A 48,009-nucleotide genomic window follows, 5' to 3' on the forward strand; every position below is an offset into this window, starting at 1 on the left:
TAACTGCTTTAGTTTGAGAAGTAACTCCATTTGGGAACTTCAAATTAACCGTAACACTTCCACTTGAAGTTATCTTAGATAAGTCAATTGCTTCAGTATCTATTGAAGCAATGTTATCTATAACCCCTTCATTGCCCTGAAGCTCAATATATTCATTTTCAGGTAATATAGATTTTAATGATAGTCCACTTGGAAGATTACCCGTAGTTATGACATTAACCTTAATAGGTTTTAATTGTCTAACTGGTATTGTTACATCAATATTAGCTGGCTCTATATTTATATTTTCTACCGTATTATTACTACTATCCACTGGAACTAATTTTACAGATGTTGAAAAATCCTTGTCTAAATTTAAGAAGTCTCCTTTAGCTACAAGACTTGCTACAGAATTCACATATTTTGATGGTCCTGAAATTGTTCCTTTATTTGCTGATAAGGTTGGTTCGCCTGCATAATATTCTTTTCTGGTAGAAATATTCAATTCATTTTTAATTGATATGGTTTTAGTTTCTAATTGATCTATTAATATAGTGACTCTCAAAAACCCGTCATTTTTTATATTTATATTTGAGGGATAATCCACTATCTCTACAGGAACATTATTCTGACCTTTTTTTAAAGCATATGACTCAAGATCTGCAGTAATTTTAAACTGTTCCTTTTTTACGGAATATACTTCCGATGATGGTCCTTCTAACTTTAAATCCACGTATACTTTTTGATTCGGTTCTAACACCAAGCCTGAATTTTTTAATGTGCCTTCATTCAAAATCTCCACGGGTACTTTTTCAAGGGTATATGTCCTGACAGGACTTTCAACATTTGATATGTATAGCCATAAACCAAAAGAAAGTATTACACAAATTATTTGTATTATTATTTGTTGCCTTTTGCTAACTTTTTGATCCATGTTTTCACCCTTTCCCCAGCAGTTTTAACCCTTCTATTTTGCTTGCTTTCAATTACTTTTGTTAGAACAGTTCTTAGTTTCTCTTTATCATAATTTCTTGTTAATCTGCCATTTATAGCTAAGGAAATTGTACCTGTTTCTTCTGATACAATAACAATTATTGCATCTGATACCTCTGAAATTCCTATTCCTGCTCTATGCCTTGTTCCAAGTTTCTTGTTTATCTCCCCATTTCCTGTTAAAGGGAGTACACACCCGGATGCTGTTATTCTGTTTTCTCTAATAATTGTTGCCCCATCATGCAATGGCGTATTAACCACAAAAATATTTTCTAATATTGCTGAAGAGACTATCCCATCTATTTTTGTTCCTGTTTGTATAACTTCTCCTAAACCAGTGCTCTGCTCAATTGCTATTAATGCTCCTGTTTTAGATTTTGATAGAGATTCTACTGCATTAACTATCTCATTAATTACTTTACCTAATTCTTCTTTATCTTGAATGGGATGAATATCATCAAAGGCTGTTCTTCCTAAATGCTCTAGTGCTCTTCTTATCTCTGGCTGAAATATAATTACTATTGTTAACACTCCAATTGTTATTGTTTTACTAAGGATTACATAAAGCATATTTAATCTCAATACGTAACTAATTGGAATAAGTGCCACAATCAAGATAATGCCCTTTAATAATTGCTCAGCTCTAGTTTCTTTAATAAGCATATATCCTTTATAAAATATAAAAGCAACAACTAAAATATCCAAAACAGACCAAACTGATATATTTTTAATTGTATTTACAGTTAAATTCAAGAAATCTTGCACCTCATCTCACCCCTTACAATATAGCTTCTCTATCTTAGATTATACACCAATTTGCAGATTCTTAATATATAACTCTAAGGAAATTATTAATAAATTAGAATTAATTTTTCCAAATTAACATAATATTAAAATATAATATTTTTTATGTGGAGGCATCAATGAAATTAAAAAAGAACTTTTATTATCTAATTATTATAGCCATAACCTTAATACTTATATCCTTCTTTATAGCAAATTACTTTATCTCACAAAACAAAACGTCCAAGCTATTAAATACACTTACTACTATTAACACATCTTATGATACTCTTTTAAAAGAAAAAAAATATGATTTTAACTCCTCTTACACTATTGGACAATCCTCTGCACTAAAATTAGATGAAGCTTACAAAAAGTCTAGCGCCTTATCTGGTAATTATGCAGATTATTTACCTCTTTTAGAGCTTTATAAAAATTTTTATTCTAATTTTAATCTTCTTAAAGATAAATCAAATTCTTCGCCTGAATATATTAAGAACCTTACTTCTTCAATTCAAAATCTCGAGGATATAAAAGATTTTTATGATTCACACAAAAGCATAGTTTCTAAACTTTCAGGTTTTAATAACTTTTATGAATTTAACAATCAACTGTTAACTAATTTATTGGATACATCAAAAGATTTATTGAACTCCGATATAACAAAGCTTATACAAAGTGACTATAATTATGCTCTTAATAAGTTTTATGCAAGCGCAAGTTTATTGACTCAAGATTTAAAGCCAGCATTAACCCATTGCTATGATACTAAGGGTTCCCTAGATAATATTCTAAATGATATATACAAAAAACAAGCAACCTTAGAAGAGTTACTAAAAGATTGCTCTACATTATCTGTACCTCAATCTTTATATTCTAGTTATGAGGATTTTCAATCTATAATTAACCTTTGCTCAATATACTTAAATTCTATGCGCGAAACTATTGTAAGTGAATCTTCTTCTCCTTCATATGATAAAAAAATTGATGACATTTATGACAATGCTTTCTCCAAAAGACAAGACCTAATTTCCTCATTAAATACTTATAAAGAAAAATATTCTAATATTATTAAATAAAAAATGTATTATCCACTTAAAATTGGTTAAACTATTTTCGAACAGGGTTTATCCAAAAGGAGGAGAAACATGAAAAAATTATATTTATTTTCATTCTTCTTTTTAACCTTTTTCTTTTATTTAAGCGAAATTAGGGTATGTGCAATGGAAAGTATAACCGATACACAAAGCGCAATCCCTATAAAAAAAGACATCTTACTTGGGGAGAGCAGAATATTAGCAGTTAATAATAACGAAGCTAAAGACTTATATAAGGAAAAAGAAGAAGTTGTTGAGGTTTTTTCTTATAATAGTAAAACTCTGTACATTACAAAAGAAGATATTGATTTGATGGCTATGGTAGTTTATGCAGAATCTAAAGGAGAACCCTTAGAAGGTAAAATTGCTGTAGCCTCAGTTATTCTTAACAGAGTAACTAATCCAAAGTTTCCTAGAACCATTGAAGGAGTCATAAAGCAAAAAAATGCCTTCTCTTGTGTCAAAGGCGGTACAATAAATGTTACACCTGATAAAGATTCTTATACTGCTGTTTATGAAGCAATAAGAGGAGTAGACCCTACAAATGATGCCTTGTTCTTCTATAATCCAGTTATTTCAACAAGTAATTGGATGAAAAATATAGAAAAGAAAAAAGTAAAAAATATAGGAAATCATGTCTTCTTTCGTATTTAAGAATAGAGGTGAAAAAGCATTATACTTTTTCACCTCTATTCTTATTTTATCTTATCTAAATAAGAAACTGCACTTAAAGCAGCTATTAAGCCTTCTCCAGCAGCTTTTATGTATTGGTAAGGCTTACCAACACAGTCTCCTGCAGCAAAACAACCTTTTAAATTAGTGCTCATAGTTCTATCTACATAGATATGATCCTCTTCAATTTTAAGTCCTGGAACTAATTGTGCTGGTGAAATAGAATCTCTTAAAAAGAATATCCCATCAACAGTTACTTCTGATTTCTTTAATTGAAGGTTTGTAACAGATCCGTCTCCAATAACTCTTTCAGGAATATCCTCAATAACTTCTATTGAGGAATTTATATTATATTCTCCCTTATACATGGGAATATAATATACTTTAGACGCCAATTCTGATACATAGTTAGCTTCCTCTTCGCCTTCTGAATTATATCCGATTATTGCAACATCTTTTCCCTTATATAAAGGAGCATCACAAGTTGCACAGTATCCAACACCTTTTCCTAAGAAAGTCTCTTCTCCCTCAATAGGTCTTGAAAATTCAACTCCAGTAGCTAGGATTACTGTTGTAGCTTCATATATTTTATCATTTACCATAAGTGAATAATATTCACCCATAGCATACACATTATTTACTCTTTCATAAGTAATTTCTATTCCCATTTCATCAATATGCTTCTGAAATGCATCCTTAAGATCTACACCTTTAACTCCTGGCAATCCTAAATAATTATTTACCTTTGGTGCTTTGATTAGTTTAGTACTTAATTCCTTATTACCAAAAATAATATATTTCTTGTTACGTATTTTAGCATTAATCGCGGCTGATAACCCAGCTGGTCCTGAGCCTATAATTGCAATATCGTACCTTTCACTCATATTACACCTCAAATTATAAATGTTTTCTAATTAATGCTTCTATTTCTTCCTTTGGTCTAAATCCTACTAATGTATCTACAACTTCTCCAGCTTTAAATATCTTTAGTGTTGGAATTGATGCTATTTTAAATTCATTTGCAATAGCAGGATTTTTATCCACATCAACCTTAGCAAATTTAACTTCTGTAATTTCTTTTGAAAGTGCTTCTACAATAGGTGCAATCATTTTACAAGGCGCACACCATGTAGCCCAAAAATCAATCAATACTACTCCATCATAGTTTCTTACTTCATTATCAAAATCTTTTTCTTCTAAGTGAATCATTTTCATACCTCCATGTTATACCCCCTAAGGGTATGTCGTTTTAATTAATTATATGTTTACTTATATAATTTGTCAACATTATATATAATGCAAAATTATATTACATTAAAAGCCTTCAAATGTTCCTTTTACTAATATCTTTCCATTTTCTTTCAATTTCTTGCCTTTTGCAAACATTGTTATTATATTCAAGTTTTCTTTATCCAGTAAAAGTATATCTGCATCTTTTCCACTTTCAATTCTGCCTTTATAACTAAGCTTTAATACACGCGCCACATTAGATGTTACAACCTTTAGTGCCTTATCTAACTGTATCCCTTCTTTCAATACCGAATCCTTAAATTCTCTATATAAAGATGAGAGCGAACATATTCCAAGTCCTATCATTTCCCTTTTCTCATTAAACCTAGGCATACTTCCATTTCCATCTGAAGAGAAGGTAATTCTATCCTCTGGAACTCCAGACTCTAGCATTCTTTTCAAACCACTACTTGCCTTAACTTCAGTATCTTCTAAAAAATTAGGATCTGATGCAGTTGTCAAGTCTACATATCCACCTTTACTTGCATACTCAATAGCTTTTAAGAAAAGTCTCTCATTTCTATTTACATGTGTAGGTAATAGCTGTGTTACTGGAATCTCTGAGCTTTCCACTAGTCTAAATAAGTATTCCATCATTCTAGCTCCATCACCTAAATGTACATTCACTATACCTGCTTTTCCTGAAAGTAATCCTCCTACTCTAGCTTCAGCTACCACATTTAAAAACTCTTCATACGTAGGTTGTGAGCTTCTATTATCTGAAAGTGCAATTTCTCCAACTCCTATTACTTTATGCAAAAGCATAATATCACCTTTCACACTGTCAGTTAAGGTTCTAACCGGAATTTCATAAGAACCCGTATAACAATAGGTTGTTATTCCTTCTTCCTCTAATGCATAACACTTTGCAATTAGCCCTCTCATACCTCTGCATATTCCGTCTGTTCCTATACACCCTACTACAGTTGTAGTTCCAGCTTTCACAAACTCACTTAATGGTATTTCTGGAGTTCTAGTTCTAAACCCACCTTCTCCTCCTGCACCCATTATATGGACATGAGAGTCTATAAATCCAGGAATAGCTATGGTGTTTGTACCGTCAACGACATTAATATCTAGAAACTTATCTGGTATATCTATTTCATCATATATTCCTTCTATCTTATCATTTGCAAGTACAAGTGTTTTTTTCCCCAAGTATTCAGGGGAATATATCTCTGTATTTTTTATAATAGTAATCATTCTACCACTTCCTAATTAAATATAATAAGACTGTGGGAACTTTATTAAAGGTTCTCCTACTCTCCTAGTATTCCTTTAATATTAGAATTGTAATACATTGAATTTTTATATGTACTTTTAATTACGTTAGCATATTTTACACTCTCATCTTTATTTATGTCTTTATTTAATATAGCCAATCTATAATTAACCTCTGCAGCATACTCACCTTTTTCATTTTCTTTAAGATAGTCTTTATATGCCTCAATAGCCTTATCCACTTGTTGATTACTTTCATAAGAAGTTGCTATTAGATATGAAATATGTTCTCTAAGATAGTTTCCTTCACTTACTTCGTAAGCTTTTTTATACTCACTAATAGCATTTACAAAATCTTTATTCTTAAAAAAGCCATTTGCTTTATCATAAAAATATTTAATCCCATCTTTATCTAATAAATCTTTGCTTTCTAAGTATAATTTTCTTTGATTAGCATCTAGACTATCAATTTTTACATCACGAATAAAATTAAGCATAGAATCATAATCTTTCTTATCTATGTATTGTTGTAATAAACTCCAATCTTTTGTAACTACTTCTTCTTTGGACTGGTTGTTTTCCTTTGCTGTAGTATCTTCTTTTACTTCAATTACTACATTGTTCTTTGGAGGTTCTTTTTTAGTAAATAGATTTTGTATTGGTGTTCTCAAAAATATTACTATAGCTACTAATAAACCTATAGAACCCAAAACTGAAATTAGCTTTATAGGTAAATGTTTTTTCTCTCCAGTAAACAGAGCAATTTCCTGCTCTATTTCTTTGATATATTTATTGTTTTTATCTTTTTCCTTTAGCTTCATTAAATAGAATTGTGCTTTTTCCCATTCTCCTAATTTAATATACGCTTTTGATCTAAGAACATTAACGTTAATAAAGTTAAAATCAGATGTGGCACAATCATCCAATATCTCAAGAGCCTCAACTATTTTAACGTCATTATATAGAGATAGAGCCTTCCTATACATTCCTTCTTTATCTGAGTCTAATTCTAATCCGTGTAAATATTTCTTTGCAATATCATCATTATTAAAATCCTTGCATATCCTCCAAGTTGCTTTAGCTCCTTGATAATCTCCCTGAATATATAATAAAAGCCCTTTTAAGTTAATTAAAGATGCATTTGATAAGCCTAATGACATTCCTTTTTCACAAATGTTTAGAGCTTTTTCTAATTCGCCATTTGAGTAATAATACATTGCCTTATTATGCAACTTGTTTCCTTGGTTCTTCATATTGTATCCACCCTTTAATATAGTATAAAAAAATTATACCATAAATTCAGTATGTAGCTATCTATTTATACCATCCTAACTAGCATTACTAAAAAAGAGAAGTTCATTCAAGAACTTCCCTTAACTATTAAAACTTTCTATTCTAAGTAAATTATCTACACTTTCTAGAGCCTGTAGCTCCTTTATCTGTTCAAGTGCATTCATTAAATCACCTTCATTTGTATGATGTGTTACTATAACCAATGTTGCATTATCTTTTTCGCGTCCTCTTTGTATTATTGATTTCATACTTACGTTATGCTTTCCGAAAATAGTTGTTATTTCCCCTAATACACCTGGTCTGTCAGTAACAGTGATTCTTAGATAATATCTACGGTTTATTTTTGATATAGGCTTTATATCCCTTTTCCACAAATTGTTTTTAACTGCGGAATAGTTTTCTAAATTACCTTCATTTCTAAGTACTGAGAGAATGTCTCCCACCACAGCAGAGCCAGTAGGTAAATCTCCCGCTCCTCTTCCATAAAGCATCAATTCTCCAACTGCATTTCCTTTTACAAATATAGCATTGAAAGAATCATGTACATTGGCTAAAGGATGTGTCTTTGGAATTAATGTTGGATGAACTCTTAATTCTAATTCATTTCCCTCATCCTTTGCTATAGCTAATAATTTAATAACAAAACCTAGTTCTCTTGCAAAATTAATATCTGTAGAATTAATCTTTGTTATACCTTCTCTATATACTTGGTCAAAATTTACTTTTGCCCCAAAAGCTAATGAAGATAATATTCCTAATTTATATGCAGCATCATATCCTTCAACATCCGAAGTTGGGTCAGCTTCAGCATAACCTTTTTCTTGAGCTTCCTTTAGAGCTGTTTCAAAATCTAAATTCTCCAGCTCCATTTTTGATAATATGTAGTTTGTAGTACCATTTACAATCCCATATAATTGCTCTATTTTATTTGCTGCAAGACTTTCATTCACCCCTTGAATAATTGGAATACCACCTGCAACTGAAGCTTCATAATAGAACATCACTCCAAATCTATCTGCTGCTTCAAAAAGTTCATCCCCTTCAGTAGCTAATACCATTTTATTAGCAGTAACTACATGTTTCTTCTGTTTCATGGCTTCCAACATATATTCTTTTGCAGGATTCACTCCACCCATAAGTTCAACAATAATTTTTATTTCATCATTTTGAATTATCTCTTCATAATTAGTGGTAAGAAGACTTTCTGGAATATCTACTCCTCTAGCTTTATTTTTGTCCCTAACTAATATTTTTGCTATTTCAACATCATAACCTGAACGTTTTCTTATTTCTTCGCCATTCTCATTTATTATTTTCCATACTCCTCTACCAACGTTCCCTAAACCCAATAAGGCTATTTTAATTTTTTTCATTTAAAGCCCCCTCCTTATCATATTTAAATCCCCAATTATCTTACTTCAATTTATCATATTCTTATTATATATTTATTAAGTTAAAAATTCTATAAAAATTTTATGTTTTTATTAACTATTAATTATTATTTCATTCAATTCCTTTATCATTCGTTAATTCAATTTGAAGCAAAAAAAAGAGAGGTGAATTTCACCTCTCAAAATGCATTTTGGTTTAGAGCGTTTTGTTATCTCTCTATATTCTATTGCTCCATTATTATCTTCTTAGCGTTAAGTATAGATGATGCACTCATTGAGAATTCATCTAATCCATATTCTACAAGTGTTGGTATAGCTGTTTCGTCTCCAGCCATCTCTCCACACATTCCAACCCATTTTCCATGCTTATGAGCACCATCGATTGTCATCTTTATTAATCTTAATACTGCTGGATGCATTGGGTTATATAAATATGATACTTTTTCACTCATTCTATCAGCTGCTAAAGTATATTGAATTAAGTCGTTAGTTCCAATTGAGAAGAAGTCTACATGTTTAGCTAATTCATCAGCATAAACAGCAGCTGCTGGAATTTCAACCATTATTCCCCATTGAATTTCTTCTGAGTATTCTTTACCTTCTGCTCTTAATTCTGCTTTACATTCTTCAACTACTTCTTTAGCTTGATTAAATTCTTCTAATCCTGAAATCATTGGGAACATTACTGCTAGCTTTCCGTGGATAGATGCTCTTAATAATGCTCTTAATTGAACCTTGAATAATTCTTTTCTATCTAAACAAAGTCTTATTGCTCTATATCCTAAGAATGGATTCATTTCTTGTGGTAATGGTAGATAAGGTAGAGTTTTATCTCCTCCAATATCTAATGTTCTTATTACAACTTGTTTTCCTTCCATCTTTTGAAGAACATATCTATATGAATCATATTGCTCATCTTCAGTTGGTGCACTATCTCTATCCATGTATAAGAATTCTGTTCTGAATAATCCAACACCATCTCCACCATTAGCTAATACTTGGTTTACATCTTCTGGCTTTCCGATGTTTCCACATACTTCAACTCTCTTACCATCTTTAGTAACTGTCTTAACATCAATTAATTTCTTTAATTCTTCTTGTTCTTTAATGAATGATTCTCTTTTTGCTTTATATTCATTAACAACTTCTTCTGATGGATTAATTATAACTTCACCTTTGATACCATCTACTATAACAAAATCTCCATTTTGTACTGTAGCTGTTATATCACCTAATCCAACAACTGCAGGAATCTCTAATGTTCTTGCCATGATAGCAGAGTGTGACGTTCTTCCACCAATATTAGTTAAGAATGCAATAACCTTGCTTCTATCTAATTGAGCTGTATCTGAAGGTGTTAAGTCGTGAGCAATTACTATTGTATTTTCTTCAGTAATTGAGAATGCATCTCCGCCTTTACCTGCTAAGTTTAATATAATTCTCTTAGAAACGTCTTTAATATCAGCTGCTCTTTCTCTCATATATTCGTCATCCATAGATTCGAATATCATTACGAAAGTGTTTGTAACGCCTTCAACAGCCTTCATTGCATTTATTTTAGTGTTTTCAATTTCCATTTCCATTTGACCTGTAAATTCTGGATCATCAAGAAGTGTAATATGAGCTTCAAAAACTTCTGCTTTTTCAGCACCCATTTCTTTAACTGCTTTTTCTTTTATTTTTTTCAATTGCTCTCTTGATGCGTCTAACGCATTATGTAGCTTTTGTTTTTCTTCTACTATATCATTTACCTTTTGGTCAGTTATAACAATTTCTTCGTGTTCTTGTATAAATGCCTTGCCTATTGCGTAGCCTTTTGAAGCTGCAATTCCTTTTTTCATTACTAGAATCCTCCTTATTCAAATAAGCCTAAACTTATAATTAGTTCTAAACAAAATATTCAATATAATATATAGCAAGTCTCATGCCAACTTGCTTATTTTAACTCAATCGGATATATTATATCATAAAAAATAAAAATATAGCAAATGAAAAGGTTTATTTAAATTAATTTAATTTTAATTTTTCCAGAGTATGTTAAAAAATTTTAACTCACATTTACCTAATATTATTATATGCGCTATTTTCTATAATATTATTGATAAAATGTATCAATATTCATCTAAAACATTGATATATTCAGTATTTATGATAAAATATAAACGTTGATACTTTTTATCAAGCACATTTTTTTTGATACTTTTTATCAAAGGGAGGATTTTATGTACACTAGAAACATAGCTATTCTAGATCCAAATGGTCTACATACAAGAGTTGCTGCAATGCTAGTAAATGAAGTTGATAAGTTGCAATCAAAATATTCCGTTAATCTATATATAAAAAAACCTCAAAAGACTGACTGGTTAGCATTTTCTATGTTAGCCTTGCTTTCCCTTAGAGTTAGATGTAATGAAACTATAATAATTGGTTCTAAAAATGATGATGAAGCTTCAAGAAAAGCTATAGATATTTTATATTCATTTATAATGAGTAAAATCAATTTAGAATCTCAGTTAATGGAGCAAATCGACGTTTTCATTGAAGAAAGCAAAATTGCCAATGAACAAATACTCGACTCTTTACCTATTGGAATTGTTGTTATTGATATAAATTCAAATATCACGTACATTAATGATTATGCTCTAAAAGTATTTGGAATTGAACATTCTAATGCCATTGGGAAACCTATTGAAGACTCAGTTGAAAATACTAAACTACCTTCGGTTATCGCTTCTCCACAAAAACAATTTGGGCAAATTCAACATATTAATGGGAGAATAATAACAGTAAACAGAAGTCCAATTATAAGCAAATCTAAGCTTATAGGCGCCTGTGGAGTTTTTCAAGATGTTTCTGATATTGTTGGTATGAAGGAATTAAACGAAAAATTTCTTAAAATTATGGAGATTTCCCACGATTTAATCTGTTTCGTCGATGAAAATGGAATAATAACTTATATTAATCCTGCTTACATCAATCACTTAGGAAGTATATCCGAGAACATAGGAAAAAGTATATTTGAAGTTTCTCCAAAAGGGTTAAGAGTTAAGGCTTTTGAAAAAAGAGAGCGTATTGAAAATATAGTTAGGACAAAAAATGGTGTAGATATAATCTCAACCATAACTCCACTATTTATAGATGGTGACTTTAAAGGAATTCTTTCAACTTCAAAGGTTGTTTCCGAGATAAAGGAATTAGCAAGTAAGCTTGAACGATCTCAAGAACAAGTTGAATATTATAGAGAAGAATTAAAAAAGCACACCTTAACTTCTAATGGTTTTTCAGAAATTATTGGAATTAGCTCTTCTCTTAAGGAAGTTATTTATGTATCTAAAAAAGCTGCTGAAAGTACATCAACCGTACTTGTCAGAGGAGAAAGTGGAACTGGTAAAGAATTAATCGCAAATGCCATCCATCATAATTCTAGTAGAAAAGATAAACCGTTTATTAAAGTTAATTGTGCTGCTATCCCAGAGAATCTTTTAGAGAGCGAGCTTTTTGGTTATGAGAAAGGGGCATTTACTGGTGCGACAAAATCAAAGCCAGGAAAATTTTCTATTGCTGATGGCGGTACTATATTTTTAGATGAAATAGGTGATATGCCTTTATCAATGCAGGTAAAACTGTTAAGAGTATTGCAAGAAAGAGAAATTGAAAGCTTAGGAGGTATAACCCCCCAAAAAATTGACGTTAGGGTTATTACTGCTACTAATAGAAACTTAGAAGAAATGATACAAACTGGAACTTTCAGAGAGGATTTGTACTATAGATTAAATGTGTTATCCGTGCAACTTCCTCCTCTTAGAGATAGGAAAGAAGATATTCCTGCCTTAGTTGAGTATTTTATTATCAAAATCAACGACAAACTTTCTAAAAACATAAAGGGAATTGATAAGACTGCTTTGTCTGAGTTAATAAATTACTCTTGGCCAGGTAATATTAGAGAATTAGAAAATATAATTGAAAGAGCAATAAATCTTTGCGAAGATGAATTTATTTCTTCAAAGGATTTACCTTATCACTTTAGAATAACATCATCAAAAAAAGCCTCTATTCTTCCACTAGATGATGAGATACTCCCTTTCGAAGAATATGAAAAAATAATCATTCAAAAGGCTATGGAGAAATACGGAAGTTATAATAAGGCTGGTAAAGCTTTAGGGCTTACCCATAGAACTATATCGTTAAAATGTAAAAAATATGGAATAGAATAAAATTTGACCTAAGAAAAAGTAGTATTCTTTTATAAACTTTTTCTTAGGTCATAATATTTTATATTTATTTTTCACTTAAGCTAATATCATCTACTATTCTTTCTGCAAGTTTTCTATACATATTGCTCATATTTATAAAAGAACTTAAGAGTAACATCTTACTTATATATCCATCCTTTTCAGGCTTAATATTCTCAATAGATTTATCAACAGTATTTTTAAAATTATTCACATCTTCGTCATATATTTCTAAGTATTCTGTGTATAATTTTCTTAAGGGGAATTCTTCACCTTCACTTAAGGATTTAACAATTGGATTCATTATTTTTTTTATATCATTTATAGATAAACTTCCTTTAAACTGATATATTAATGATAAAAGAATTAAATGCTCCTTTGAATATTTTTTGTTTTTTATGGGCATTATTAATTTATCCTTAGCATAGTTGTTTATCATCGTTTTGGTCAAAACCTTCTCTTCTTCATTTCGAAGAGCTTCAGTGTACTTAGCTTCAAATAGTTGTATAACTTGATCCATATATAGATCTATTTCTGGTATTTCATCTAAAGTTATTGCATTTTCTAATGATAATTTATCTATTAAATTCTTAATATTTTCATTTTTCATGTATTCACCTTCTAACGTATAGTTATAAATACTATGTACTAAATTATATATATCATAAACTTAATTTTAAATCTACAGTTTAAGTAAAATTAAAAATAAAAAAATATATATTTTTTATAATTACCACTTGACACATAGCTACAATCATATCATAATGTAATTAATATATCACATAGTTTTGAAAACTACATATCAGAACAAGGAGGCTTTCACAATGGAAAAGTACTTTAGAGAACCAATCAACGGATTTACACATCTTTTTGGTGCCGTGGCATCACTTATAGGATTAATATTCATGCTTATAAAAGTTTCTATTAATGGTGCTTCAGCTTTATCTATTACAGCAATCGCTATTTTTGGAGCTAGCATGATTCTATTATACTCCGCTTCAGCGACGTATCATATGGTAAAAGCTTCTGACAAGGTTATTAGTTTTTTAAGAAAATTAGATCACTCTATGATATTTGTACTTATTGCAGGTTCCTACACTCCTTTTTGTCTTATAGCATTAAAGGGAGTTCAAGGTTGGGTGCTTTTTTCAATAATAATGTCTATTGCAGTTCTTGGTATAGTATTTAAAATGATTTGGTTTAACTGCCCTAGATGGTTATCTACTCTAATCTATATTCTTATGGGTTGGATAGCAGTTTTTGCAATTGTTCCTCTTTATTCTGCTATCTCATTAAATGGTGTCCTATTACTTGTTTTAGGTGGTGTTCTCTATACAGTTGGAGGAATAATTTACGGAATAAAACCTAAGATACTTACATTTAAATACTTAGGTTTTCATGAAATATTTCACATATTTATCTTGTTAGGTACATTAGCTCACTTCTTTTGTATTTTTAAATATGTAATTTAATATACTTATTTATAATGGAGGGTCTTATAGTTATTAAGATCCTCCTAATTTTATGTCTTTTTCCTTATTAAACATTAATAAAGCTTGGAATAATATAACCCAAGTTATTATAGTTGCTATGTATGCATACTTAAATAAAATTATAGAAACTAAATATTCAATGACAATAATAAATATTCCCACCTTTCTATTCCTTTTAATCAAGTCTATCTTTGTCAACCTCATTTTAGGATTAACTATAGGTGCTTGATGCCATATGCAAAACACTGCTACTCCTCCGAGTAGAATTACTGAAGTAAAATTCAAACTAATACAATTTTCTAAATATATTATAATCCCTATAGTGATTAGAGTTGATATAAAGCATTTTACTTGATTATCTTCATGATATCCTCCTATAAATGGTTTGCTTAAAGACATTAATCCAATTGCTAATAAACCTTGTACTGGGTAACAAATGAAGCTAAATACAATTATAGTTCCTATAAACTTTGCTGCTTCAAATATAATAATTCGCAACGCATACTCAACTTCTTGCTCTTGCTCCTTATTATAATTATTTGATTTTGCAATTATTTTAGAGAATGCTTTTATGAATCTTCTCAATATTCTCCCCCCAAAAACTTTTTTAACATCTTTTGTAAGGTATTTTAATAGAAAATTCTGTCCAACTCTTAGTACTTCTTAGGACTATTTCTCCTCCTGATTTATTAATAACGTCTCGTACAATACTTAAGCCATATCCTCGTTCTCCGTCTACATCACTCTTCGTACTAAATCCAGCTTTAAAAATCTTTTCCCTATTTTCTTTAGGAATTTCAGGGCCGTTATTTTCTATGTTTACTATAATTCCGTCATAGCTATTATAACTATTATACTTTATGGTTGCATTTTGTATATTCAAAAGAACGTCAATAGCATTATTTATAATATTTGATAATAGTTTTAAAAGCTCACTGTCTGATATAGATAAATTCTCATAGTCTGCATTATCAAATGCAACTATATTTATTCCTTTTGAAAGTGCATTATTTAATATGGATGTGACCATAGGGTTAGCTTGTACATTAAGATTTATTACCGAAGATGTATTTTGATATCTTTCTACTATTCCTTTTAATAATTCTCCCATTCTATCATATCTTCCAAGCTGATATAATCCATATAGACTGCTTATTTCACTCCCATAGTCATGCTTAATTTTTTTAAGTTCAATAATCTTATCATTTAACTCAGTATTGAGAAGTTCAACTTCTTTTGTATTACTATTTATTCTAGCAAAATAAATTAAGGAAAAAATAAAAGCAATTAATGATACAAAATATAATAGAAACTTAAAAGTGATTCCCATGCTTTCTATTGTCCACTCTATGCGTAGAGTATCAATAAAAATGAAAGCATAGTCTATAAGTAATATAACTATTATAGAAATCTTATAAGCTTTTAATGAGATTACAACTTCAAATAAATTCTTTCTATATTTATAAATAAATATATAGGAAATAAATGCTGGTATATATATAAATATAATTGCTTCAACATCCTGTGGCATTCCTAGATTTAATTTTGTAAAGAAATGTTGATAAAAGGTAACCAAAAAATATGATAACGTTGTGATTATGGCATAGGCTAACCCAAATCCCCAAAACCCATCGTTTACTTTCTTTCTATAGAATAAGACAATTAAAGCTAGCACTAAAGTTACCATAATAAAATTTGCTAGTGGACTACTCATCGGAATATATGTAAATATATTAATGATTGCAAATATTAAAGCTACAAGCAAATAGGACTTATTTCTTGTATTCTTATTTTCTTTTTCAGCAATATTATTTGATATCCACACAAAAAGAATTGATTGGCAGAAACTATTTAATATATCAAAAACTTTATACAACATTTTGAATTCCCCCAGTGTATTTTTAGGGGCCAAAATGCCCCCTTTTTTTATCTTTTGTCTTTCATTGATTCAGGCATTTCTTCCACTGCCATACTACTCATTGATGCTGGTCCAAATACTACGATAAGAGCTGCTACTGCAAGGCAAGCTTTTCCAATACCTTTTAGAAATTTTTCCATACAAATCACCTCTTATAAATTTATGTAACCTTATCCACTCTTATTATACAATATTTTTCAAAAATATCTAAATATTTTCTTTGATATATAAATTTTGACTTTTTCCTCTGAAAAAAAAATAGAATCAACTAGAAAAATGTAATATTTTATCTTCTAATTGAATCTATTTTTTAATATTTATTATAATTTTTAACTCTATAAATCATCTACCAAAGTTCCCGCTTTGGCATATGCTGTTGACTTTGCTTCAAAAAAGTCTGTTTTTACTTTATTTGCATCAGCATAAAAATCTACCCATTCAGCTGGATTTTCATTATATCCATCATATAATGGTTTAAACCCTAATGCTGTAACTCTTAAATTTCCTAAATATTTAATATAATCTTCTATTAAACTCTTATTTAGCCCTGCAATATTGTCTCCAATTACATAATGCCCCCAAGCTATTTCATTTTCAACTCCTGCCCTTACCATATCTCTTAATTCTTCTACCATATCCTCATTAAATAATTGAGGTTCCTCCTTTTGAAGTTCTCTAATTATACTTCTAAATAACCATAAATGAGTATTTTCATCTCTATTAATATATCTTATTTCTTGAGCTGATCCTGGCATTTTACCATTTCTCTCAAGGTTATAAAAGAACATAAATCCAGAGTAAAAATAAACCCCTTCTAAAACATAATTAGCCATTATTGTCTTTAAGAAATTATAATGTGTTGGATTTTCAACAAAATTATTGTATAAATCCCCTATAAATTTATTTCTTTCTAATAATATCTTATCGTCTTTCCATTGATATAATATTTCATTTCTTTTCTCTGGAGAGCAAATTGAATCTAGCATATATGAATAACTTTGTGAATGAACGGCCTCTTGAAAAGCCTGTATGGTTAAACATAGATTAACTTCAGATGCTGTAATATAATTATTTATATTTCCTAAATTTGCTGTTTGTATTGAATCTAGAAATATTAAGAATGAGAGAATTTTATCATAAGCTGTTCTTTCTTCTGGTTTTAATTTTTGATAATCCTTTAAATCTTGAGCAAGATTAATTTCCTCTGGAATCCAAAAGTTATTCATTGCCTGTCTGTACCAATCCGAAGCCCAATTATATTTCATATTATTAAAATCATTTAAATTAGTTGTATTACCATTTATCATTTTCTTTTTTGATATTTCTGTATCACCATTTTCATTAAACAACGGCTTTTTTGTTATTAACTTATTCATAATTTCCTCCTAAGCTGAACAGCTTTCACAATCTTCAACTGTTAGTGATTTAGAACGTACATAATAAATACTCTTAACTCCGCTTTTGCAGGCTTCTATATAAAGATTCATAATTTGCCTCATAGTATAATTAGTTGTTATATATAAATTAAAAGACTGTCCTTGATCTATGTGTCTTTGTCTTACCCCATTCATTTTAACACTCCATGCCTGATCTATATTATATGCAGAAATATAGTACCAATAATTGTCCATAGATAAATTAGGAGCTGTTTTAGGGGTTATGCTTCCTTTCTTCTCCTCAAGCCAGAATCTAGACATTACTGGATCTACCCCTTCAGATGTACCAGCAATAGTTGCTGTTGAACCATTTGGTGCAACAGATATTAAATACCCATTTCTCATTCCATTATGTTTTACCTCTTCTTTAAGTCCATTCCATCTTTGCGAATTATACTCTCTTAGCTTAAAATAATCTCCACTTGCCCAATCTGAGCCTTCAAAGTATGGATAGGAACCTTTTTCTTTAGATATCTTCGTACTTGCTTTGATCGCATAATAATTGATATTTTCATATACCTTATCTACAAACTCTCTATGATCATCTGATGTCCATCCTATCTTATTATTTGCAAGCATATGATGATATCCTGAGGTTCCAAGACCTATTGCTCTGTACCTTTTATTAGTTACTTCTGCAAACGGAACTGAATAGTAATTTAAATCAATAACATTGTCCATAGCTCTTATTTGAGTTTCAACAACATACTCAAGTTCTCTTTCGTTTAATACATCGATATTTCCTAAAACTAGTGAAGATAAGTTGCATACTACAAAATCTCCTGATTTAGTTTTCTCAACAATTATCTTATCTCCATTTTCATCAACAATTTCTTCTTGAAGTATTTCCATTGAACTCATGTTTTGCATTATTTCTGTGCATAAGTTAGATGAATATATCATTCCTTTGTGTTTATTTGGATTCATTTCATTTACTGCATCTCTGTAAAATGCGAAAGGAGTTCCTGTTTCAGCTGCACTTTTAATAATAAGCCTAATAATATCCTTAACACTCATTACCCTTTTCTCTATTCTATCGTCTTCCACACATTCATAATATCTTTTTTCCCACTCTTCACCATAAAAATCTTCTAATGAATAACCTTTTGCACTTCTTATCTCATGTGGACACATCATATACCAGTTAGCATCAATATCCTCTTCTGCAAGCTTCCAAAATAGATTTGGATAGCATAACCCCGGAAATACATCATGTGCCTTCTTTCTATCGTCTCCATTATTAGTCTTTATTTGTAAGAATTCTGGAATATCCTTATGCCATGCATCTAACCAAACTGCAACACTTCCATTTCTAACGCCAAGCTGATCTACAGCAATAGCTGTGTCATTAAAAAGTTTTACCCACGGTATAACACCACCAGAAGCTCCTTTAAAACCTCTGATTGGTGATCCTAAAGATCTTATCTTTCCAATGTATATTCCCATTCCGCCACCAAATTTTGAGACTTTTGCGAAGTTATCTAATGATTTATATATACCCTTTAAAGAGTCATCTACAGTATCTATAAAGCATGAACTTAATTGATAAAATGGCTTTCTCGCATTAGACATAGTTGGAGTTGCCATAGTTGCCTTCAAAGAACTTAAAACATCATAAATTCTTTTAGCCCAATACAATCTGTTCTCCTTTTTTTCTGGAATTGCTAAATGCATAGCTATTCCCATAAACATTTGTTGTGGTAATTCTAAAGTTTTTCTATTGAAATCTTGTATTAGGTATCTTTTAGCAAGTAAGCTTATCCCTCCATATGTAAATAAGAAATCTCTCTCTGGCTTTAATTCTTTCTCTAAGATTTCAATATCCTCTTTTGAATAATTCTCTAAGATATACTTTCCATATAATCCTTCATTCGTAAGTAGCTTTATAAACTCATATAGGTTTTTATATGGATCTTCTGTTTCTCCTAGTGCTCTGTTTTCTTTGATCTCATCGTATAACATATATGTAAACAATCTTGCAGCACCTTTTTCCCATTTTGGCTCTTCAGCTGAGGTTAATTCTAAAAGTACTTGCATAGTTGCTTTAATCCTTTGTTTACTATCCATTTTAGGAGTAATTATCCTCTCTAATGCTTTTGATAGTCTTTCCTCGTTATAAACTTCCTTTTCACCGTTTATGGCTTCTAATGCTATTTTTATTAAGTTTAACAAATCCTCCATGATATCCCCTCCACTAGATATTGTATGCCTAAGTTTTCATTCTTAGCGTTTCATACAATATATTGTCCATATAATTATAGTTGCTTAATTTTAAATTGTAAATTTTGATAACATATATTTAAGTAAAATAAACCACATTATCTCTTATTATCTTTTGTTTTCCATATAATTTCTTATCAATATTGTTTCTCCCTTAAAATACAATCTTTATTAATATACATTCTCCAGACAATCCTGTCAATTGATATATATCTAAAAAATATAAGGATGGACTAGTTACACTAGTCCATCCTTATATAAATTTATTTTTTCAACATAATATAGACTTTAAACATATCGCCTTCAACTTCTAGCCTTAAATCTCCATTATGTATTTCTAGAATATTCTTAACTATTGCTAATCCAAGTCCTGAGCCTTCAATATCTGATGTTCTAGAAGAGTCAGCCCTTACAAACCTCTCCATCATCCTCTCAGGTTTAAAGTTCATTTCATACGAAGATATATTCTTAAAACTAATTGTTACCCAACTTCCATCATCAAAGATATCAATATATATTCTTGTATCTTCTAATGAATATTTTAGAGCATTGGTAATTATATTATCAAAAACTCTTACCATTTTATCAGGATCCACATCCATAACAATACTTTCATTATATGTTACAACCTTTGTAGTAAGTCCTCTTTCTTTTAACTTCTCTTGATACTCTCCTAATATCATGTGTATAAGCTGGACAATATCCACTTTAGCCTTATTTAACTTAATCTTTCCAGAAGATAGTTTAGACATTTCAAACAGATCATCTATTAATATTTTTAATCGTTGAGATTTTGCCCCAAGTATCTTTAAATATTCATTTTTCTCATCTTTTGTTATATCTTCTCTCCCTAATATGTTTACGTAATTAATAATCGATGTTAATGGAGTTTTTAAATCATGAGAAACATTTGAAATTAATTCTGTTTTTAATCTCTCATTTTTTACTCTCTCTTCAGCAACTTGTCTATACCCTTCCTGCATATGCTTTATACCTTGTACAATTTCACTAATTTCACTTTTACTTTTATATTTTAATTCAGCATCCATATTTCCCTTATCATACTCTCTTACCATATCTAACAATTCATATATAAATACATAATTTCTTAAAATACTAAATATTAAATATGTTACTAATATTAAAATAAATCCTAAGTTAATAAGAGATAGTGTTGTATGAATAATTTGCATATCCAGATTCAAATGTAATAGACTTCCGAGATAAATTAGTATCCTTTGAATATCGAGCCCCCAAAAAGGCATTACAATAAAATTAACTATAATTAGTCCACTTATCAAAATCAAAACTTTGTTATTTAGATTTTTTATAATCCTCTTTGGCACCTCTTTTAAATAGTAAACACCTTCTCCAAGTTTGCTATTCCTGATTTCATCTATTACTTCAATATAACCCTTTGTTTTAAATAAAAACTCATATTTAATTAATATTACTATTATTAGGGATAGATTTAAAATAAAGGCCAAAAAGAGCATTCTATTTTTAACAATAGAATTATCATAAACAGTTCCTCTAACAAAATAATATTCGTTTATTCCTCTCATATTTTTCTTTTTTTCTGGTGTCACAGAAAAGTTCTGACTTTTTGTTATTTCATTAAAATCTTTATCGTTATCAATTTTATAATAAACTATTCCTTCTTTATTAGCTAACTCTTCAAATAGTTCATCTGCCTTAGCACCTCCAACTATTTGATCTGAAACCCAGCCTCTGTTAGTTATATAATAAGGAATTCCTTTATCATCTTTTAAATCTTCGTCTATATATATGTAACCTATATAATAACTATCATCCATTGTGTCCTGATTATATTTTCTTGCATCTACTAAAGCTTGGTTTCCTTGATTTAAAATATTATATTGTCCTTGAATATTTGATATAAGCTGCAAACTATCATTAACTAATCTTCTTTCTTTATATTTTTTACTATTTATTATAGTGTCATAGGTAAATATTCCTCTTGAGGCCTCCATAATAAACGTAGTTATTATATTAAATGTTAGTATTATCATAGTTGAGCAAATAACAACATCAATTATTGAAAACTTACACTTCCACTTATAATATTTACTTTTCAATCTTATACCCAATACCCCACACCACCTTCAAGTATTCAGGTTCTTTTGGATTTATTTCAATTTTTTCTCTAATTCTTCTTACATGAACCGTAACAGTATTTTCACTATTATAGAAAGGCTCGTCCCATACTCTTTCATAAATTTCTTGGATGGAGAAAATTCTACCTGGATTAGAAACTAGAAGTAATAGTATTTTATATTCTGTTGCCGTTACTTTTATTTCTTTTCCCCTAACAGATATAGTTTTTCTTTCCTTGTCTATTACCAAGTCTCTTATAGATACAATTTCCCCTTGCATTTCTCTTTCTCTATTTTTCGCCATTATAGGATTATCATATCTCCTCAACTGAGATTTTACTCTTGCTACTAGCTCTAGATGATTAAATGGCTTAGTAACATAGTCATCGGCTCCTAAATTCAATCCTAAGACCTTATCAGAATCCTCTCCTTTTGCTGATAACATTATAATAGGTACATTACTTGTCTCTCTAATCTTCATGCATGTTCTAATTCCATCTAATTTAGGCATCATTATGTCTAATATAATAAGATGCGGCTTCTCATTTTCAAATATCTCCAGTGCATCTTCTCCATCTCTTGCCTTTAGAACTTTAAAATTTTCTCCCCTTAGATATATCTCAATTGCTTCTCTTATTTCTCTTTCATCGTCAGCAACTAATATTTTATAAATTTCCATAATTCTCACCCCATCTTCCATTTTAATAAATATGTCATAAGAAGTTTATATAAATTTATTAAATCTTTCTTAAAATTTTACATTTATTTATAAATTTATTATATCAGATTATCACGTTTTACTTTAATTATTGTTGTTAAATTCCATTATTGATTTATAATATATATGAAAACCATAACTTAAGAGGAGAATATCATGGAATTTATTAGAGACAAAAAAAACTTATGTTTAGACATCTTATTGATCTTTGTAGGATGCTTTATTGCATCTCTAGGAGTTAATATTTTCTTAGCAAACGCTAAACTTTTAAGTGGAGGTGCAACTGGTTTAGCCCTAATAATCCAGTACTTCACTGGATTTAAAGCTGGTTATTCCGTTTTTCTTTTAAATCTCCCACTGTTTGTAATTAGTTACTTTAAATTAAGCAAACAATTTACTCTTTATTCAGCTATAGGAATGATTTCTTTAACTGTTTCTTTATTAATAACTGAAAGATTTAATTTACATATTAATATTGATGATTTACTCGTTTATTGTATATATGGCGGAGCATTATGTGGTATAGGCTATAGTATCGTTTTTCTTAGAAACGGATCAACAGGCGGAACTGACATAATCACAATGCTCATTAGAAAGAAATATTCAAACTTCGATATTGGAACTGTTGGTTTTACTATTAACGTTTTAGTAGTTATTCTAGGTGCTATATTTTTCGGATTACCTAGAGCTTTATATACTCTTATATCTATATATTTGCAAAACATTATTCTTGATAAAGTATTAAAAGGATTAGGAACAAAAAAACTTTTAATGATTCTTACTGAAAAAGAAGAGGATGTCATTAAATTTATTATGAATAATATGCATAGAGGTGTTACTTCTTTAAATGCTGAAGGAGAATATACTCATCATAAGAAGAAAATGATCTATTGTATAGTTACTCTACCCCAATTGGTGTATTTAAAATCACAAATCACTTCCATTGATCCTAAGTCATTTATAACCATAATCGACGTTTCTGAAGTAAGAGGAAGAGGATTTAAAAATTTATAAAAATATATAAGAAAAGACCACTTTATGAACTTTATAAGGTTCCATAAATGTGGTCTTTACATTTTATTTACTATTTAATGTATTTAGATATTCCTTTTGTCCGATTTCGTATAAGTTATTTCCATTAGCATCTATAACAACTACAAGTGGCATATCGATAACTGTTAGCTTTCTAATTGCTTCTGCTCCCAAGTCCTCATATGCTATTAATTCCGATTCTTTGATACATTTAGCTGTAAGTGCTGCTGCACCACCAATAGCTCCAAAATAAATGGCTTTATTCTTTATCATAGACTGGATTACGTTAACGTCCCTTGCCCCTTTACCAATCATTCCTCTCAATCCTAGGTCCAGAAGCTTAGGTGCATAGGAATCCATTCTATAGCTTGTAGTTGGACCAGCAGATCCTATAACTTGTCCTGGCTTAGGTGGTGTTGGCCCTACATAGTATATAATTTGATCCATTAATTCAATAGGAAGCTCCTTGCCATCTTCTATAAGTTCAACCAATCTCTTATGTGCTGCATCTCTAGCTGTATATATCTCTCCTGATAATAAAACAATATCTCCTGCATTAAGTGTCATAGCTTGTTCTTCAGTTATTGGTGCATTAATCTTAATTTCCATATATATCACCCCTATAATATAACTTCTGCGTGTCTTGTAGCGTGACAGCTTATATTAACTGCTACTGGCAAACCTGCAATGTGAGTTGGAAATACTTCAATATTTACTCCTAAAGCAGTTGTCTTACCTCCAAATCCTTGTGGACCTATACCTAATTCATTTATTTTCCTAAGCATTTCATCTTCTAATTCTCTATAGAATTCATTTTCATTTCTTTGCTCAATATTTCTTAGGAGCGCCCTTTTAGAAATTTCTGCTGCTTTTTCAAATGTTCCCCCTATTCCAACACCTACTATTATTGGAGGACAAGGATTAGGTCCAGCTAGTTTTACTGTTTCAATGATAAAATCCTTAACTCCCTGAACACCGTCAGAAGGCTTTAGCATTTTGATTCTACTCATATTCTCTGACCCAAAGCCTTTTGGTGCAATAACTATTTTAATTTTATCCCCTGGAACTATATCTAGATGTATTACCGCTGGAGTGTTATCTCCTGTATTCACTCTATTTATAGGATCTTTCACTACAGACTTTCTTAAATATCCCTCTTCATATCCTTTTCTTACTCCTTCATTTATGGCATCATATAAATTCCCACCAACCACATGTACATCTTGTCCAAGTTCAACAAATATTACAGCCATACCAGTATCTTGGCACATGGGCATATTTTCTTTTTCTGCTATATTTGAATTAAGTATTATCTTTTCTAACATTTCTTTTGCAATTGGAAAGGTTTCTTCTTCCTTTGATTTATTTAATACATTTCTAATATCTTTACTAAGATAATGATTAGAATCTATACATATTTTTTTAACAGCTTCAATTATTTCTATTACATCTATTTCTCTCATTCCTATACCTCCTGATAAAATTCCCTTAAAATAAAATACATTATGGAATATTCCCATTCTTTCTTAATTATAATTTAATAAGCAATTTCTTGAAAGGATTAATTATGAATAATAATCATAATAAAATAATTTCAGCTCTTGGCTACATATTTATATTATTTTTTTTAGCTTTTCTGTTTTATAAATATTATGCCACCATATTTATTAATGGAGAAAATAATAAATCTAATCCACCAAATAATTCTATAAATGTTTCTCCTATCACAGGAGAAGTTATTCAAAATGTAACTTCTAATGCGCCATTATTACAAGTAACTTATGAATTTAATGACATCTCAAGACTTTATAAAATTACATCTGCTGATATAGTTATAGAAGAATTTCCTTCTGAATCTGGCTCTTTAATTTATAAAGGTATATTTTACAATAAAAATATATCGTTAAATGAATCTATTAATACAATTTCCTCTATTTCCACAAGCTCTTTACCAACTATTAAATTTTTAGATCCTCTTGAACTTGATAAAAATCTTTTTTCAAACAAAATTGACACAATTTTCATTTCTTATACACCTCAATTAAACACTAGTTTTATTTATAAAAATGGCGAGTATTTTCATTATTCTACAAATGTACAAGATGTTAATAGATTTTCGAATACTCCTATTACTTTTAAAAACGTTCTTGTAGAATTTAGGGATAAATCCGGAGACACTCACGATGGAATGTTGTTTTCTGGTGGAAAACTTCAGAAACTAAAAATATCTGGCACTAAAATTACAATGATAAATGATTCTAAAGAACTACCATTTTCCTTATTAAGAGGCAACACCATTTGGATTAAATGTCCAAATTCCTCTAAAATAATAACTGCTGATTCACATATTGAAAGTTAAAAAGACCTATTTCAACATAGGTCTTTATATTTCCCAGGAAATTTGTATTTCTATTGTTTATAAAATTCATTAATTCCATCTTTTAAAGCATCTGCAATCTTATCTTGATATTTTTCATCTTTTAACAATTCTTCTTCTTTTGAATTCGATAAAAAACCACACTCTACTAAAACATTAGGTCCTGGATAATTGTCTCTTAAAATTCTATATTGTTCTTTAGCATCTTTAGGAACTCTATTATTATTTTTATCAAGAGTATTTTTTAGTGATTCTTGTAATATAAGTGCTAATTTCTTGCTTTCTTCATTTGATGCATGCCAAACTTGTGCGCCACTAACCTTGCTTTGAGGAAACATATTTTGATGAATGCTTATGAATATGTCACAATTTGTTTCTTTCTTCATTGCACATCTTTTTTTTAAATCTTCTACTTTCTTCTTTCCCTTAGTGTCTTCGCTATATAACCCTTTATCTTCTTCTCTAGTTAAAAATACTTTATATCCCTCTTTATCTAATCTCTCTTTGAGCTTAATACTTATATTTAAGTTTATATCCTTTTCACTAGTGCCATTTTTTGATTTTGCACCTCCATCAATTCCCCCATGGCCAGGGTCAATTAAAATCACAGTTTCATTTTTTTCCTTTGCTTCTACCTTTTCTAGGTTAATATTGGTGAAAAATATGCTTATAACTATTAAGACCGTAGATATTATTCTTTTCATTTTTTAACCTCCAAACTATAATTTAAGCTTATTTTTCTCTTTTTTTGTTAACTATATTCTCTGAAAAATATAGAAAAAAAGAGAGTCTTTCGACTCTCTTCGTATGTTGAAAATATTATCTCTTTGAGAATTGTGGAGCTCTTCTTGCTTTCTTAAGACCGTATTTCTTTCTTTCCTTCATTCTTGGGTCTCTTGTTAAGAAGCCAGCTTTCTTTAATTCTGGTTTAAGTGCTTCATCAGCTTTTAATAAAGCTCTTGATACACCGTGTCTTATAGCTCCTGCTTGACCTGTAAGTCCACCACCATGTACATTTACTAAAACATCAAATCTTTCTTTAGTTCCAGTTAAAACTAATGGTTGGTTAACTACAACTCTTAAAGTTTCTAAACCAAAATAGTTTTCTATTTCTCTCTTATTTATTATAACTTTACCTTCACCAGGTACAAGTCTTACTCTTGCAACAGATTTCTTTCTTCTTCCAGTTCCTAAATATTGAACTTTTGCCATTTTTTATTCCTCCTCCCGAGCCTGTATTAGTACTTTAATTCTAGTACTTCTGGTTTTTGAGCTGCATTATCATGTTCTGCACCTCTGTAAACCTTAAGTTTCTTTAACATTTGTCTTCCTAATACTCCCTTTGGAAGCATTCTTCTTACTGCTTCTTCGAAAGCAAATTCAGGTTTTTTATCTAAAACTTCTCTGTAAGGAGTTTCTTTTAATCCACCTGGATATAAACTGTGCTTTCTCATAAACTTTTGGTCTAATTTCTTTCCTGTTAAAACTACCTTTTCTGCGTTGATAATAATAACAAAATCTCCACAATCAACATTTGGTGTAAATGTTGGTTTGTTTTTTCCTCTTAATATTGTAGCAACTTGGCTAGCAACTCTTCCTAGTGGCTTTCCAGCTGCATCAACTACATACCATTTTCTTTCAACCTCTTGTGGTTTAGCGATGTATGATTTCATCATTTTCCCTCCCTGAACACTTTTTAAGTTTCTATTTCCATCTTTATGTCAAGATCCGGGGCTTCTGGATCTTATCCACAAACTATCTTAACAACAAATATCATTATAATACACGCTTACGGGCGTGTCAACAAATTTACAACTTTTATTTAATATTTTTAATAAAAAACTTTTTCAAGAGATAGTCCCATTGCTGGCATACATTTCCCTGCTTTATTTCTATCACCTTCATTGATTATGTCATTTATATATTCTGGTTTTATTTTTCCTTCACCAACTTGAAGAAGGGTTCCTACTATTATTCTAACCATATTATATAAAAAACCATCACCAGAAACATATATTTTTATTTCATCATAGTTTTTTTCTATTTTAATATCCCAGATTGTTCGGACAGTCGTCTTTACTGAACTTCCCGTTGATTTAAATGCTTTAAAATCATGAGTACCTACAAAAAGCTTACATGCTTCCTGCATCTTTTCAACATTTAACTTTTCTTTAACTACGCAAGAATAATTTCTTCCTATTGCCTTTGGTGCTCTTCTATTTATAATTGTATAACAATAAGTTTTCCCTTTAGCTTGATATCTTGGGTGAAAATCTTCTAGAACTTCCTCAGATTCTAAAATTACTACATCATCAGGCAGCTTTTGGTTTATAGCTTCCCTAAACTTTTCGCTTGGGATCTTACTATTTGTTTTAAAAGATGCAACAAACCCCTTAGCATGAACCCCTGAATCAGTTCTGCTACACCCAATTAACTCCACTTCTTCATTAACAAGCTTTTTAATAGCCTCTTCTATCGTTCCGCATACAGTTCTTCCACTTTTTTGTTTTTGCCATCCATAGAAGTCTGTGCCATCATACTCAATTAAAAGCTTTATATTTCTCATATAATATCACCTAAAACTTGAATCTTACATAAAAACTAAAGGCTATTAATACTGCTATTATAAAGAATGCTACAGCATCTCTACTTTCATATTTTAATTGCTTCATTCTTGTTCTTCCATTCCCACCTCTATAGCATCTAGCTTCCATTGCATTTGCAAGTTCATCAGCTCTTCTAAATGAACTAATAAATAATGGTACCAATAATGGTATCAAACTTTTAGCCTTTGAAAATATATTTCCTCCATCAAAATCAGCACCCCTTGCCTTTTGTGCTTTCATTATTTTGTCTGTCTCATCTATAAGAGTAGGAATAAATCTTAATGCAATTGTCATCATCATAGCTATTTCATGAGAACTAATCCCCACTACCTTTAATGGTTTCAATAACCTCTCTAATGCATCAGTTAACTCAATCGGTGATGTGGTTAATGTTAGTATAGATGTACCTATAATTAGGAATATGAGCCTTAAGGTCATAAATACAGCCACTTGTATTCCCTCTTCATATATATTTAAGAACTTCCATCCCCATATTAAAGTATCTGATGTACCTTTTATCATAAATACATTAAGAAGTGCAGTAATCACTATTAATGTTATAACTGGTCTAAGTCCTTTAAAATAAAAACTTGGTGATATTTTTGAGTTAATAATAGCTGCTGCAATAAATGCCACAATTAGAATATATCCTACAAATTTATTTATTATAAATAATGATGCAATAAATAATACAGATATTAATATTTTAGTTCTAGGATCAAGTTTATGTATGAATGAGTCCCCGGGTACATATTGTCCTATAGTTATATCTTTAATCATATTCTACTCGACTCCTTTCACTAATCTCTTTTTAATATCTTTAGTAAGGCTTCTTTTGCTTGACTGATTGTAAATATGTCATCACCTAGTTCAAAACCCTTACTCTTTAATTCTTTAACTAAATATGTAACTTGTGGTACAGCTAATCCAACATTTTCTAAAGTACCAATCTCCTTGAAAACATTCTTAGGAGATTCATCAAGGATTATTTCTCCACCATTCATTACAATTACTCTTTCAGCTACTTTTGCAACGTCTTCCATGCTATGTGAAACAAGTATAATAGTCATACCATATTCATCATGTAATTTTACTATTTGCTCTAATATTTCATCTCTACCTTTTGGGTCCAAACCAGCTGTAGGTTCGTCGAGAATTAAAACCTTAGGTTCCATTGCTACAACACCGGCTATGGCAACTCTTCTTTTCTGACCTCCACTAAGTTCAAAAGGAGACTTTTCCTTATATTTGTCATAGTCTAAACCAACCATTTCCATAGCTCTTCTAACTCTTTGAGATATTTCTTCCTGATTTAATCCTAAATTACTTGGACCAAAAGCAATATCTTTCGCAATTGTTTCTTCAAATAATTGATACTCTGGATATTGAAACACTAACCCTACTTTTTTTCTTATATCTGTTAGTTTTGCGCCTTTTTCAGTTATATTTTTATCATCTATAAATATTTCACCAGAAGTTGCTTGTAGTAATCCATTTAAATGTTGAATTAATGTAGATTTACCTGACCCCGTATGTCCAATTAATGCTACAAATTCTCCTTGATTTATTTCTAATGAAACATTATTTAATGCAATTTTCTCAAAAGGACTTTTAGGCATATATATATGAGTTAAATTACTTACTTTAATTGACATAATGCATTCACCATCTCATCCACATTTAATATTTCTGTACCTATTTCTATTCCTGATTTTTGTAATTCAAATGCTAATTCGGTCACTTGTGGTACATCCAAGCCAATCTCTTTCATTTCTTTCACTTTTGAAAATACTTCTCTTGGTTTTCCTTGTAATACTATATTTCCTTGTTCCATTACAACTACTCTATCACCTTCAACTGCTTCATCCATGTAATGAGTAATTAATATAATAGTTATCCCTAGGTTTTTATTTATTTCTTTTATGGTCCTAATTACTTCTTTTCTTCCTGAAGGGTCTAACATAGCTGTTGGTTCATCAAGTATAATGCACTCTGGTTGCATTGCAAGTATACCTGCTATTGCAATTCTTTGTTTTTGGCCACCTGATAATAGATGTGGTGCATGTCTTCTATATTCATACATACCAACCTTTTTAAGACTTTCATCTACTCTTTTTCTAATTTCACTTGGTTCTACCCCAAGGTTTTCTGGGCCAAAAGCAACATCCTCTTCTACAATTGTGGCTACCATTTGATTATCAGGATTTTGGAATACCATTCCAGCAGTTTTTCTTACATCCCATATATTTTGTTCATCCTTAGTATCTAATCCATTTACATATACAGTTCCATCAGATGGTGTCAGTAATGCGTTTATATGTTTTGCTATAGTTGATTTTCCTGAACCATTATGTCCTAAAACTACTAAGAATTCACCTTTTTTAACTTCTAAATCTACACCTTTTAAAGCATAATACTCTTCTCCATTTTCATGAGAGAGATATTTAAAACTAAGATTTTCACATTTTACAATATTCTTTTCCATCATGACTCTCCCTTTCTTTAATAACTATTATAAAAGATACACTTAAATAATTCTATAGCTTTACCAAAGTCCTTATATATTTTATAACAGTTACTATCTTAATCTTTTGTATATTAAAATGGGGACTAAGTTATCACTTAATCCCCTTTATATTATACTAATTCAAGTATAACTAATTCAGCACCGTCTCCTCTTCTTGGACCAACTTTGAACATTCTAGTGTATCCACCTTTACGTTCAGCGTACTTAGGAGCGATTTCTTCAAATAATTTCTTAACTACATCTTCTTCAGTTACGAAAGATAAAACTTGTCTTCTAGCGTGAAGATCTCCTCTTTTTGCTAGAGTTATCATATTTTCAGCAAGGCTTCTTGCTTCTTTCGCTCTAGTGTCAGTAGTTTCTATTTTGCCATGCTTTAAGAAGCTTGTAACAAGGTTTCTTAACATAGCTCTTCTTTGGTCTGTTGGACGACCTAATTTACGATAACCTGGCATGACTATACCTCCTTACTCATCGCTTAGTCTTAATCCTAAGCCTAGTTCCTTAAGTTTTCTTTCAACCTCTTCAAGTGATTTTTTACCTAAGTTTCTTACTTTCATCATATCATCCATAGATCTTTGTGCAAGTTCTTGAACAGTATTGATGCCTGCTCTCTTTAAGCAGTTGTATGATCTAACAGAAAGGTCTAGTTCCTCGATAGTCATCTCAAGAACCTTTTCCTTCTTATCTTCTTCTTTTTCAATCATTATTTCCATATCACTAGTATTATCAGTTAATGACATGAAAAGTTTGAAGTGTTCTATCAGTATTTTAGCTGATAGGCTGATAGCTTCATCAATTTTAATTGTACCATTAGTCCAAATTTCTAATGTTAACTTATCATAATCTGTAATTTGACCTACTCTTGTATTTTCAACAGTAAAGTTTACTCTTTTAACAGGAGTATAAATTGAATCTACAGCAATAGCACTTAGTGGTAATGAGTCAGATTTGTTTTTGTTTTGTGTAACATATCCTCTACCTCTATTAACAGTAAGTTCCATATAAAGTCTGCCTTCATCATCTAAAGTAGCAATATGTAAATCCTTATTTACTACCTCAACATCTCCATCAGTCTTAATGTCTCCTGCTGTTACTACTCCAGGACCTTTGGCATCTATATATATAACCTTTGGACCTTCTCCACTCATTCTTAGTGCAAGACCTTTAATGTTAAGAATTAATTCTGTAACATCTTCTTTAACACCAGTAACAGTAGAGAATTCGTGTAGTACTCCATCAATCTTTACAGATGTAGTTGCAACTCCTGGTAAAGATGATAAAAGAATTCTTCTAAGTGCATTACCTAGTGTAATTCCATATCCTCTTTCTAATGGTTCAACTACGAACTTACCATAAGTTCCATCTTCACTTTGTTCAATACATTCAATAATTGGCTTTTCTATTTCTAACATGTGCAAAACCCTCCTTCAATTAAATATGGCAACCTTATTATGAGGGCAACTGATTCAACATTTGCAATGGAGAAATATCCTCCAGTTGCAAATAGCATATTATTACTTACTGTATAACTCAACGATAAGAGTTTCATTAACATTGATGTCAATGTCTTCTCTTGCTGGTACAGCAACTACTTTACCTTCGAAATTTTCAGTATTAGCAGTTAACCACTTTGGTAAAGTCTTTGGATTTTCTGCAAAAACTTTGAATTTTTCTGTTGCTCTGCTTTTTTCTGATACAGAAATAACATCATTTACGCTTACTCTGTAAGAAGCGATATCTACCTTCTTACCATTTACTAAGAAATGTCCATGAGTAACTAATTGTCTAGCTTCAGCTCTTGAAGAACCGTAACCTAGTCTGAAAGCTACGTTATCTAGTCTCATTTCTAGTAACATAAGTAGGTTTTCACCTGTTATTCCTCTCATTCTTTCAGCTTTTTCGTAGTACTTTCTGAATTGTTTTTCAAGTACTCCGTAAATTCTCTTAGCTTTTTGCTTTTCTCTTAATTGTGTTCCATAGTTAGAAAGTTTCTTTCTGCTAGCTCCATGTTGTCCTGGCGCATAGCTTCTTCTAACGAAAGCACATTTATCTGTATAGCATCTATCCCCTTTAAGGAATAGTTTTGCACCTTCTCTTCTGCATAATCTACATGCAGATCCAGTATATCTTGCCATTAATTACACCTCCTATGACGTTTGTACTACACTCTTCTTCTTTTTGGTGGTCTACAACCGTTGTGTGGTATTGGAGTAACATCCTTAATTAGAGTTACTTCTAAACCAGCAGCTTGTAAACTTCTTATAGCAGCTTCTCTACCTGATCCAGGTCCTTTTACGTAAACCTCAACACTCTTTAATCCGTGTTCCATAGCAGATTTAGCTGCAGTTTCAGCCGCCATTTGAGCTGCAAATGGAGTACTCTTTCTTGAGCCTCTAAATCCTAACGCTCCAGCTGATGACCATGATAAAGCATTACCTGCTGCATCAGTTAAAGTTACTATAGAATTGTTGAAAGTTGACTTAATGTGAGCTGCTCCGTGTTCAACATTCTTTCTTTCTTTTCTTCTTCTTGTTTTCTTAACTTTTGCTGCTACCATTGTCTTCCCTCCTTACTATTTTTTCTTGTTAGCAATAGTTTTCTTTGGACCTTTTCTAGTTCTTGCATTAGTCTTAGTTTTTTGTCCTCTTACAGGAAGACCTTTTCTATGTCTAATTCCTCTGTAGCAACCAATTTCAACTAGTCTTTTGATGTTAAGAGCGATTTCTCTTCTTAAATCTCCCTCAACAACTCTATCCTTTATGATATTTCTTATAGCATTTACTTCGTCTTCATTTAAGTCTTTTACTCTAGTGTCTGGGTTTATTCCAGTTTCTGCTAATATCTTTTGAGAAGTGGATAAACCTATTCCGTATATATAAGTTAGACCTATCTCAACTCTTTTTTCTCTTGGTAGGTCAACACCAGCTATTCTAGCCATTAAAACTTACACCTCCTGGTAATTAAATTCCCTTTTCATGTGGTAAATATATAAATAAAATTTCAGGTCATTGGTATTTTAACCTCTGTCAGCCGCTCCTAAAATTCATTTATGCTAATTAATTGACTATATAATGATATTTTAGAATGGAAAAAAAGTCAATAATAAATACCTTCCATTCCATTATTTTTTTAATAAACTTATTTATATTAGCCTTGTTTTTGCTTGTGCTTTGGGTTTTCGCAAATAACCATTACTCTACCTTTTCTTTTTATAATTTTGCACTTTTCGCAAATAGGCTTAACTGATGGTCTGACTTTCATCGCTAACCCTCCTTATTATTTATGAGCAGGAAAACCAATGCTTTTCTGCTAACATTTAAGTTATTTTAATTTTATTTTGCTCTCCAAGTAATTCTACCTCTTGTAAGATCATATTGAGATAACTCAACTGTAACCTTATCTCCTGGAAGAATTCTTATGAAGTTCATTCTTAGCTTTCCTGAAATGTGAGCAAGGATTTTATGCCCACTTTCCAATTCTACTTGGAACATAGCATTAGGTAATGATTCTAAAACTACACCTTGCATTTCAATTACATCATCTTTTGACATAAGGTAATCAAACCTCCTTATCAATGCCTTCAAGCTTTATAAATCTTTTAATCTTTAAATCTAAACTCTTGTCTTTAGATATAATTTCTTTCTCTAATGTTCTATCGAGTATATCTGTAAGATTTAAGTGTTTTAGTCTCTTCTTTTTAGGCATTTCACTTAATTTTGTACTTCCATTAGCAAGGGCAACATAGTTATCATCTAAAACTCTAACTACTATATAAGGTTTATCCTTATCTCTACCTGCTTTGGAAAATACTAATCTGCCAACTAAGTCGTTATTCTGCAACTTGTTTCACCTCAATGATTACCTTAGTAATAAACCTACAAGCCATTTTGTGGCAAGTGTGAATTTATAACTAAGCAACACTTAACTATTTAATTAGTGTTAGTATCTCGGGACCATTAGGTAAAATAGCAACAGTATTTTCATAATGAGCTGAATACTTCCCATCAGCTGTCACTACAGTCCAATCATCATTTAAGGTTTTAACTCTCCAAGTTCCAACATTAACCATTGGTTCTATTGCTAATACCATTCCTGATGATAATTTTGGACCTCTTCCAGGTCTTCCGAAATTAGGAACATCCGGATCCTCATGAACACTTTTACCAATTCCATGTCCTACATAATCTCTTACTACTGAAAACCCTGCATCTTCTATATACTTTTGAATTTCGTATGAGATGTCTGTTAATCTATTATCTACAATTGCCTTTTCAATTCCTTTGAAAAAACTTTTTTCGGTAATTTCAATTAGTCTTTCAGCAGTTTCAGATACGTTTCCTACTGGAAAAGTTCTTGCTGCATCACTGTGGAATCCATCTAAGAGAACACCGCAATCTATGCTTACGATATCTCCTTCACTTAACTTTGTGCTTCCTGGTATTCCATGAACTACTTGCTCATTAACAGATATACAGAGTGAAGCTGGAAAACCATATAATCCTTTAAAGGAAGGTTTTGCACCATGCTTAGTTATAAATTCTTCTGCAATTTTATCTAATTCCTCAGTAGTAATACCAGGTTTTATTTTAGTTTCAATTAAATTTAATGTCTCTGCCAATAAGTGTCCTGCTTTTCTCATTAGGTTGATTTCATTATCATTTTTTAAAATAATCATTTTTACTCACTTCCTAATATATCACAGATGCTTTCAAAGACCTCATTAATTGCTTGTGTACCATCTACAACCTCAAGTAATCCCTCTTTCTTATAGAATTCTATAAGTGGTTGAGTTTGGTTTTCATAAACAGTTAATCTTTCTTGAACAGTTTCTTCACTATCATCTTTTCTTTGGATAACATCCGAACCACAAACATCACATTTACCTTTTTCTAAAGGTGGATTGAACTTTATGTGGTAACTTGCTCCACAAGATGGACAAACTCTTCTTCCTGTCATTCTTTCTAAAATAAATTCTCCTGGAACTTGAATTAATAGTGCTGTATCTAATACTTCATTTCTTTCTTGTAAGAAATCATGAAGAGATTCAGCCTGGAATACTGTCCTTGGGAATCCATCTAACAGATAACCATTTTGGCAATCTTCTTCTTGCAATCTATCTTTAACCATATTAATAGTTACTTCATCTGGAACTAATTGACCTTTGTCAATATATTTCTTCGCTTCAACACCCAATGGAGTGTTTTCAGAAATGTTTTTTCTGAAAATATCTCCAGTTGAAATGTGTGGTATGGAGTATCTATTACTAATTGACTTTGCCTGTGTCCCTTTTCCTGCACCAGGAGGACCAAATAATACAATTTTCACCGGCATCATCTCCATCCTGTTTTGCTCTATTTTAAAAATCCTTGGTAATGTCTTACTACCAACTGTGATTCTAAGGTTCTCATTACATCTAACGCTACACCAACTAAAATTAATATTGAAGTAGGTCCGAACGCAATCCCTTTAAATTGTGTATTATTTTCAATTACTATAGGTACTATTACTAAAAATGCCGCAAATAATCCACCAAATAAAGATACCCTAGTTAGCATTCTTTCTAGATACTTTTCTGTAGGTTTTCCTGGTCTTATACCTGGAACAAATCCAGCAGACTTATTCATATTTTCAGCCATTTCATCTGGCTTAAATGTTACTTGAGTATAGAACCAAGTAAAGAATATGGTAAGTAAAGCATAAACAACTGCATACATCCAAGTCTTACTATTAAATACACTATATGAACTACTCATTATCCACTTTGCCCACTCCTTACTAGGGAATAATTGTGCAACAGTTTGTGGGAATTGCATTACTGACATAGCAAATATTATTGCTATAACAGCTGATCCTATTAAACTTAATGGTATATGAGTTGATTGTCCTTTGTACATTTTGTTACCCACAGCTTTACCTGCATATTGAACTGTAACTCTTCTTTCAGCTAGTGATAGGTAAATTACACCTGCCAATAATGCCAAAATAAATACTACAAGTAATATTACTTGAACTGGGTCAACTTGTTCAGTTTGTTGTAATCTTCCTAATGATGCTACTGTGCTTGGTACTCTTGATACAATGTTTATGAATATTATAAGAGATATTCCGTTTCCGATACCCTTAACAGTTATCTGATCACCTAACCACATGCAGAATACTGATCCTACAGTAAGTGTTAATATAATCTGATATATAAGAGCATAATTAGAATCTTTAATACCACCTTGCTGATTCATAAGTGCCAAAGTACCATATGCTGTAATAAGTCCAAAACCTATTGATGCATATCTAGTTATTTTTTGAATTTTTTTACGACCTTCTTCTCCCTCTTTAGATAATTGTTCTAATGGGGGAATTGCTATAGTAAGTAGTTGCATTATGATTGATGAATTGATATATGGAACAACTCCAAGTGCTAAGATACTAAATCTACTTAAAGCACCACCAGACATCAAGTCATAAAAGCTCCACAAACTATTTCCGCTTTGAGTCAAGTTTTTTAGATAGTCTGTATCAATTCCAGGTACAGGAATATGACTTCCTAACCTGTAAATTGCTACAATTAATACTGTCCATAATAATCTTTTTCTCAAATCCGGAACCTTCCAGGCATTACGTAGGGTTGATAGCATAATTAAATCACCTCAACTTTTCCTCCAGCTGCTTCTATCTTCTCTATTGCAGACTTAGAGAATTTACATCCTTTTACAGTTAGGTTCTTTTCTAATTGTCCATTTCCTAATATCTTAACTCCGTCTCTTAATTTGCTTATTACTCTTGTTTCAAGTAATAATTCTGGAGTTACTTCAGTTCCATTCTCAAATATATTTAATCTATCAACGTTTATTGAAACATATTCTTTAGCAAATATATTAGTGAAGCCTCTCTTAGGAAGTCTTCTGTATAGCGGCATTTGACCACCTTCAAATCCAGGTCTTACTCCACCACCAGATCTAGCGTTTTGTCCTTTTTCACCTTTACCAGCGTTTCTTCCTAATCCTGATCCAGTACCTCTACCGATTCTCTTAGGTGCTTTCTTGCTTCCTTCAGCTGGTTTTAACTCATGAAGTTTCATGCTACTTACACCTCCTTATTCTTAAACTTCTTCAACTTTTAATAAGTAGTCTACTTTGTTTATCATACCTCTGATTTGAGGTGTACTTTCATGTTCTACTGTTTTACCGATTTTCTTTAGTCCAAGGGCATTTGCAGTAGCAATATGGTCTTTCTTTCTACCTATTAAGCTCTTAACTAGTGTAATTTTTACCTTAGCCATCGCACAATCCCTCCTAACCTAGAATCTCATCAACAGATTTTCCTCTTAACTTAGCAATATCTTCTGCTGTTCTTAAGCTTGCTAATCCGTTGATTGTTGCGTTAACCATGTTTCTTGGATTGTTAGAACCTAATGATTTAGCTCTAACATCTTTTAATCCTGCTAATTCAAGTACAGCTCTTGCTGGACCTCCAGCAATAACTCCTGTACCTTCTGTAGCTGGCATTATTAATACTTTACCAGTACCGAATTTTCCGTATATTTCATGTGGAACTGTTGTTCCAACCATAGCAACGCTAACTAAATTTTTCTTTGCGTCTTCTATTCCTTTTCTGATTGCTTCAGGGATTTCTACTGACTTACCCATTCCTACGCCTACGTGTCCGTTTTCGTCACCGACAACTACTAGTGCGCTGAATCTGAAGTTTCTACCACCCTTAACAACCTTAGTTACTCTGTTTATGAAAACAACCTTTTCTTTAAGGTCTAGTGTGCTAGGATCGATTCTCATTTATTTCCCTCCTTGTTTTTTAGAATTTAAGGCCTGCTTCTCTTGCACCTTCAGCTAATTCTTGAACTCTTCCGTGGTATATGTATCCACCTCTGTCAAATACCACTTCAGTTATTCCTTTTTCAATAGCCTTTTTAGCAACTGAAGTACCAACTATTCTAGCTGCTTCTTTGTTGCTTCCAGTTCCATTGAAGTCCTTATCTAAACTTGAAGCAGCAACAAGAGTTACAGCATTAACATCATCTATAATTTGCGCATATATATTCTTATCACTTCTGAAAACACATAATCTTGGTCTTTCAGGAGTTCCAGATATTTTCTTACGGACTCTTAGGTGACGTTTAGTTTTAGCTTGTTTTCTGTCTACCTTCTTGAACATAAGGGTTCACTCCTTCCTATTATTTCTTACCAGTTTTACCTTCCTTACGTCTGATAACTTCATTAGAGTATTTAATACCTTTACCTTTATATGGCTCTGGTTCTCTCCATGATCTTATATCAGCTGCAACTGCACCAACTTTTTCTTTGTCTATTCCTTCAACTATTACTTTAGTTGTTCCATCTATCTTAAAGTCTACACCTTCAACAGCTTCAACTTCTACTGGATGAGAATATCCAAGATTCATTACTAATTTTTTACCTTGTAATTGTGCTCTATAACCAACACCTACTAATTCTAGAGTTTTTGAGAAACCTTGAGTTACTCCAATAACCATGTTATTAATAAGGGCTCTTGTCAAACCGTGAAGAGCTCTGTGATTTTTTTGATCACTTGGTCTAGTTACAACAATTTCGTTGTTTTCAACTGCTATTTTTATGTCCTTGTGCATAGCTTTTACTAGCTCACCTTTAGGACCTTTTACTGTAACAACGTTGTCTGGTGTTACAGTAATAGTTGCTCCTGCAGGAATAGCTATTGGTAATCTACCTACTCTTGACATAATCGCACCTCCTGTATTCCATTTTAAGAACAATTCTCTATAAAAACTTAATTCTAGTCAATCTCAATTTAAGAAATTACCATACGTAGCAGATAACTTCTCCACCTAATCCTTGGCTTCTAGCTTCTCTATCTACTACTATTCCTTTTGAAGTTGATATTACTGCAACTCCTAATCCGTTAAGTACTTTTGGTACTTCATCTTTTTTACAGTAAACTCTTAATCCTGGTTTAGATATTCTCTTAAGTCCAGTGATTACTCTTTCTTTGTTAGCACCATATTTAAGAGTGATTCTTAACATTGGAACTACACCATCGTTATACTCTTCAATTTGTTTGATATAACCTTCTTGTAATAATATATTAGTTAAAGCCTTCTTTACATTAGAAGAAGGAACCTCTACTGTTTCATGTCTTACAGAGTTTGCATTTCTAATACGAGTTAGCAAATCTGCAATTGGATCTGTCATAACCATTGAATTGTGCCTCCTTTCGCTACATTAGATTATTACCAGCTTGCCTTTTTGCATCCAGGAATTTGACCCTTGTAAGCAAGTTCTCTAAAACAAATTCTGCAGATACCAAACTTTCTTAGCACCGCATGTGGTCTTCCACATATTCTGCATCTAGTATATGCTCTTGTTTTATATTTAGGTTCTTTATTCCACTTTTCTATTATTGCTTTACGTGCCATGATATCCCCTCCTTATTATTGAGCGAATGGCATACCAAGAAATCTTAATAATTCTCTTGCTTCTTCGTCAGTGTTAGCTGTTGTTACGAAGATGATATCCATTCCTCTCACTTTATCGATTTTATCATACTCAATTTCTGGGAATATTAATTGTTCTTTAACTCCTAGAGCATAGTTTCCTCTACCATCAAATGCATTAGCTGAAACACCTCTGAAGTCTCTTACTCTTGGAAGAGCTATTGACATTAATTTGTCAGCAAACTCATACATTTTTGCTCTTCTTAATGTAACCTTACATCCTAAAGGCATATTTTCTCTTATTTTAAAGTTTGCAACTGATTTCTTTGCTCTTGTTAAGATTGGCTTTTGTCCTGATATTAATGTTAAATCACTAACAGCTGACTCTAAAACCTTTTGGTTTTCTTTAGCCTCTCCAACTCCCATATTTATAACTATTTTTTCAAGCTTTGGTACTTCCATTATATTTTTATAACCGAACTTTTCAATCATCGCTTGAACTACTTCTTTTTCATATTTTTCTTGTAGTCTAGGTATCATTAAAAGAACCTCCTTTCAGATTAGAATGTCTCTCCACACTTCTTACATACTCTTACTTTAGTACCATCATCAAGAAGTTTATTGGATATTCTTGTTGCACTCTTACATTTTGTGCAGTATAGCATAACTTTTGAGCTATATAAAGGAGCTTCCTTTTGTACTATACCGCCGTTCATATTTTCTCTATTTGGTTTTTGGTGTTTACTTACTATGTTAACTCCTTTAACGACAACTTTTCCGCTCTTAGGAATTACCTTTAAGACTTCTCCAGTCTTACCCATATCAGTTCCTGATACAACTATAACTGTATCGTTCTTTCTTACGTGTACCTTCACCTTAGCCACCTCCTACTCTCTTATAGAACTTCAGGTGCTAATGATAATATTTTGTTAAATTCTTTATCTCTTAGCTCCCTTGCAACTGGTCCGAAGATACGAGTTCCTCTTGGTTGCTTATCGTCTTTTATTATAACTGCTGCATTTTCATCGAATTTTATATATGATCCGTCGCCTCTTCTTAAACCTCTTTTAGATCTAACTATAACTGCTTTTACAACGTCACCTTTTTTAACAACTCCGCCAGGTGTTGCACTTTTTACTGAAGCAACGATTATATCTCCAATGTTTCCATACTTTCTTTTGGATCCACCTAATACTCTAATACACATTATTTCTTTAGCACCAGAATTATCTCCAACTTTTAGTAAGGTTTGTTGTTGTATCATGTAATTAACCTCCTTTCGTCTTAAAAAAGATTACTTCGCCTTTTCTACTATTTCAACTAGTCTCCAATTCTTATCCTTAGATAATGGTCTAGTTTCCATAATTAATACTCTATCATTTATTTTAGCTTCATTATTTTCATCATGAGCCTTAAATTTTGTAGTTCTGTTTACTGTCTTTCCATAAAGTGGGTGTCTAACCTTTGTTTCAACAGCTACAACAATTGTTTTATCCATTTTATCAGAAACAACTCTGCCGATTCTCTTCTTTCTTAATCCTCTTTCCACTGAGCTTACCTCCTTTCAGCCTTGCGAAATTATTGCTCAATTGCCTTAAGTTCTTCTTCTCTGATGATTGTTTTAATTTGGGCGATTGATTTTTTAACTTCTCTTATCCTCATTGGGTTTTCTAATTGTCCTGTAGCTAATTGGAATCTTAAGTTGAATAATTCAGCCTTAAGGTCATTTAACTTATCTTTTAAATCTTGAGGATTGCTTGATCTTAACTCTATTAACTCTTTAGCCTTCATTATTCTTCACCACCCATTTCCTCAAAATCTCTTCTTGTAACGAACTTTGTCTTTATAGGAAGTTTGTGCTGAGCAAGTCTCATTGCTTCTCTAGCTACTTCTTCTTGAACTCCTGAAAGTTCGAACAATACTCTGCCTGGTTTAACTACTGCTACCCAATATTCTGGTGATCCTTTACCGGAACCCATTCTTGTTTCAGCAGGTTTTTCAGTTACTGGCTTATCTGGGAAAATCTTTATCCAAAGTTTTCCACCTCTTCTAATGTATCTATTGATTGCTATTCTGGCAGACTCAATTTGGTTGCTTGTAATCCATCCGCAAGCTGTTGCTTGAATACCAAAATCTCCGTATGCAAGGAAATTACCTCTAGTAGCTTTACCTTTCATTCTACCACGTTGTACCTTACGATGTTTTACTCTTTTAGGCATTAACATGACGTATTCCTCCTTTCTTATTACGCGTTAGCTTCTTCCTTCACTTCAAGTACTTTTTTAGTTGGAAGAACTTCTCCATTATATACCCATACTTTTACGCCGATCTTTCCATATGTTGTATCTGCTTCAGCAAATCCATAATTAATATCAGCTCTTAATGTTTGTAGTGGGATTGTTCCTTCATGATATTGTTCAGTTCTAGCAATTTCTGCTCCACCTAATCTACCTGAGCATGCAGTCTTAACACCTTTAACTCCTGATTTCATAGCTCTTTGAATTGTTTGTTTCATAGCTCTTCTGAAAGATATTCTCTTTTCTAATTGAGCTGCTATGTTTTCAGCCATTAATTGAGCGTCAGCTTCTGCATTTTTAACTTCAACAATGTTTATTAAAACATTTTTTTCTTTTATGAATGCTTCTAATTTCTTCTTTAAAGCCTCAATTCCTGATCCGCCTCTGCCGATTACGACACCTGGCTTAGCAGTGAAAATGTTCAATTTTACTCTGTTAGTATATCTCTCAATTTCAATTTTTGAGATACCAGCTGAGAATAATTCCTTTTTAACGAATTCTCTGATTTGATTATCTTCAACAAGATTATCTGCAAAATCTTTTTTGTTTGCGTACCATTTTGCATCCCAACCTTTGATAACACCAACTCTAAGTCCGTGAGGATGTACTTTTTGACCCACTGTATTTCCCTCCTTCTACTAAGCTCTTTCTTTAACTACTACAGTTATATGGCTTGTTTTTTTGTTTATTCTGAATGCTCTACCTTGAGCATGTGGTCTAAATCTCTTTAATGTTGGTCCTTGACCTACATGAGCCTCTGCAACATATAATTTATTTACATCTAATTCCATGTTGTTTTCAGCATTAGCAACTGCTGATTTAAGTACTTTATTAACAACAACTGCTGCTTCCTTTGGAGTATATTGTAATATTGCGAAAGCTTCATTAACATTTTTTCCACTTATTAAATTAAGAACTATTCCTACTTTCATAGGTGACATTCTTACATACTTAGCTATTGCTTTAGCATTTTTAGCTTCCATTGATGTGATCCTCCTTTCCAGGCAACTACTTTCTCTTTGATGACTTTTCAGTGTCAACGTGTCCTTTATAAGTTCTAGTTAAAGCGAATTCTCCTAATTTATGACCTACCATATCTTCACTAACATATACTGGAACATGCTTTCTTCCATCATGAACAGCGATAGTGTGACCGATCATTTGTGGGAATATAGTTGAGCTTCTTGACCAAGTCTTAACAACTTTCTTCTCACCATTAGTATTCATTTCTTCTATCTTCTTTAAAAGACCTGCATGAATAAAAGGTCCTTTTTTAATTGATCTACTCACTTGAAATCCTCCCTTCATAAACCTTTATGCTTCCAAGTAATGAAGAGAATTAAATATTCTCTTCAAATTACTTGCTGTTTCTTCTCTTGATGATAAATCTATCTGAGTACTTCTTGTGTTTTCTAGTTTTGTATCCAAGTGCTGGTTTACCCCATGGAGTAACTGGACTTGGTCTACCTACTGGAGATCTACCTTCACCACCACCGTGTGGATGGTCATTAGGATTCATTACAGATCCTCTTACAGTTGGTCTCCAACCCATGTGTCTCTTTCTACCTGCTTTACCAAGGTTAACAATGTCATTTGTTAAGTTAGATACAGTTCCTATAGTAGCTCTGCATTCTATTCTAACATATCTCATTTCACCTGAAGGTAATCTTAATGTAGCATAGTTTCCTTCTTTAGCCATTAATTGTGCTGAAGAACCAGCAGCTCTAACTAATTGAGCACCTTTACCAATTTGTAATTCAACATTATGAACAATAGTACCTACTGGTATGTTCTTTAATGGAAGTGTATTACCAGGCTTAATATCAGCTTCTGGTCCTGATACTATAACGTCACCAACTTTTAAACCAACTGGTGCGATTATGTATCTCTTATCTCCATCCGCATATACTACTAATGATATATAAGCTGATCTATTTGGATCATACTCAATTGTAGCAACTTTTGCTGGAACACCATCTTTATTTCTTTTGAAATCTATAATTCTATATTTTCTTTTAGCACCACCACCGTGATGTCTTACAGTTATTTTTCCTTGTGCATTTCTACCACCAGTCTTACTTAAAGAAACAAGAAGTGATTTTTCTGGAACATTTGTAGTGATTTCTTCAAATGTTGGCATTGTCATTTCTCTTCTTGATGGGGTAGTAGGATTAAACTTTTTAACTGCCATCTAAATTTCCCTCCTTACTCTAGCTTCTCTGGCATACCGCCAATAATACGCTTTATTATTGCATCATTCCTTCAAAGAATTCAATTCCTTTACTGTCAGCTGCAAGTTTTACTATAGCTTTCTTGAAGTCAGCTCTTTTACCAATGTGAACGCCAACTCTCTTTGTTTTTCCTTCAACGTTCATAGTTTTAACATCTTCAACTTTAACGCCGAAAACTTCTTCAATAGCTCTCTTTATTTGAACTTTGTTTGCTGTTGGATGAACTATGAAGGTGTATTTTCTATCTGCCATTTCTGCCATACTCTTTTCAGTAATGATTGGCTTTCTTATTATATCATGGCTAGTTAATTTCATTATGCGTACACCTCCTCAATTTTAGATACAGCATCCTTAGTGATAACTAATTTTTCAAACTTTAATATATCATAAACGTTTATGTTATTAACTGGAATAACTGATACGCCTTGAATATTTCTAGCTGATTTATATACATTCTCATTAGATTCTGCTGTAACTATTAGAGTTTTCTTTGCTTCTAATGCATTTAATAAGTTAACCATAGTTTTAGTCTTTGGAGCTTCAAAAGCTAAATCTTCTAAAACTAATAATTGGTTGTCAACAACTTTACTTGATAGAGCTGATTTCATAGCAACTCTTCTCATTGTTTTTGGAACTGAAACTCTGTAGTCTCTTGGTTTTGGTGCAAAAACTATACCACCATGTATCCATTGTGGTGCTCTTATAGAACCTTGTCTTGCTCTACCAGTTCCTTTTTGTCTCCAAGGCTTAATTCCGCCTCCTCTTACTTCAGCTCTTGTTTTAGCTGATTGAGTTCCTTGTCTTTTATTTGCTAATAATGCAACAACAACTTGGTGCATTGCATATTGATTAACTTCAACTCCGAACACATTTTCATTTAGTTGAAAATCTCCAACTTTTTGACCTTCTTTATTAAATAATCCTACTGTAGGCATCCTGTTTCCTCCTTTCTACCGAAATTAAGCTTTAACAGCGTTTCTTATAACAACTGTTCCTTTATTTGGACCAGGGATACCACCCTTTATTAATAGTAAGTTCTTTTCAGGCATTATCTTAACTACTTCTAAATTTAATACTGTTGTATTAACTGCTCCCATATGTCCTGGCATTCTCTTGTTTTTGAATGTTCTTGATGGATCTGAAGATGCTCCCATAGAACCAACTGCTCTGTGGAACTTAGAACCGTGGGACATTGGTCCTCTGCTTGCATTCCATCTCTTTATAGTACCTTGGAATCCCTTACCTTTAGAAACTCCTGATACGTCTACTTTTTCTCCAACTTCGAATATGTCAACCTTAATTTCTTGGCCAACTTCATATTCACTAGCGTTTTCTAATTTGAACTCTTTTAAAGTTCTCTTAAGAGCAACGTTAGCTTTTGCGAAGTGTCCTTTTCTTGGCTTATTAACTAACTTTTCTCTTATATCTCCAAATCCAACTTGTAGTGCTTCATACCCATCTTTATCTGTAGTCTTTTTTTGAACAACTACACATGGACCTGCTTCTACAACTGTAACTGGAACTACTTTTCCATTAGCATCGAAAATCTGAGTCATTCCTATCTTCTTTCCGATAATTGCTTTTTTCATTTACTACACCTCCTAAACATATTAGCGGATTACTTCATGGTAATCATAACAGTTTCTTAATTAAACTACGCATTTTTTGTCCTACATAGCTTGATATTATAATTTGATTTCAATATCAACACCTGCTGGAAGATTTAATCTCATTAATGCATCAACAGTTTTTGGTGATGGATTAACTATATCAATCAATCTTTTGTGAGTTCTTATTTCGAACTGTTCTCTAGAATCTTTGTACTTGTGAACAGCTCTTAATATTGTAACTACATCTTTTTCAGTTGGTAGTGGAATTGGACCAGCCACCTTTGCTCCTGTTGACTTTGCAGTTTCAACTATCTTCTCAGCTGATTGATCTAATATTGTGTGATCAAATGCTTTTAGTCTGATTCTGATTTTTTGTTTTGACATTTTATTCCCTCCTTTTCATGTACGCTTTACTTCTAACGCACACCAGTAATGTAAACTGCTCCGGGTGTATCCACCTTTCAAACACAAAAAACATCACTGTCGTTGAATTCTAGATCCAAACGTGCTCAACAAGAATTACCCGGAAGTCCGGCAACCTCTCGCATCATCGCTGTATGCTATGCAACTTCTTTATTATACTATATAAGATTTCACTAAGCAATAATTTTTTTAGTGTATTTTTCATTTTTTTTTACTATTTCTACATTCTCTACAATTATATTATATCTTACCCTAAAATGTAAATAAAAAAAGAAGTAACAAGGCGTCCCTTGCTACTTCTTCAATATTATCTTAGTCGAAACTATTTAACTATAGTAGTAACAACTCCAGAACCTACAGTTCTTCCACCTTCTCTGATTGCGAATCTTAATCCTTCATTCATTGCGATTTCAGTGATTAATTCAACATTCATGTCGATGTGATCTCCTGGCATTACCATTTCCATTCCGTCTGGTAATTTGATTGATCCTGTTACATCTGTTGTTCTGAAATAGAATTGTGGTCTATATCCATCGAAGAATGGAGTATGTCTTCCGCCTTCTTCTTTCTTTAATACGTAAACTTGACCTACGAATGCTTTGTGTGGGTTTACT

Annotated in this window: 64 protein-coding genes (1 of these 64 cut by a window edge); 6 read left to right on the forward strand and 58 right to left on the reverse strand. The window is 31.6% G+C overall.

Features of this window, described 5'->3' with window-relative positions; all coding sequences use genetic code 11:
• A protein-coding gene (locus tag JK634_RS18940; protein ID WP_202769319.1) for a CdaR family protein crosses the window boundary here: on the reverse strand, positions 1 to 913 show its 5' portion. 296 nt of this gene lie to the left of the window's left edge; the window shows 913 of its 1,209 coding nt (coding positions 1–913); its start codon is at positions 911 to 913; the stop codon falls past the left edge of the window.
• The gene (gene cdaA, locus JK634_RS18945) at positions 880 to 1,737 is read right to left on the reverse strand and encodes a diadenylate cyclase CdaA (protein WP_202769320.1); all 858 of its coding nucleotides are present in this window, start codon (positions 1,735 to 1,737) and stop codon (positions 880 to 882) included. Before cdaA ends, JK634_RS18940 begins: the two co-directional genes overlap by 34 nt.
• 158 nt (positions 1,738 to 1,895) lie before the next feature.
• On the opposite strand from cdaA, the gene JK634_RS18950 reads away from it, so the two are divergent.
• Together JK634_RS18950 and JK634_RS18955 are read left to right on the forward strand one after the other, a co-directional pair.
• A complete protein-coding gene (locus JK634_RS18950) occupies positions 1,896 to 2,834 on the forward strand; it encodes a hypothetical protein (protein ID WP_202769321.1) in 939 nt (312 codons plus the stop codon).
• A gap of 69 nt (positions 2,835 to 2,903) precedes the next feature.
• Complete coding sequence (locus JK634_RS18955) at positions 2,904 to 3,506, forward strand: cell wall hydrolase (protein ID WP_202769322.1); 603 nt, start codon at positions 2,904 to 2,906, stop codon at positions 3,504 to 3,506.
• A 41-nt stretch (positions 3,507 to 3,547) separates the two neighbouring features.
• On the opposite strand, the gene JK634_RS18960 is transcribed toward JK634_RS18955, so the two are convergent.
• The 6 genes from JK634_RS18960 to ptsP all read right to left on the reverse strand — a co-directional run bounded on the left by JK634_RS18960 (position 3,548) and on the right by ptsP (position 10,560).
• Positions 3,548 to 4,408 carry an NAD(P)/FAD-dependent oxidoreductase gene (locus JK634_RS18960; RefSeq protein WP_202769323.1) on the reverse strand — a complete coding sequence of 287 codons (861 nt, stop codon included), beginning with the start codon at positions 4,406 to 4,408 and terminating at the stop codon, positions 3,548 to 3,550.
• Between the two features lie 13 nt (positions 4,409 to 4,421).
• Complete coding sequence (gene trxA, locus JK634_RS18965; protein WP_202769324.1) at positions 4,422 to 4,733, reverse strand: thioredoxin; 312 nt, start codon at positions 4,731 to 4,733, stop codon at positions 4,422 to 4,424.
• A 105-nt stretch (positions 4,734 to 4,838) separates the two neighbouring features.
• Positions 4,839 to 6,017, reverse strand: coding sequence for a beta-aspartyl-peptidase (iadA, locus tag JK634_RS18970; protein WP_202769325.1), 1,179 nt, complete (start codon positions 6,015 to 6,017; stop codon positions 4,839 to 4,841).
• Between the two features lie 56 nt (positions 6,018 to 6,073).
• Positions 6,074 to 7,288, reverse strand: coding sequence for a tetratricopeptide repeat protein (locus tag JK634_RS18975; RefSeq protein WP_202769326.1), 1,215 nt, complete (start codon positions 7,286 to 7,288; stop codon positions 6,074 to 6,076).
• A gap of 120 nt (positions 7,289 to 7,408) precedes the next feature.
• Entirely contained in the window at positions 7,409 to 8,701 is a 1,293-nt protein-coding gene (locus JK634_RS18980; protein WP_202769327.1) for a homoserine dehydrogenase, read from the reverse strand.
• 242 nt (positions 8,702 to 8,943) lie between these two features.
• The gene (gene ptsP, locus JK634_RS18985) at positions 8,944 to 10,560 is read right to left on the reverse strand and encodes a phosphoenolpyruvate--protein phosphotransferase (RefSeq protein WP_202769328.1); all 1,617 of its coding nucleotides are present in this window, start codon (positions 10,558 to 10,560) and stop codon (positions 8,944 to 8,946) included.
• Positions 10,561 to 10,941: 381 nt separating this feature from the next.
• Between ptsP and JK634_RS18990 the strand changes: the two genes are divergently transcribed.
• Entirely contained in the window at positions 10,942 to 12,933 is a 1,992-nt protein-coding gene (locus JK634_RS18990; protein WP_202769329.1) for a sigma 54-interacting transcriptional regulator, read from the forward strand.
• A 64-nt stretch (positions 12,934 to 12,997) separates the two neighbouring features.
• Here the strand turns inward: JK634_RS18990 and JK634_RS18995 are convergent, their stop codons facing one another.
• Positions 12,998 to 13,561 (reverse strand): DUF1836 domain-containing protein, encoded by a 564-nt coding sequence (locus tag JK634_RS18995; protein ID WP_202769330.1) that lies wholly within the window; start codon positions 13,559 to 13,561, stop codon positions 12,998 to 13,000.
• 214 nt (positions 13,562 to 13,775) lie between these two features.
• Between JK634_RS18995 and trhA the strand changes: the two genes are divergently transcribed.
• Positions 13,776 to 14,423 carry a PAQR family membrane homeostasis protein TrhA gene (gene trhA / locus JK634_RS19000; RefSeq protein WP_202769331.1) on the forward strand — a complete coding sequence of 216 codons (648 nt, stop codon included), beginning with the start codon at positions 13,776 to 13,778 and terminating at the stop codon, positions 14,421 to 14,423.
• A gap of 33 nt (positions 14,424 to 14,456) precedes the next feature.
• On the opposite strand, the gene JK634_RS19005 is transcribed toward trhA, so the two are convergent.
• The 7 genes from JK634_RS19005 to JK634_RS19030 form a co-directional block, all read right to left on the reverse strand.
• Positions 14,457 to 15,029 (reverse strand): accessory gene regulator ArgB-like protein, encoded by a 573-nt coding sequence (locus JK634_RS19005; protein ID WP_202769332.1) that lies wholly within the window; start codon positions 15,027 to 15,029, stop codon positions 14,457 to 14,459.
• Positions 15,030 to 15,051: 22 nt separating this feature from the next.
• Positions 15,052 to 16,323, reverse strand: a complete 1,272-nt coding sequence (locus JK634_RS19010) for a sensor histidine kinase (protein ID WP_202769333.1) — start codon at positions 16,321 to 16,323, stop codon at positions 15,052 to 15,054.
• A gap of 47 nt (positions 16,324 to 16,370) precedes the next feature.
• The gene (locus JK634_RS20605) at positions 16,371 to 16,502 is read right to left on the reverse strand and encodes a hypothetical protein (RefSeq protein ID WP_274228984.1); all 132 of its coding nucleotides are present in this window, start codon (positions 16,500 to 16,502) and stop codon (positions 16,371 to 16,373) included.
• Between the two features lie 195 nt (positions 16,503 to 16,697).
• On the reverse strand, positions 16,698 to 17,738 hold the full coding sequence (locus JK634_RS19015; RefSeq protein WP_202769334.1) for a ribonucleotide-diphosphate reductase subunit beta: 1,041 nt from the start codon (positions 17,736 to 17,738) through the stop codon (positions 16,698 to 16,700).
• Between the two features lie 9 nt (positions 17,739 to 17,747).
• Complete coding sequence (locus JK634_RS19020) at positions 17,748 to 19,979, reverse strand: ribonucleoside-diphosphate reductase subunit alpha (protein ID WP_202769335.1); 2,232 nt, start codon at positions 19,977 to 19,979, stop codon at positions 17,748 to 17,750.
• A gap of 302 nt (positions 19,980 to 20,281) precedes the next feature.
• Positions 20,282 to 22,129 (reverse strand): sensor histidine kinase, encoded by a 1,848-nt coding sequence (locus JK634_RS19025; protein ID WP_202769336.1) that lies wholly within the window; start codon positions 22,127 to 22,129, stop codon positions 20,282 to 20,284.
• Complete coding sequence (locus JK634_RS19030; RefSeq protein WP_207753678.1) at positions 22,107 to 22,814, reverse strand: response regulator transcription factor; 708 nt, start codon at positions 22,812 to 22,814, stop codon at positions 22,107 to 22,109. The genes JK634_RS19025 and JK634_RS19030 overlap by 23 nt, the downstream gene beginning before the upstream one ends.
• 195 nt (positions 22,815 to 23,009) lie before the next feature.
• On the opposite strand from JK634_RS19030, the gene JK634_RS19035 reads away from it, so the two are divergent.
• Positions 23,010 to 23,867, forward strand: a complete 858-nt coding sequence (locus tag JK634_RS19035) for a YitT family protein (RefSeq protein WP_202769337.1) — start codon at positions 23,010 to 23,012, stop codon at positions 23,865 to 23,867.
• 63 nt (positions 23,868 to 23,930) lie between these two features.
• On the opposite strand, the gene JK634_RS19040 is transcribed toward JK634_RS19035, so the two are convergent.
• Positions 23,931 to 24,494 carry a Fe-S-containing hydro-lyase gene (locus JK634_RS19040; protein ID WP_202769338.1) on the reverse strand — a complete coding sequence of 188 codons (564 nt, stop codon included), beginning with the start codon at positions 24,492 to 24,494 and terminating at the stop codon, positions 23,931 to 23,933.
• A gap of 11 nt (positions 24,495 to 24,505) precedes the next feature.
• On the reverse strand, positions 24,506 to 25,348 hold the full coding sequence (locus JK634_RS19045; protein ID WP_202769339.1) for a fumarate hydratase: 843 nt from the start codon (positions 25,346 to 25,348) through the stop codon (positions 24,506 to 24,508).
• A gap of 104 nt (positions 25,349 to 25,452) precedes the next feature.
• Between JK634_RS19045 and JK634_RS19050 the strand changes: the two genes are divergently transcribed.
• The gene (locus JK634_RS19050; protein WP_202769340.1) at positions 25,453 to 26,244 is read left to right on the forward strand and encodes a hypothetical protein; all 792 of its coding nucleotides are present in this window, start codon (positions 25,453 to 25,455) and stop codon (positions 26,242 to 26,244) included.
• Between the two features lie 50 nt (positions 26,245 to 26,294).
• Here JK634_RS19050 and cwlD read toward each other — a convergent pair whose 3' ends face one another.
• From cwlD to JK634_RS19250, 40 genes are all read right to left on the reverse strand, one after another.
• The gene (gene cwlD / locus JK634_RS19055; RefSeq protein WP_202769341.1) at positions 26,295 to 26,966 is read right to left on the reverse strand and encodes an N-acetylmuramoyl-L-alanine amidase CwlD; all 672 of its coding nucleotides are present in this window, start codon (positions 26,964 to 26,966) and stop codon (positions 26,295 to 26,297) included.
• Positions 26,967 to 27,081: 115 nt separating this feature from the next.
• Positions 27,082 to 27,474: a 30S ribosomal protein S9 gene (gene rpsI / locus JK634_RS19060; RefSeq protein ID WP_202769342.1), complete on the reverse strand. Its 393-nt coding sequence runs from the start codon at positions 27,472 to 27,474 to the stop codon at positions 27,082 to 27,084.
• 26 nt (positions 27,475 to 27,500) lie between these two features.
• Positions 27,501 to 27,935 (reverse strand): 50S ribosomal protein L13, encoded by a 435-nt coding sequence (gene rplM, locus JK634_RS19065; protein ID WP_202769343.1) that lies wholly within the window; start codon positions 27,933 to 27,935, stop codon positions 27,501 to 27,503.
• Positions 27,936 to 28,093: 158 nt separating this feature from the next.
• Positions 28,094 to 28,828, reverse strand: a complete 735-nt coding sequence (truA, locus tag JK634_RS19070; RefSeq protein WP_202769344.1) for a tRNA pseudouridine(38-40) synthase TruA — start codon at positions 28,826 to 28,828, stop codon at positions 28,094 to 28,096.
• A gap of 10 nt (positions 28,829 to 28,838) precedes the next feature.
• Complete coding sequence (locus JK634_RS19075) at positions 28,839 to 29,648, reverse strand: energy-coupling factor transporter transmembrane component T family protein (RefSeq protein WP_202769345.1); 810 nt, start codon at positions 29,646 to 29,648, stop codon at positions 28,839 to 28,841.
• Positions 29,649 to 29,668: 20 nt separating this feature from the next.
• Positions 29,669 to 30,523 (reverse strand): energy-coupling factor transporter ATPase, encoded by an 855-nt coding sequence (locus JK634_RS19080; RefSeq protein ID WP_202769346.1) that lies wholly within the window; start codon positions 30,521 to 30,523, stop codon positions 29,669 to 29,671.
• A complete protein-coding gene (locus JK634_RS19085) occupies positions 30,508 to 31,353 on the reverse strand; it encodes an energy-coupling factor transporter ATPase (protein ID WP_202769347.1) in 846 nt (281 codons plus the stop codon). The genes JK634_RS19080 and JK634_RS19085 overlap by 16 nt, the downstream gene beginning before the upstream one ends.
• A 152-nt stretch (positions 31,354 to 31,505) precedes the next feature.
• Positions 31,506 to 31,847: a 50S ribosomal protein L17 gene (gene rplQ / locus JK634_RS19090; RefSeq protein ID WP_202769348.1), complete on the reverse strand. Its 342-nt coding sequence runs from the start codon at positions 31,845 to 31,847 to the stop codon at positions 31,506 to 31,508.
• Positions 31,848 to 31,859: 12 nt separating this feature from the next.
• The gene (locus tag JK634_RS19095; RefSeq protein ID WP_202769349.1) at positions 31,860 to 32,807 is read right to left on the reverse strand and encodes a DNA-directed RNA polymerase subunit alpha; all 948 of its coding nucleotides are present in this window, start codon (positions 32,805 to 32,807) and stop codon (positions 31,860 to 31,862) included.
• 102 nt (positions 32,808 to 32,909) lie between these two features.
• Positions 32,910 to 33,530 (reverse strand): 30S ribosomal protein S4, encoded by a 621-nt coding sequence (gene rpsD / locus JK634_RS19100; protein WP_202769350.1) that lies wholly within the window; start codon positions 33,528 to 33,530, stop codon positions 32,910 to 32,912.
• Positions 33,531 to 33,556: 26 nt separating this feature from the next.
• A complete protein-coding gene (gene rpsK / locus JK634_RS19105) occupies positions 33,557 to 33,952 on the reverse strand; it encodes a 30S ribosomal protein S11 (protein WP_202769351.1) in 396 nt (131 codons plus the stop codon).
• Between the two features lie 15 nt (positions 33,953 to 33,967).
• Complete coding sequence (rpsM, locus tag JK634_RS19110) at positions 33,968 to 34,333, reverse strand: 30S ribosomal protein S13 (RefSeq protein WP_202769352.1); 366 nt, start codon at positions 34,331 to 34,333, stop codon at positions 33,968 to 33,970.
• A gap of 209 nt (positions 34,334 to 34,542) precedes the next feature.
• Positions 34,543 to 34,656, reverse strand: a complete 114-nt coding sequence (gene rpmJ, locus JK634_RS19115) for a 50S ribosomal protein L36 (RefSeq protein WP_025434559.1) — start codon at positions 34,654 to 34,656, stop codon at positions 34,543 to 34,545.
• A gap of 71 nt (positions 34,657 to 34,727) precedes the next feature.
• Positions 34,728 to 34,946 (reverse strand): translation initiation factor IF-1, encoded by a 219-nt coding sequence (gene infA, locus JK634_RS19120; RefSeq protein ID WP_202769353.1) that lies wholly within the window; start codon positions 34,944 to 34,946, stop codon positions 34,728 to 34,730.
• A 7-nt stretch (positions 34,947 to 34,953) separates the two neighbouring features.
• Positions 34,954 to 35,235: a KOW domain-containing RNA-binding protein gene (locus JK634_RS19125; protein ID WP_202769354.1), complete on the reverse strand. Its 282-nt coding sequence runs from the start codon at positions 35,233 to 35,235 to the stop codon at positions 34,954 to 34,956.
• An 85-nt stretch (positions 35,236 to 35,320) separates the two neighbouring features.
• Positions 35,321 to 36,070, reverse strand: coding sequence for a type I methionyl aminopeptidase (map, locus tag JK634_RS19130; RefSeq protein ID WP_202769355.1), 750 nt, complete (start codon positions 36,068 to 36,070; stop codon positions 35,321 to 35,323).
• Positions 36,071 to 36,072: 2 nt separating this feature from the next.
• Positions 36,073 to 36,720, reverse strand: a complete 648-nt coding sequence (locus JK634_RS19135) for an adenylate kinase (RefSeq protein ID WP_202769356.1) — start codon at positions 36,718 to 36,720, stop codon at positions 36,073 to 36,075.
• 26 nt (positions 36,721 to 36,746) lie between these two features.
• Positions 36,747 to 38,027, reverse strand: a complete 1,281-nt coding sequence (gene secY / locus JK634_RS19140; protein ID WP_202769357.1) for a preprotein translocase subunit SecY — start codon at positions 38,025 to 38,027, stop codon at positions 36,747 to 36,749.
• Between the two features lie 2 nt (positions 38,028 to 38,029).
• A complete protein-coding gene (rplO, locus tag JK634_RS19145; protein ID WP_202769358.1) occupies positions 38,030 to 38,470 on the reverse strand; it encodes a 50S ribosomal protein L15 in 441 nt (146 codons plus the stop codon).
• A gap of 21 nt (positions 38,471 to 38,491) precedes the next feature.
• Positions 38,492 to 38,671 (reverse strand): 50S ribosomal protein L30, encoded by a 180-nt coding sequence (gene rpmD / locus JK634_RS19150; RefSeq protein ID WP_202769359.1) that lies wholly within the window; start codon positions 38,669 to 38,671, stop codon positions 38,492 to 38,494.
• 13 nt (positions 38,672 to 38,684) lie between these two features.
• On the reverse strand, positions 38,685 to 39,182 hold the full coding sequence (gene rpsE / locus JK634_RS19155; RefSeq protein ID WP_202769360.1) for a 30S ribosomal protein S5: 498 nt from the start codon (positions 39,180 to 39,182) through the stop codon (positions 38,685 to 38,687).
• 19 nt (positions 39,183 to 39,201) lie between these two features.
• Positions 39,202 to 39,561: a 50S ribosomal protein L18 gene (gene rplR, locus JK634_RS19160; RefSeq protein WP_202769361.1), complete on the reverse strand. Its 360-nt coding sequence runs from the start codon at positions 39,559 to 39,561 to the stop codon at positions 39,202 to 39,204.
• Positions 39,562 to 39,580: 19 nt separating this feature from the next.
• On the reverse strand, positions 39,581 to 40,123 hold the full coding sequence (gene rplF, locus JK634_RS19165; protein ID WP_202769362.1) for a 50S ribosomal protein L6: 543 nt from the start codon (positions 40,121 to 40,123) through the stop codon (positions 39,581 to 39,583).
• A gap of 76 nt (positions 40,124 to 40,199) precedes the next feature.
• The gene (rpsH, locus tag JK634_RS19170; RefSeq protein WP_202769363.1) at positions 40,200 to 40,598 is read right to left on the reverse strand and encodes a 30S ribosomal protein S8; all 399 of its coding nucleotides are present in this window, start codon (positions 40,596 to 40,598) and stop codon (positions 40,200 to 40,202) included.
• A 32-nt stretch (positions 40,599 to 40,630) separates the two neighbouring features.
• Complete coding sequence (locus JK634_RS19175) at positions 40,631 to 40,816, reverse strand: type Z 30S ribosomal protein S14 (protein ID WP_202769364.1); 186 nt, start codon at positions 40,814 to 40,816, stop codon at positions 40,631 to 40,633.
• A 15-nt stretch (positions 40,817 to 40,831) separates the two neighbouring features.
• Entirely contained in the window at positions 40,832 to 41,374 is a 543-nt protein-coding gene (rplE, locus tag JK634_RS19180) for a 50S ribosomal protein L5 (RefSeq protein WP_202769365.1), read from the reverse strand.
• Between the two features lie 20 nt (positions 41,375 to 41,394).
• Positions 41,395 to 41,709 carry a 50S ribosomal protein L24 gene (gene rplX / locus JK634_RS19185; RefSeq protein WP_202769366.1) on the reverse strand — a complete coding sequence of 105 codons (315 nt, stop codon included), beginning with the start codon at positions 41,707 to 41,709 and terminating at the stop codon, positions 41,395 to 41,397.
• Positions 41,710 to 41,729: 20 nt separating this feature from the next.
• Positions 41,730 to 42,098 (reverse strand): 50S ribosomal protein L14, encoded by a 369-nt coding sequence (gene rplN, locus JK634_RS19190; RefSeq protein ID WP_202769367.1) that lies wholly within the window; start codon positions 42,096 to 42,098, stop codon positions 41,730 to 41,732.
• A 30-nt stretch (positions 42,099 to 42,128) separates the two neighbouring features.
• Positions 42,129 to 42,383, reverse strand: a complete 255-nt coding sequence (gene rpsQ / locus JK634_RS19195) for a 30S ribosomal protein S17 (RefSeq protein WP_202769368.1) — start codon at positions 42,381 to 42,383, stop codon at positions 42,129 to 42,131.
• Positions 42,384 to 42,412: 29 nt separating this feature from the next.
• Entirely contained in the window at positions 42,413 to 42,625 is a 213-nt protein-coding gene (rpmC, locus tag JK634_RS19200) for a 50S ribosomal protein L29 (protein ID WP_202769369.1), read from the reverse strand.
• Complete coding sequence (rplP, locus tag JK634_RS19205; protein WP_202769370.1) at positions 42,625 to 43,059, reverse strand: 50S ribosomal protein L16; 435 nt, start codon at positions 43,057 to 43,059, stop codon at positions 42,625 to 42,627. Before rplP ends, rpmC begins: the two co-directional genes overlap by 1 nt.
• A 20-nt stretch (positions 43,060 to 43,079) precedes the next feature.
• Positions 43,080 to 43,751: a 30S ribosomal protein S3 gene (gene rpsC, locus JK634_RS19210; protein WP_202769371.1), complete on the reverse strand. Its 672-nt coding sequence runs from the start codon at positions 43,749 to 43,751 to the stop codon at positions 43,080 to 43,082.
• Positions 43,752 to 43,769: 18 nt separating this feature from the next.
• Complete coding sequence (gene rplV / locus JK634_RS19215) at positions 43,770 to 44,114, reverse strand: 50S ribosomal protein L22 (RefSeq protein WP_202769372.1); 345 nt, start codon at positions 44,112 to 44,114, stop codon at positions 43,770 to 43,772.
• 25 nt (positions 44,115 to 44,139) lie between these two features.
• Complete coding sequence (gene rpsS, locus JK634_RS19220) at positions 44,140 to 44,421, reverse strand: 30S ribosomal protein S19 (RefSeq protein WP_202769373.1); 282 nt, start codon at positions 44,419 to 44,421, stop codon at positions 44,140 to 44,142.
• 67 nt (positions 44,422 to 44,488) lie between these two features.
• Positions 44,489 to 45,322 carry a 50S ribosomal protein L2 gene (rplB, locus tag JK634_RS19225; RefSeq protein ID WP_202769374.1) on the reverse strand — a complete coding sequence of 278 codons (834 nt, stop codon included), beginning with the start codon at positions 45,320 to 45,322 and terminating at the stop codon, positions 44,489 to 44,491.
• Positions 45,323 to 45,377: 55 nt separating this feature from the next.
• Complete coding sequence (gene rplW / locus JK634_RS19230) at positions 45,378 to 45,677, reverse strand: 50S ribosomal protein L23 (protein ID WP_202769375.1); 300 nt, start codon at positions 45,675 to 45,677, stop codon at positions 45,378 to 45,380.
• Positions 45,677 to 46,297 (reverse strand): 50S ribosomal protein L4, encoded by a 621-nt coding sequence (gene rplD / locus JK634_RS19235; RefSeq protein ID WP_202769376.1) that lies wholly within the window; start codon positions 46,295 to 46,297, stop codon positions 45,677 to 45,679. Before rplD ends, rplW begins: the two co-directional genes overlap by 1 nt.
• A gap of 24 nt (positions 46,298 to 46,321) precedes the next feature.
• Positions 46,322 to 46,951, reverse strand: coding sequence for a 50S ribosomal protein L3 (gene rplC, locus JK634_RS19240; RefSeq protein ID WP_202769377.1), 630 nt, complete (start codon positions 46,949 to 46,951; stop codon positions 46,322 to 46,324).
• 96 nt (positions 46,952 to 47,047) lie between these two features.
• The gene (gene rpsJ / locus JK634_RS19245) at positions 47,048 to 47,356 is read right to left on the reverse strand and encodes a 30S ribosomal protein S10 (protein WP_022211980.1); all 309 of its coding nucleotides are present in this window, start codon (positions 47,354 to 47,356) and stop codon (positions 47,048 to 47,050) included.
• Between the two features lie 361 nt (positions 47,357 to 47,717).
• On the reverse strand, positions 47,718 to 48,009 hold a 292-nt coding region (locus tag JK634_RS19250), incomplete at its 5' end, for an EF-Tu C-terminal domain-related protein (protein ID WP_476727385.1).

The organism is Clostridium paridis (genome assembly GCF_016765615.1).
In the GTDB taxonomy this organism is placed as follows: domain Bacteria; phylum Bacillota; class Clostridia; order Clostridiales; family Clostridiaceae; genus Clostridium_T; species Clostridium_T paridis.

Bases quoted from the DNA above. Each gene is read 5' to 3' on its own strand.
- rplQ (WP_202769348.1), bottom strand. From the start codon at position 31,847: ATGCCAGGTTATCGTAAATTAGGTCGTCCAACAGACCAAAGAAGAGCT.
- JK634_RS18960 (WP_202769323.1), bottom strand. From the start codon at position 4,408: ATGAGTGAAAGGTACGATATTGCAATTATAGGCTCAGGACCAGCTGGG.
- rpsD (WP_202769350.1), bottom strand. From the start codon at position 33,530: ATGGCAAGATATACTGGATCTGCATGTAGATTATGCAGAAGAGAAGGT.
- JK634_RS19095 (WP_202769349.1), bottom strand. From the start codon at position 32,807: ATGTTAGAAATAGAAAAGCCAATTATTGAATGTATTGAACAAAGTGAA.
- rpsH (WP_202769363.1), bottom strand. From the start codon at position 40,598: ATGGTTATGACAGATCCAATTGCAGATTTGCTAACTCGTATTAGAAAT.
- rplW (WP_202769375.1), bottom strand. From the start codon at position 45,677: ATGAAATTAACTAGCCATGATATAATAAGAAAGCCAATCATTACTGAA.
- iadA (WP_202769325.1), bottom strand. From the start codon at position 6,017: ATGATTACTATTATAAAAAATACAGAGATATATTCCCCTGAATACTTG.
- rpsI (WP_202769342.1), bottom strand. From the start codon at position 27,474: ATGGCAAAAGTTCAATATTTAGGAACTGGAAGAAGAAAGAAATCTGTT.
- rplV (WP_202769372.1), bottom strand. From the start codon at position 44,114: ATGGAAGCTAAAAATGCTAAAGCAATAGCTAAGTATGTAAGAATGTCA.
- rpsE (WP_202769360.1), bottom strand. From the start codon at position 39,182: ATGAGAATCGATCCTAGCACACTAGACCTTAAAGAAAAGGTTGTTTTC.
- rplD (WP_202769376.1), bottom strand. From the start codon at position 46,297: ATGCCTACAGTAGGATTATTTAATAAAGAAGGTCAAAAAGTTGGAGAT.
- truA (WP_202769344.1), bottom strand. From the start codon at position 28,828: ATGAGAAATATAAAGCTTTTAATTGAGTATGATGGCACAGACTTCTAT.
- rpsK (WP_202769351.1), bottom strand. From the start codon at position 33,952: ATGGTAGCAGCAAAAGTTAAGAAAACAAGAAGAAGAAAAGAAAGAAAG.
- JK634_RS18950 (WP_202769321.1), top strand. From the start codon at position 1,896: ATGAAATTAAAAAAGAACTTTTATTATCTAATTATTATAGCCATAACC.
- infA (WP_202769353.1), bottom strand. From the start codon at position 34,946: ATGTCAAAAGATGATGTAATTGAAATGCAAGGTGTAGTTTTAGAATCA.
- JK634_RS19030 (WP_207753678.1), bottom strand. From the start codon at position 22,814: ATGGAAATTTATAAAATATTAGTTGCTGACGATGAAAGAGAAATAAGA.
- rpmC (WP_202769369.1), bottom strand. From the start codon at position 42,625: ATGAAGGCTAAAGAGTTAATAGAGTTAAGATCAAGCAATCCTCAAGAT.
- JK634_RS19050 (WP_202769340.1), top strand. From the start codon at position 25,453: ATGAATAATAATCATAATAAAATAATTTCAGCTCTTGGCTACATATTT.
- rplP (WP_202769370.1), bottom strand. From the start codon at position 43,059: ATGTTAATGCCTAAAAGAGTAAAACATCGTAAGGTACAACGTGGTAGA.
- rplO (WP_202769358.1), bottom strand. From the start codon at position 38,470: ATGAAACTTCATGAGTTAAAACCAGCTGAAGGAAGCAAGAAAGCACCT.
- JK634_RS19075 (WP_202769345.1), bottom strand. From the start codon at position 29,648: ATGATTAAAGATATAACTATAGGACAATATGTACCCGGGGACTCATTC.
- rplN (WP_202769367.1), bottom strand. From the start codon at position 42,098: ATGATACAACAACAAACCTTACTAAAAGTTGGAGATAATTCTGGTGCT.
- rplB (WP_202769374.1), bottom strand. From the start codon at position 45,322: ATGGCAGTTAAAAAGTTTAATCCTACTACCCCATCAAGAAGAGAAATG.
- JK634_RS19015 (WP_202769334.1), bottom strand. From the start codon at position 17,738: ATGAATAAGTTAATAACAAAAAAGCCGTTGTTTAATGAAAATGGTGAT.
- rpmJ (WP_025434559.1), bottom strand. From the start codon at position 34,656: ATGAAAGTCAGACCATCAGTTAAGCCTATTTGCGAAAAGTGCAAAATT.
- JK634_RS18990 (WP_202769329.1), top strand. From the start codon at position 10,942: ATGTACACTAGAAACATAGCTATTCTAGATCCAAATGGTCTACATACA.
- JK634_RS19175 (WP_202769364.1), bottom strand. From the start codon at position 40,816: ATGGCACGTAAAGCAATAATAGAAAAGTGGAATAAAGAACCTAAATAT.
- ptsP (WP_202769328.1), bottom strand. From the start codon at position 10,560: ATGAAAAAAGGAATTGCAGCTTCAAAAGGCTACGCAATAGGCAAGGCA.
- JK634_RS20605 (WP_274228984.1), bottom strand. From the start codon at position 16,502: ATGGAAAAATTTCTAAAAGGTATTGGAAAAGCTTGCCTTGCAGTAGCA.
- JK634_RS18955 (WP_202769322.1), top strand. From the start codon at position 2,904: ATGAAAAAATTATATTTATTTTCATTCTTCTTTTTAACCTTTTTCTTT.
- JK634_RS18995 (WP_202769330.1), bottom strand. From the start codon at position 13,561: ATGAAAAATGAAAATATTAAGAATTTAATAGATAAATTATCATTAGAA.
- rplR (WP_202769361.1), bottom strand. From the start codon at position 39,561: ATGTTCAAGAAGGTAGACAGAAAACAAGCTAAAACTAAACGTCACCTA.
- secY (WP_202769357.1), bottom strand. From the start codon at position 38,027: ATGCTATCAACCCTACGTAATGCCTGGAAGGTTCCGGATTTGAGAAAA.
- trxA (WP_202769324.1), bottom strand. From the start codon at position 4,733: ATGATTCACTTAGAAGAAAAAGATTTTGATAATGAAGTAAGAAACTAT.
- JK634_RS18980 (WP_202769327.1), bottom strand. From the start codon at position 8,701: ATGAAAAAAATTAAAATAGCCTTATTGGGTTTAGGGAACGTTGGTAGA.
- rpsM (WP_202769352.1), bottom strand. From the start codon at position 34,333: ATGGCTAGAATAGCTGGTGTTGACCTACCAAGAGAAAAAAGAGTTGAG.
- JK634_RS19045 (WP_202769339.1), bottom strand. From the start codon at position 25,348: ATGAGAGAAATAGATGTAATAGAAATAATTGAAGCTGTTAAAAAAATA.
- JK634_RS19020 (WP_202769335.1), bottom strand. From the start codon at position 19,979: ATGGAGGATTTGTTAAACTTAATAAAAATAGCATTAGAAGCCATAAAC.
- JK634_RS19080 (WP_202769346.1), bottom strand. From the start codon at position 30,523: ATGTCAATTAAAGTAAGTAATTTAACTCATATATATATGCCTAAAAGT.
- JK634_RS19010 (WP_202769333.1), bottom strand. From the start codon at position 16,323: ATGTTGTATAAAGTTTTTGATATATTAAATAGTTTCTGCCAATCAATT.
- rplF (WP_202769362.1), bottom strand. From the start codon at position 40,123: ATGTCAAGAGTAGGTAGATTACCAATAGCTATTCCTGCAGGAGCAACT.
- cwlD (WP_202769341.1), bottom strand. From the start codon at position 26,966: ATGAAAAGAATAATATCTACGGTCTTAATAGTTATAAGCATATTTTTC.
- trhA (WP_202769331.1), top strand. From the start codon at position 13,776: ATGGAAAAGTACTTTAGAGAACCAATCAACGGATTTACACATCTTTTT.
- map (WP_202769355.1), bottom strand. From the start codon at position 36,070: ATGATTATTTTAAAAAATGATAATGAAATCAACCTAATGAGAAAAGCA.
- rplC (WP_202769377.1), bottom strand. From the start codon at position 46,951: ATGAAAAAAGCAATTATCGGAAAGAAGATAGGAATGACTCAGATTTTC.
- rpmD (WP_202769359.1), bottom strand. From the start codon at position 38,671: ATGGCTAAGGTAAAAATTACACTAGTTAAGAGCTTAATAGGTAGAAAG.
- JK634_RS18975 (WP_202769326.1), bottom strand. From the start codon at position 7,288: ATGAAGAACCAAGGAAACAAGTTGCATAATAAGGCAATGTATTATTAC.
- rplE (WP_202769365.1), bottom strand. From the start codon at position 41,374: ATGATACCTAGACTACAAGAAAAATATGAAAAAGAAGTAGTTCAAGCG.
- rpsJ (WP_022211980.1), bottom strand. From the start codon at position 47,356: ATGTCAAAACAAAAAATCAGAATCAGACTAAAAGCATTTGATCACACA.
- JK634_RS19085 (WP_202769347.1), bottom strand. From the start codon at position 31,353: ATGGAAAAGAATATTGTAAAATGTGAAAATCTTAGTTTTAAATATCTC.
- JK634_RS19040 (WP_202769338.1), bottom strand. From the start codon at position 24,494: ATGGAAATTAAGATTAATGCACCAATAACTGAAGAACAAGCTATGACA.
- JK634_RS19035 (WP_202769337.1), top strand. From the start codon at position 23,010: ATGGAATTTATTAGAGACAAAAAAAACTTATGTTTAGACATCTTATTG.
- rplM (WP_202769343.1), bottom strand. From the start codon at position 27,935: ATGAAATCATACATCGCTAAACCACAAGAGGTTGAAAGAAAATGGTAT.